Here is a 57,671-nt window from a genome sequence, read left to right as displayed (position 1 = left end):
GATTTAGGTAATACCGTTATCGTTGTTGAACATGATGAAGACGTCATGAGAGCTGCAGATTACATCATCGACATCGGTCCCGAGGCCGGATATCTGGGTGGAGAATTGGTCTTCGCAGGTGATTATAAAGAATTAAAGGATGCTGACACCCTGACTTCAAAATACCTTACCGGAAGACTGGAAATAAAAGTACCTGAAAAAAGAAGAAAAGCAAAAGAATTTATTCATATTAAGGGAGCGAGAACAAACAATCTTAAGAATATAGATGTTGATGTTCCTTTAGAAAGCCTCGTTGTAATTTCAGGGGTTTCCGGAAGCGGCAAATCTACCCTGATGAAAGAAATTCTGACCAATGATATTCAGATCCAACTGGGAATGGGAGGTAAGAAAGGGGATTATGATTCTGTGGAATTTCCTAAAAAGCTGGTTAAACACATTGAACTGATTGATCAGAATCCTATCGGAAAATCATCACGCTCCAACCCTGTAACTTATCTGAAAGCCTATGATGATATCAGAGATCTGTTTTCTAAACAGAAAGTTTCGAAAATGATGGGTTACAAACCCAAACATTTTTCTTTCAATGTCGACGGTGGAAGATGTGATGAATGTAAAGGGGAAGGTGTGATCAATGTTTCCATGCAGTTTATGGCAGATATTGAACTTGAATGTGAGGTATGTAAAGGAACCCGTTTTAAGAATGAAATTCTTGAAGTACGTTTTGATGAAAAGAATATTTCAGATATTCTCCACATGACCGTTGATGAGGCGTTATCATTTTTCAGGGAAAATAAGGAAGATAAAATCGTTACAAAACTGACCCCGCTACAGGAAGTTGGTTTAGGGTATCTGCAGCTTGGACAAAGTTCTTCTACTCTTTCCGGAGGTGAGGCACAACGTGTAAAACTGGCATCATTCCTTGTAAAAGGGGTAACGACTGATAAAACCCTATTCATTTTTGATGAGCCTTCTACAGGACTGCATTTCCATGATATTCAGAAGTTACTGAAGTCTCTTCAGGCACTGATCGACCTCGGACATTCAGTGATTGTCATTGAACATCAGCCGGATATTATGAAATCAGCAGATCACATTATCGACATCGGCCCGGAAGCAGGAAAATATGGTGGAGAAGTTGTTTTTGCAGGAACTCCGGAAGCTTTGGCTAAAAATAAAAAATCACACACAGCAAAATATATTGCTGAGAAACTGTAGGCTCCTTAAAGCCATTTGCTTTTTGATCCTAATTTTAGTTTATCTGAAGCATAAAGTTTGCAGTTGATCAGTATGCATATTTCTATAAAAATTTTCTATTCAGTAATTATAGCATTTATCTTTTCATGCTGTAAAAATGATAATAAGACAATTGTTGAAAAAAAGATTTTCATCGTTTCACAATTTAACAACAATATTGAAAAAAAATATAAAGAAGCAAAACTTAAAGACCCGGAATTATCTTTAATACAAGAAATGAAAGAATATGACTATCCGAAGGGAGCTGTCAATTTTATTATTTTAAAAAATCGTACTGTCTACTTTTATAATGAAGAATTAATTGGAAATTGGTGCGGCTGGAATTCAAATCATGTACAACCGCAGAAAAGAAAATTACGAAATGACAGTCTACACCGAATCAATTTTAATCAGATTTATACTCTGCTTCAATCAAAATGTTTAGAGAAAAACATGAAGAATGATTCGCACCGACTTTTTCATTTGTCTTTTTCATTTGAGGATGATACCGTTAAAAATTTCGACATTTACAAGTTACTACAGGATATTGACAGTTTAGGATATCACTCCTATACTGTGAGAAAATTGGCACCTTTTGAAAGGCAAGCAATTAATCATAAAAAATAAACATACTTTATCCACAAAAAAATGTGGATAACCTGTTAATTTTAACATTAAATTTATATTGTGTATTAAAAATATTCTTACATTTACTATGTAATAAAACTGAAATGAAATCGATTTTTGCTCTCTTCGTTTTCGGAATTGCAATTAAATTTGAAATAAAAATTTAAGCACAGCATCGTCGGCTGTGCTTTTTGTTGTTGTCTAATTAAAAAAAAATGAGATCTATCTACTGAATCCGCTTCTAAAGGGCGGATTCTTTTTGCAGGTATAATTAAAATTATTAAAAAAACCGGCAGATACTAATCTGCCGGTTTGGAAAAAAACAAATTGATAGGATATGAATAGAGAATTTTATTTTATTTCTTAATTATCTTCTTGATTATTATTTTTTGGTTCTGCATGTAAATTTTCGTCATGTACACTCCGGGCTGAAAATGGGAAACATCGATCGTTGAAGAATTTCCTTCCATCACTTTTTGACCTGCTAAATTATATATTTCAAATTTTTCAATACGATCTTCAGCTTTAATCTTCACCAGGCCCGTTGTTGGATTGGGGTATATTTTCGCAGTTTCTTTTTTAATTTCATTTACTGAAAGACTGGAAGGCTGAATATTAATCGTATAATCTTCCACCTGACCAATGAACCAGCCGGAAGGGCAAGGTGAATTTTCAAGAGTTCCCATCCATGAAGAAGATTCATACGCTTTGACCAGTCTGAAACGCGTTTCTCCCGTTAAAGCATCGTTAGGGATGCTTATAAGTCCGGAAACTTTACCGGATTGTTTGCCGGGAACAGGATCAGAATTATCAAGATAACCCAAATTAAACTTTTCATTGTCATCAAACACATTATTCTGATTAAGATCAATATAAACATACATTGAAACCGTCGCCTGACCATGAGTACCTCCTGTTATACTGATTGGATATGAATTTCCTCTGTTAACATCAAAAATGATATCTGTAAAATTTTCTATGACAGGAGAAGATCCGTCTAAATTACTGTTTCTTGAACTCCCCGCAAATTCTACATTACTGATCTCACTCACAGTTAGTGAAGTAATTGCACTAACACTACAATATGGGGCAGGAAAATCTGTGTTTTTATTTACCATCGTTACCGAATAATCTTCTGACTGATCTAATCTTAAATTCTGGCGTGCAGGTGATATTAAAGATGGAGAGTTTTCTACATTTGTGTCTTTAAGCGCTCTTATTTCTGTAATTCCTGAATCTGCATCAGCAGGAATTGTAATGGTACGTAACATGACATCATCCTGTATTTTACCGGATGGTCTTTTTGCTGAAATAGCAGTACTGTTGCCAGTATGTAATTCAGTAGAAATATTTTCAAAATTCTTATATACCATCAAACCGGACTCAAATGTTGAGGTATTTTTTATATTTGAACTAATAAAATTCGGTATATTATTACTGTCGGGCTTGTATTGAAATGCAGGTAAATATTGCGTTTGTCCAGAGATGGCAAAGGGCAGTGAGATAGAAAACAGTAGATAGATTCTTTTCATTTCGTTATTTTTATTAATGACAAATTTATATTTATTTAGAATTAATAAAAATAAAGACGGTGATGATATTTATCAGGATATTAAAATTTATTAAAACAGACGAATAACAGTAAATTTTAAACAAAAATAAAAATCTGCCTTAAAAAGACAGATTTTTATGATTAGATAATTAGGTTCATCATATGGGTGGAATTATTTAAATAGTATTCAAAATACCCCCTGCTCTTCATCCTTTCTGTAAGTCCGCCAAAGTCATCAGGATCGGAAAGTTCAATTCCTACTGTTGCAGAAGCAGTTTCTCTCGAATTCTTTTTTGTATATTCAAAGAAAGTGATATCATCATTCTCACCTAAGACATGTAACACAAATTCTTTAAGTGCTCCGGGACGCTGCGGAAACTTCACAACAAAATAATGCTTCAGACCATTGTAAATCATGGCACGTTCCTTAATTTCTTCCGTCCGGGTAATATCATTATTACTTCCGCTGACAATGCACACGACATTTTTACCTGAAAGATTTTCTTTGTAAACATCCAGAGCAGCAATAGTCAGTGCTCCGGCAGGTTCCAGCACCATTGCATCTTTATTATAAACGGTGAGCAACGTATCACATACTTTTCCTTCATCTACCGGTACGCAATCATAAATATGATCCCTACAGATCCTGAAGGTAAGATCCCCCACTCTCTGCACAGCAGCTCCGTCTACAAAAGAATCGATAGAATCAAGTTTTGTATTGATTCCCATTTCCAGTGACTTTTTCATAGAAGCAGCCCCTTTCGGTTCTACAGCAATAATTTTGGTTTCAGGAGATAACTGAGAAAACACACTGACCATTCCTGCAAGTAACCCACCGCCGCCTACAGGGACAAAAAGGTAGTCAATCCGGTCCTCTGCCTGGCTTAAAATTTCCATAGCGGCAGTAGCCTGGCCTTCAATAATATGAATATCATCGAAAGGATGAATAAAAGCTGCTCCCGAATTTTCAGAAAACTTAACTGCTTCATTTTTACATACATCAAAAGTATCTCCGAAAAGTCTGATCTCAATGAAGTCTTCACCAAACATGGCAACCTGTTCCAGTTTCTGTTTCGGAGTGGTGACGGGCATGAAAATAACTCCTTTGATATGAAGTCTGTTACATGCGAATGCTACTCCCTGAGCATGGTTTCCTGCACTGGCGCAGACGATTCCATGTGGGAGTTCTCCATTTTCAAAAAGCCCATAAATTTTGTTATACGCACCTCTTATTTTGTAAGACCTTACCGGCTGCATATCTTCTCTTTTAAGAAATACCTGAGCTGAAAACTTTTTTGAAAGCCTTACACTTTGCTGTAATGGAGTAACTTCCACAACGTTCTGAAGCGTTTTCTGAGCTTTACTGATTGACTCTAAAGATGGTAACATATCAGATTATTTTTCATTTTCAAAAGTTCTGTCAGGCCGTAATGCTCTTACTGCTTTTCCTGCCTGCCATAATTCACTGCCCTTCAACTCTTCCAGTTCTTTCGTGAGTTCTTCCCTGTAATTTTCCCTGCTGTTACTGGATATAGATTTTTGAGATTCATTTCCCAGTTCTACACTTTCGTATAATTCCTCAAAAACAGGTTTTGTAACTTCATAAAACTTTTTCCACCAGTCTAAAGCTCCACGCTGTGCAGTTGTAGAGCAATTCGCATACATCCAGTCCATCCCGTTTTCTGCAACCAGCGGCATCAGTGATTGGGTCAATTCCTCTACTGTTTCATTAAAAGCTTCTGACGGAGAATGTCCTTTTGATCTCAATACTTCAAACTGGGCTGCAAAGATCCCCTGGATGGCGCCCATCAAAGTTCCTCTTTCTCCTACAAGATCACTGTATACTTCCTTTTTAAAATCGGTTTCAAATAAATATCCACTTCCTACAGCAATCCCAAGCGCAATTACTTTATCTCTTGCATTCCCTGTCGTATCCTGATGAATTGCAAAACTGCTGTTCAGCCCTTTTCCTTCCACAAAAAGCCTTCTTAAAGAAGTGCCGGAGCCTTTTGGCGCAACCAATACTACATCCACTTCTTTGGAAGGCACTATGGAGGTCTGATGTTTATAGGTTACTCCAAAGCCATGGGAGAAATAAAGTGTTTTTCCCGGGGTAAGATATTTTTCCAGGGTAGGCCAAAACTGGATTTGTGCAGCGTCGCTTAAAAGGTAACAAAGAATAGTTCCTCTGTCCGCAGCTTCTTCAAGCTCAAACAAGGTTTCTCCCGGAACAAAACCATCGTTGACTGCCTTATCCCAGCTTTTAGAATTTTTTCTCTGTCCTACAATCACGTTGATACCGTTATCTTTAAGATTCAGCGCCTGTCCGGGACCCTGAATTCCATATCCTAAAACTGCAACCGTTTCATTTTTCAATACTTCCTGAGCTCTTTTTACAGGAAATTCTTCTCTTGTTACTACATTTTCTTCTACGCCTGCAAAATTAATTAATGCCATAATTTTATTATTTGATTGTTAAATTTTCTGAAGTTTAAACTTCAATTTATATTGATTTTTATTTATTAATAATCTGCTTCAAATGCCTGAAGTTTCTGATGAAAGCCAAAGTTTTCTTTGATGACTGCAACCCTTCCACTTCTCACAAATTCAATTAAACCATGAGGCTCAATCACTTTAAGAAAGTTGTCGATTTCTTCATAATGTCCTACAATGTTAAAAACCGTGTAATCTTTTCTTACGCAGACAATAGCTGCCCCATACTGACGTAAGATTCTTTCCACCTGAAATTTCTCTGAGACAATATCGGTTTCAATCTTAAAAAGAGCCATTTCCTGCCAGACAATTTCTTCGTCTGTATGATAATATACCTTAATAACGTTGATCATTTTCTGAATCTGCCTTGCTATTTTTCTGATCAGTTCACAGTTTTCATTAATTACAATAGTAAATCGTGAGATGCTGTCAATCTCTGTGGGAGAGACATTTAAACTTTCAATATTAATCCCGCGTCTCGAAAAAACCATGGCTATACTAGTGAGTAACCCTACCTGATTTTCAGTGAAAACACTGATTGTATATTCTTTTTTATTCATTGCTGTTTATTTTAAACGGATTTCACTCGTACTGCATCCCTGGGGAACCATTGGAAAAACATTGTTTTCCTTTCCTACTTTTACTTCCAAAAGGTAAGCACCCTCTGTTTCCAACATTTCTTTTAATGATGATTTCAAAAAATCTCTTTCTTTTGCATGCTTGCCGTCAATTCCGTATGCTTTTGCCACAGCAGGAAAATCCGGGCTTGTGATATCTACAAAAGAGTATCTCCTGTCATGAAAAAGCTCCTGCCACTGACGGACCATGCCTAAAAACGAGTTATTCAAAATAATTATTTTAACACCGATATTAAACTGAGCAATGGTACCCAATTCCTGGATATTCATCTGAAAACCACCATCACCGGCAATGCAGATCACGTGTTTATCAGGATTAGCTATTTTAGCTCCCATCGCAGAAGGAAGGCCAAACCCCATTGTTCCCAAACCTCCGGAAGTAACATTTCTTCTTGATCCTTTAAACATTGCATATCTGCACGAAACCATCTGGTGCTGGCCAACGTCTGTACAGATAATATATTCTCCACCGGTGATTTCATTTAAACATCTCAGAACTTCTCCCATGGTCAGTTCTCCCGATAAAGGATTCAGTTCTTTTTCTATAACTTCTTCATTTTCTTCTTTCCGAAGATCCGTAAACTGCTTCATCCATCCGTCGTGGCTATTTTTATCAAGCAATTTTGTCAGCATAGGCAGAGTCTCTTTACAATCTCCTAAAACCGGGATATCTGCTGTGACATTTTTATCGATTTCTGCCAGATCGATATCAAGATGAATAATCTTTGCCTGTTTTGCATACTGGTCTAATCTTCCGGTCACCCGATCATCGAAACGCATTCCTACTGCGATCAGCACATCACATTCATTGGTCAGTTTATTAGGTGCATAATTTCCGTGCATTCCCAGCATTCCAGTATATAATGGATGTTCTGTTGTTAATGCTCCCAATCCTAAAACGGTAGCAGCACAGGGGATTCCCGTTTTCTCGATCAGATTTTTGAGTTCATCCTCAGCTTTCCCCAAAATAACTCCCTGACCAAAAACAAGAAAAGGTTTTTTAGCCTGATTAATTAATAATGCTGCACTGTCAATATATTCATGCTTTACTTTAGGCTTTGGCTGATAAGATCTTATACATGAACATTTATCATATCCTTCAAAACTGATTTCCTGAAGCTGTGCATTTTTTGTGATATCGACCAGAACAGGTCCCGGCCTGCCGGATTTTGCAATGTAGAAAGCCTTAGCTAAAACTTCAGGAAGATCTTCAGCATCCGTAACCTGACAGTTCCATTTGGTAACAGGTGCAGTAATATTGATCACATCTACCTCCTGAAATGCATCTGATCCAAGTAATGATGCATAAACCTGCCCGGTAATACACACAACGGGTGTGCTGTCAATCATCGCATCCGCAAGTCCGGTTACGAGATTGGTCGCTCCGGGACCACTGGTTGCTATAACGACCCCTACGTTATCCGAAGATCTTGAAAAACCCTGAGCCGCATGAATTGCCCCCTGTTCGTGTCTGACCAGAATGTGCTTTATAGCATCTTTATAATCATATAATGCATCATAAATAGGAATCACTGCCCCTCCGGGATAACCGAAAACAATTTGTGTATTTTCTGCTTTAAGTATTTCAAGGATTACTTCTGCACCTTTCAGTTTTTGGGTTACTGTATTTTCTTTTTTTATTTTATTGACTGCTGTTTCCATTTTATTCCATTTAAAAATCCGTTATACATCCCTGCGAAGCATCAGAAACCAATTTTGCATATTTATAAAGTACGCCGCTTTTCACCTTATAATCAGGTTGTTGAAAACCCGCTTTTCTTTTTTTAAGTTCGTTATCCGGAACGATAAGATTGATGGTATTATTCTCAGCATCAATTTCAATGATATCATTATTTTCAACCAAACCGATTAGCCCGCCTTCAAAAGCTTCCGGAGTTATATGTCCTACAACAAAGCCGTGCGTTCCTCCTGAAAACCTTCCGTCTGTAATCAGTGCAACATTTTTTCCTAAGCCTGAACCCATCAGAGCAGAGGTCGGTTTAAGCATTTCCGGCATTCCGGGAGCTCCTTTAGGACCTTCGTTTTTGATGACAATCACATCACCTTCCTGTATTATTTTATCTTCAATGCCCTGAATAAACTGTTTTTCACCATCAAAAACTCTTGCCTTTCCTTTAAAAAAACTTCCTTCCTTTCCTGTAATTTTCGCTACACATCCTTTTTCTGCCAGATTTCCGTACATGATTCTGATATGGCCGGTCTTTTTGATCGGATCATCAATTTTTCTGATAATGTCCTGATCCCTTTCAATAATGGAGGTAACATTTTCAAGATTTTCGGCAATTGTTTTTCCGGTTACCGTAAGGCAGTCGCCATGGATTAATCCTAAATCCAGTAAATACTTCATGACGGCAGGAACTCCCCCAACCTTATGGAGATCTTTCATCAGATATTTTCCACTGGGCTTCAGATCTGCGAGTAAAGGTGTAGTATCACTTATTTTTTGAAAATCATCCAGTGATAAATGACCTCCTACACTTTTAGCAATGGCAATAAAATGCAACACTGCATTTGTACTTCCACCCAGAACCATTATCATTCTTAATGCATTTTCAAAAGCTTTTGGAGTCATGATGTCTGAAGGTTTGATATCTTTTTCGAGCAGAATTTTCATGTAATGACCTGCAAACAGGCATTCTTCATTTTTCTCTTTACTTAATGCCGGATATGAAGAAGAATAAGGCAAACTCATTCCCAACGCTTCGATTGCTGAAGCCATTGTATTGGCAGTGTACATTCCTCCGCAGGCCCCTGCGCCAGGACACGAATTTTTAATGATTCCGTCGTAATCTTCATCAGAAAGTTTTCCTGCAAGTTTGTTTCCTAATGCTTCAAAAGCAGAGACAATATTCAGGTCATCCCCTTTGTAATGCCCTGCCTCTATACTCCCGCCATAGACCATAATTGAAGGTCTGTTCAGCCTTGCCATCGCCATTACCGATCCCGGCATATTTTTATCACATCCTGGAACAGTGATCAGCCCGTCATAATACTGACCTGCACAGACTGCTTCAATACTGTCTGCAATGATATCCCTGCTTACCAGTGAATAGCGCATTCCGTCAGTTCCGTTGGTCATTCCGTCACTGATGCCAATCGTATGAAACATTAATCCTACAAGATTTTGACTGTTTACTCCTTTTTTCACCAATTCCGATAATCCGTTCAAATGCATATTGCAGGTGTTTCCATCGTACCCCATGCTTGCTACGCCAATCTGTGCTTTACCAAAATCCTCTTTACTGAATCCGATTCCGTAAAACATCGCCTGGGTTGCTGGCTGTGTGGGATCCTGAGTAAGCGTCCTTGAATATTTATTGAGTTCTTTACACATACTGGAGTTGTTTTTTCATGTACGTATAATCTTCTCCTGCAACCAAATGCCTGTATGCTTTCTGCACTGTAAAAGATAAACTTTCTTCCCACTCAAGTTTAAACTTCACATCATCAAGTGATTCCAGAGCAACAATTTCCGCAGCTGTTCCACAGAAAAATGCAGCATCAGCTTGTTTCATTTCATCAGGAGTAAAGTCTATTTCTTGATAATCAATCCCTAACTGTTCAAGTATTTGAAAAACCGTACTTCTGGTGATTCCCGGGAGGATATTGCCTTTTTTAGGAGTGTAAAATTTAGAATCTTTTTCAAAAAAAACATTTGCTCCTGAACTTTCAGCTACATAACCATTGCTGTCTAACAGTAAAGCTTCGTCAAAACCCCTATCTTTTGCTTCCTGGCATGCAAGTATAGAATTTACATAGTGTCCGCTCACTTTCGCTTCTATCTTAAATGCTTTTGGGTTTGGACGCTCAAATGAAGAAGTCATCACCCTCATTTTGTTTGCCATATACCCATTATCCCAGTTCCACACTTCAATAACCAAGGAACTTTTCTGTCCTTTTGAAAGTGCCATATTAGCTGAGCAGATCACCAATGGACGGATGTAAGCATTACTTAAATTATTAGTTTCCAAAAGCCTGTACGTGATATCAACCATTTCCTGAGTAGAATAACTGAAAGGGATCATCATAAGTTCTGCAGACTTTCGCAGTCTGTCATAATGTTCTTCAGCTTTAAAAATTCTTGTTCCTTCTGCAGTTTTATACGCTTTTATTCCTTCAAACACGGCATAGCCATAATGAAGCGATTGTCCGTAAAGATCTGTGGAAGCTTTTTCGGCTTTTACAAACTCCCCGTCAAAGAAGAGTACACTTTTTTCGTTGTAATACATATTGTAGATATTTGAATTTTCAGCATAAAAAAAACCATCCTCGTAATGAGGATGGCTGTATTTTAAAATTATATTTTAAATAAATGTAACAATACCATCACTCATCACCGGAATCCGATAATGACAAGAATAATGATAATAATATTGTTGAACATTTTATTCATTTTGCTACTTTAACGTGACAAATGTATAGCTTTTTTTTAATTTGACAAATTTTTTGATAATTTTTTTGGAAAATCAGGAAAAAATGATATTTAAATTCTCGTAAGCTGATCTAGTTTTTTGAGCAGCGCAGGGATTCTGAAATTGCCATACATCTGCTCTATTTTTGGTTTAATTTCATCAACATCAATTCCTTTTGCAGTTAGAAATAATGGAGTTTTACTTTCACCGCGCAAGATAATCCTACGTTGATCATCAGGAGCAGAAAAATTATTTTTTGCGATTCCTATGACAGAATATTTTTTATCCAAAGCTTCATAAAGATATCCACCTAAACCGATTTTACCTTCATTATTTAAGGTTACGAAACCATCAACAATGATAATGTCATCATCTTTTAAACTGATCTGCTGCAATAAACTTATGATACAGGGCAGTTCTCTTTTGTAAAATGCACCACTTTCATAGTCAGAACTTACCGTTGTTTTGGCACTGTAAATTTCAGTTTCTTTTTCAGAAGCCCAGTCTTCGAAGGCTACACAAACAGTGTAAGCATAATCTTCATAGTAATAGGTGTCAAAAGCGTAAATCATTTTGAAAATTGTAGTTTTAAGAAAAAGTTCCGAAATGCCACAAAATTCCAGCAGGATCATGAACAAAACATTCTCTCCCCCAAGGCATAGCTTTAATGGGAGTGAGCTTGACTGTACTGTATTTTTCAGTCAAATTCAATGATAAAAGCATTTTCCAAAACTCTTCTACATTTTCAACTTCAACGAAAAGCATGGTGTTTTCAATCCACTCTTTTACATAGGCATCCTGCAGATAGAAAGCTGTTCCTGCCCATTTGAAGAGAGATAATCCCGGGTCTAGAATAATTTCTTCAAGCCCTAAATCCCTGTAAAAATTTCTACTGATCTCAAAATTTTCCGAACCAATGAAAGGTCTCAATGACTGTATATTCTGATTAGTCATATGACTGTATTTTTCAGTTATTGTAAGAAATACTGAATCTTTACTTTATAAATTCTCAACAGATAAATTCCGTCCGTCGTAAAAATCTCATTATTTATAATTAAATTCAATTAATAAAAAAAGCTTCAATAAAACCCCATAAGCTATTATATAACAATGCCTTAAATTACATTATGGAAAAGCCTGAATTATTTTCGGTCAACAATTATTCTTGCCGGTCTGTTAGCAATTTCCCATGCTGTAGCAAACACAAGCTGTGCTCTTTTCTGCAGCATAGTAAAATCAATTTTTTCTACATCATCAGTAGGCTTGTGATAATCTTCATGTATCCCGTCAAAATAAAATGCTACGGGAATATTATTCTTAGCAAAATTATAATGATCTGATCTGTAATATAACCGCTGTGGATCTTTCGGATCATCATATTTGTAATTCAGTTCCAGATTGACTGTCTTTTTATTGGCAGCTTCATTGATTACTTTCAATTCTGAACTCAACATATCAGATCCGATGACATAGACATATTTTTTACCCCTGTTTTCAGGATCATCACGCCCGATCATATCAATATTTAGATCTACAACGGTATTGGCTAAAGGAAAAACAGGATTGTCTGAATAATATTCAGATCCAAAAAGACCGTGCTCTTCTCCGGTAACATGAAGAAATAAAATTGATCTTTTTGGTCCGTTTCCTGCCTTTTTAGCACTTTGAAAAGCTTTTGCAATCTCCATTACCGCCACGGTTCCGCTCCCGTCATCATCCGCACCATTATATACGACTCCATTCTTAGTTCCTACATGATCGTAATGTGCAGAGATGACAATAATCTCTTCTGGTTTTTCACTTCCCTCAACAAATGCAAGAATATTTTCTGAATCAGGTAAATTTCTTCCGCCTCTTTTCTGCATATATTCGGCAGGAACTTTCTGATAATATGATCCTAATGTTTTAGGATATGAAATCCCAATACTTTTATAGTAATTAATCATATATGCTCCTGCTTTCTTCTGACCCGGACTTCCCGTATCACGCCCTTCCATATCGTCTGCTGCAATTACAGAAAGATTCTTCTTTAAATTTTCCAGCGTAATGTTTTGATAGGCAGACTGAAAAGATTTTTCACTTTGAGACAAACTTGAATTGGATCCATTTGTCATTTCCCGGCCATTTTTGGCAGTTTTAGAAGCCGAACATCCTGTTAAAACTATTGCTGAAAATATCGGAATCAGAATTTTTTTCATGAGTATATTAATTTTTATAAAGATAATATTATTGCCTGCTTAAACCAAGGTTTCAGAGTAAAACAATCAGGACGTTTTATTCCTGAATTATATGTCTAAAATTAACAAAAATTATTTAACGGTAGGTCGGTATCCTTTTTTTTATATATTTGATTACCATTATGAAAAAAAAATACGGGTTTAATGATTTTAAATTTTTCACAGAAATGTCTGAACTTGCTTCGAGACATCAAAGCTACGATCTGTCATTAGGTCTGCCCGATTTTGAGATCGACCCCCGATTACGGCATTACCTTAAAGAATCTGCTGATCATATCAGTCACAGCTATGAATCACTTTCCGGAAACCCATTGCTGATTGAGGCTGTATTAAAATTCAATTTCCTGAGGTCAGATAGTTTATCACTTAAAAAAGAAGAGGTCAACATTGTTCCCTGTTCTACTTTTGCTCTGTTCACTTCATTAAAATCAATATTGGATTTCGGAGATGAAGTGATCATTATTCAGCCCTCCTATTATACTTATGCTCCTTCTATCGTTTTGAATGGCGGAATTCCAGTGTACTGCGATTTGGGTTATGATTTCATCATGGATTGGGAGAAACTTCACAACTGTATTTCAGAAAGAACCAAAGCAATCATCATCAATTCCCCACAAAATCCAACCGGGAAAATTTGGATGGCATCAGACTGGGAAAAGCTTTACCAGTTGATTAAAAAACGGGATATCTATCTTATTTCTGAGGAAATATATGACATTTACTGTTATGATAAATCGGAGCATTACAGTCCTTTTCTTCATCCCGGACTTAAAGAAAAAACATTTTCTATATTTTCTTTCGGGAAAATGTTTCATTCTACGGGCTGGAAAGTAAGCTATCTTTTAGCATCAGAAGAAAACCTGGAAAACTTCAGATCCTACCAGCAATATATTTCTTACAGCTCAAATGCTCCCTGCCAATATGCTATAGCAAAATACCTTGACGTTTTTGATCCTTCGGAAAACAGGAAGATCATGGAGGATAAAAGAAATATTTTCAACGAACTGATAAAAGATACCCCACTACAGGTTGAGCAAACATCGCAGGGCGGCTTTTTCCAGTTGGTCAATTTCAGAGATGTTTCAAAAACAATGAGTGATATAGAATTCTCGAAATGGCTGACCGTTGAGAAAAAAGTTTCCTGTCTGCCGCTTTCAGCATTTTATCATTCGAGACAGGATTCTGACTATATCAGATTCAGTTTTGCTAAAAAGGATGATGTGATTATCCGGGCTTTGGAACATTTGAGGAAGAATCTGTAATCTGTATAAATAATTTTGACAGTGTTTTCAAAAAAGTCTTATGTTTATAATTCTTTTGTTGAAGGAGACCTAATTCAGCCTTCTCAATATTTTCATTTCTATCTAAGCACAACCCTTTCAGAGTTTGATACGCTGAAGGAGTTTTCCCCTATCTAAAAAATATAAACTGTTTCGGGAGCAATCACGTCAACAAATCTTATACGAATGAAGAGACTGATCATTCTGGACTTGCGATAACGATCATGTAATTCCGCATTAAATGATTTTATACAAATTCTGGTTATGTATGCCCTACACGCAACCCTTCCAGCGTTTCAAACGCTGGAAGGGTTTTCCACCACCTAAAAAATATATACTTTTTCAGGAGCAATCATTTCAACAGATCACATGAAGAAAGAGACTTATTATTCTGAACTTCCGATAACGGTTATATGATTCGGCATAAAGTGATTTAATATAAATTCTGGTTGTGTATGTCCAAACACGCAACCCTTCCAGCGTTCTAAACGCTGGAAGGGTTTTTCACCACCTAAAAAGATAAACTGTTTCAGGAGCAATCACTTCAACAGATCGCATGAAGAAAGAGACTTATTATTCTGAACTTCCGATAACGGTTATATGATTCAGCATAAAGTGATTTAATATAAATTCTGGTTGTGTATGTCCAAACATGCAACCCTTCCAGCGTTCGAACCGCTGGAAGGGTTTTCCTCAAATAAAAAATATATACTTATTTCAGAAGCAATCACGTCAACAAATCTTATACGAATGAAGAGACTGATCATTCCGGACTTGTGATAACGATCATGTAATTCAGCATGAAGTGATTTTATACAAATTCTGGTTATGTATGCTCCACACGCAACCCTTCCAGCGTTTGAAACGCTGGAAGGGTTTTCCGTACATAAAATAAACTGTTACAAAAAGAGATTATCTTCGACAAATCTCATGAAGAAAAACCAATCATTCTGAGCTTATACAAATGATGAACCCCAAAAGTATTTGTTTAACTTTTGGGGTTCATCTTACTTTTGCGGAAAGCCTTTATAATTTATTCCAGTGAAATATATTTATAAAGACAAAATTCTCACATCAATTCTTCTGTTTTTTGCCATACATTCATCAGTGTCATTGGCTTCACATACGGGATATTGTGAACCGTATCCTTCAGCTTCTACCCTGTCCGCAGCAATTCCCAACTCCAGTAATTTAAGTTTTGTGGTCTGCGCGCGCAGGTTAGACAATTGCCTATTAGCCTCTTCGCTTCCTGAATTATCTGTATATCCTCCTAATTTTATTTTAAGATTCGGATAGGCATTTAAAATTTCCGCCAAATTCATCAGCTGATTTTCAGAACCTGCTTTCAAATAACTTGATCCTGTTTCAAAATACAGGTTTTCAATTGTATACCATGAATTTGGATCCAGAAGTTTCTGATCATTTCTTTTAATCTTATCATACATTGCAAAAAGCTGACTCTGATTTCCTAAAGATATGGTTTTACCACCTTTCAGTTTGACCTCCTGAGGTGTTCCTGTATTGTAGACAAAATTACCATCTTCGTTCAGCTGACCTGTTATTCCGACAGGGACTGCTGCTGTGTTACCTGCTGTATTTTGATTTGTCTGATGCACTCCTGCAATTCCTGTCAGGCTCTCGATTTTCGCCTGTCTGTTGGCATCAATTTTATCTTTATGCATTACGGCTAAAGTAGGGGCAATAACCAACGAAACGATCGACATGAGCTTAATTAAAATATTCATCGATGGTCCTGAAGTATCTTTAAAAGGATCCCCGACTGTATCTCCTGTTACAGATGCTTTGTGAGGTTCTGAACCTTTATAATAAGTTTCACCATTGATTTTAGCCCCTTTTTCAAAAGACTTTTTCGCATTATCCCAGGCACCACCTGCATTATTCTGGAACATTCCCATCAATACACCGCAAACAGTGGCTCCAGCCAGAAATCCGCCTAATACTTCGGGTCCGAAAATAAAACCGATCAGCAATGGAGAAATAATGGCAATCGCTCCCGGAAGCATCATTTTCCTGATGGACGCATCCGTAGAAATGGCAACACATTTTTCGTATTCAGGCTCGGCCTTACCTTCTAAAATCCCGGGAATTTCTCTGAATTGTCTTCTTACCTCTTCGACCATCGCCATCGCTGCCTGCCCAACTGCTTTAATAGCTAATGAGGAAAAAATAAAGGGAATCATTCCGCCAACAAATAATCCTGCGAGAACATCTGCCTTATAAATATCAATACCGTCGATCCCTGCAATCCCTACAAAGGCTGCGAATAAAGCTAAGGCAGTTAAAGCAGCCGAAGCAATGGCAAAACCTTTGCCTGTCGCCGCAGTTGTATTTCCAACAGCATCTAAAATATCTGTTTTTTCACGGACTTCTTTCGGCAGTTCACTCATTTCCGCAATTCCTCCGGCATTGTCTGCAATTGGTCCAAATGCATCGATTGCCAGCTGCATTGCTGTTGTTGCCATCATTCCTGCAGCAGCAATAGCAACACCGTATAGACCTGCACATAAATAGGATCCGTAAATCCCTCCTGCTAAAACGATAATCGGCAGAAAGGTAGATTCCATTCCTACAGAAAGTCCGCCAATGATGTTGGTTGCGTGACCTGTTGAAGACTGTTTAATAATACTTTTAACAGGTCTTTTTCCCATCGCAGTATAATATTCTGTAATGACACTCATTAAAGTACCTACTACCAGACCAACCATGATCGCACCAAAAACTCCCATTTTAGTAAATTCCAATCCACGTAAAACCATCGTTTCAGGTAACAGATAATTTACAAGAAAGTATGAAGATATTGCAGTGATCACAATGCTTCCCCAATTTCCGAGATTCAGTGCATTCTGAACGCTTGATGTGGAAGATTCATCGTCATCACTAATCTTCACAAATAATGTTCCGATCATTGAAAAGATAATTCCTGTTCCTGCGATCAGCATCGGCAAAAGAATCGGCGCAAAACCTCCAAATGAATCTTCAGACATTGTCTCACGACCTAAAACCATCGTTGCTAAAACCGTTGCCACATAAGAACCGAATAAATCTGCTCCCATTCCCGCAACGTCTCCTACGTTATCTCCTACATTATCTGCAATGGTCGCCGGGTTTCTCGGGTCATCCTCAGGAATCCCCGCCTCTACTTTCCCAACCAAATCAGCACCTACATCAGCTGCTTTTGTATAAATTCCGCCTCCGACTCTCGCAAATAAAGCGATTGATTCTGCTCCTAAAGAAAATCCGGTCAGAATTTCAATAGTCCTTTCCATCTCGTGAGAATCAACCATTGCATCGGGAGCGAAAATCTGCTTAATAATAAGATAAAGAGACCCAAGACCTAAAACAGCAAGTCCGGCAACCCCCATTCCCATTACAGAACCACCTGCAAAAGAAACTTTCAGCGCTTTGGATAATGAAGTTCTCGCAGCTTCTGCTGTCCGTACATTGGCTTTTGTTGCAATTTTCATCCCGATAAATCCAGCCAAGGCTGAAAATACAGCTCCAATTACGAAAGCAACACTGATACTCCAGTGAGAATTTGAATTTGCCGTTCCCATCACGGCCAATAATATGGCGACAATGACCACAAAATAAGTTAAAATTTTGTATTCTGCTTTCAGAAAAGCCATCGCTCCGTCAGCAATGTGTCCGCTGATTACTTTCATCCGGTCATTTCCCGCATTTTGCCTGGTGACCCAGTTGCTTTGCAGAAATGTATAAAGTAGTGCGATAACACCAAAAATAGGTACTAAATAAAATAAGTTCATAGTTTAATATTTTTTTGGTAATTGATTATTAAATATACCAAATAATTTTATTCATAAAATGAAAAATATAATAAACTCCTGAAGTATTATCTGTTTATAATTAATTGTGATAAATTCTTTACAAAGATTTTAAATAATTCTTCCTTAAAATATTTTTGAAAGAATAGTTGGAATGTCTTATACTATTATTAAATACAGGGCCAAAATAATTTCTGAAAGAAGAATGAAAACAAAAAAAGAGTCCATTTCACAATCAGTGAAATGGACTCTTTTTTTATTTTTAATTAAGAGAATTTTATCCTCCGAATTTACTTGCATAGTCATTTTGAGAAGCTATAATTACTTTTCTTGCGTGCTCTGCTCCGTAAACTTCCTGAATTCTGCATTTTGCAGGCTCATCCGGAAGATTCTTATACGTTAAAAAGTAGTGCATCAATCTTTTTACTTCAGCTTCCGGAAGTTCAGTAATATCTCTGAAATGACCAAATGCATGATCACTTACCATTACAGCGACAATTTTATCATCGGCCTCACCATCATCAATCATTTTAAAACCACCGATGGGAATAGCCTCCATCAACAGTCCGCCGGAATGGATATTGTGTGAACTTAAAACACAAATATCCAAAGGATCATGATCTCCCATTGTTACATCAGTTGCTCCGCTTTCCACAGCTAATTTCATCACCTCTTCGTTACAGTATGTTCTGGGAACAAATCCGTAAAGAGCAGGTATGATATTAGAAAATTTCTGAGGTCTGTCAACCTTCAGATATCCTGTAGCTTTATCAATTTCATATTTGATTGTATCTGAAGGAACAATTTCCACGAACACGTTAACAACGTTTGGCGCATCTTCTCCTGCAGAAATCCCATGCCACGGATGTGCTTTAAAATTTGGAATCATTTATTTATCTTTATTTTTATAGTTTAAGCAATTATTAAAATTTCTCTTCGCAGATCTTCGATGGTTGCACCGATATAATCATCTCCATCCATATAATTCATAATGAAGACGGTTTTAAAGTCATCCAGATTGGGATTGTTATTCAGGCTTTCATACGTTTTATGCAACAGATCAATCAGGGCGATTTTCGAATCAACAATATTCTGCCAGGAATTTTTTGTAAGGTACAGCTGTTGGGACGAGTTGTATTCAAACTCTTCGTTGATCGTTCTTTCCGTAAGAAATACAAATTCGTGAGCCGCAAGATCCTTATCAAATTTCAGAATAAGATTGGAAGGTTTTATTCTTTCTAAAAAAAGAGTCATCCTTTCATAGGAATGGGTTTTGTTTTCAGAATTTGACTTTAAGGACAGAAGCTTGATTTCCTGATTTTTTAAATTGATATAGGTATAGACAAATTGTCTCAGCAAAACCAAAAAAGGAATCGCAACAATCAATGCAAATGCATACGGTAAATAATCTGAAAATACTGCCATAATTTGAGGAAGCAAAATTACTAATATTTTCCGAATTTACAGCTCAAATAGTGCAGGTCTTTGGGTAACCTCATGATAGCAGACACTTTCTTCATCAAAATAGTGATAAACAAGGCTTTTTCGGGTTCTTGTTTTATCAATATGAGGTTCACCACCATGTAAAATGTTTGCATGCCAGATCAGCAAATCTCCTTTTTTAGCTTTGAAAATTTCTTTTTTAAGACCTAATTCGATTACTTTTTCTTCTAAAAATTCTTCATAGGCTTTATAACTCTTATTTCCGATCTTAAATGGTGAACCTTCATTATCATAATCTGAATTTAAGAAATAAGGAAGCTTATGACTTCCCGGTATGTAGTGCAGAGCTCCGTTATTTTCATCTACATCCTCAAGAGCGATCCATACTCCTAAAAGTCCGCCAAGCGGATAGGTAGTCATATGAATGCTGTCTGAATGGGTTTTTTGCTGGCTGCCGTTGATAAAGTTGATACTTTGGAAAAGTTTTGCCTTACCGTCCATCAAAACAGAAAGAAATTCAAGTAACTTTTTATCACTCCCTATATTTTTCACAATTTCAGAATGATGTATCACAAACATCAGCTTTCCTCCATAACGGAATTTTACTGTTCCGGCTTTCATCAGTTTTTCAATTTCGTCATTTATCTGGTCAGCCGTCTGTGAGGTCAGGAAGTTTCTCAACACCAGAAATCCTTTATCATCAAATTCAAGGACAGAATTTTGATTTTCCGGAGACAGATTTTTATAAAACTCAGTTTCTGAAAGTTGAGAATAGTTTACTGTCCTTTGATCTGCAGAAAGCTCAGAAAAATCTTTGCTTGAAATACTTGAAAAATATCTTTTATCAATTCCAAATTTTTTATACAGGGGAATATTATGTTGTAGTTTTTTCTTATTGAAAAAATTATAAATGATGTATGGTAATTTATAGTTTCTGATTTTGTTGAGCATTTTGGTATACGTTGATAAATAACAGTATAAATGTAAGAATAATATTTAGAATGAATCTAAACAGAAATTACTATTAAGAAAATCTTTTTAACAGTTTATTTTCGATGAAACAGTAGTCGTGAAGCTCACTTCCAAAGCTTTTAAAAAAAACTTCAATTCCCCTGATATTGCTCCCCATAAAATTAAATGTATTTCCGGAAATATATTTTTCCAGGATTTTATCAATGAGAAACGATGCTCCGTTTTCTGCCTTTTGCTGTTCATCATTAATCAAAGCCAACAGAGAATACTGACGAGGCTCCTTCGTCAGAACTGCCATATTGACAAAGGTTTCTCCTTTGCAGGCTGCAACGATTTTCAATGAGTCTTTCAACTTTAAAAATCTGACGTAATTTTCAAATTTCTTAAAATCAGCCTCTTTGGACAGACCTTTGAAATTCTGTCTTATAAATGAAGTGGCGGTAGTATAAAGCTCTATTTCTCTATACGTCAGATGCTGGGAACATTTTACGGTAGATTTTCTTCCTTTGAAATATTTTTTCCTTCTGAGTACTTGATAATCCGATATTGGAATCAGGTAGTTTTTTCTTGTTTCCAACTCACAGGTAAATTTATTTTTATCATTGAATGAATACATGAAAATTTTATATCTCTTTTTCAAAAACAAAAGAAAGGCTGTATTAAGTTCCAAATCATCTTTCCTGGAAAAAACACCCAGCTGTTGACAAAACAAAGGCATATGAACAAATTTGACCCCTAATTTTCTCGTGATATGAAGAGGCATGACTGCTTCATAGTCATTATTAACCAGCAACTCCCAATTGCCTGACAGTTGGTCTAAAACCTCTTTTTTTGCATACCAGTTACGCTGTTCAGAATTTTCCAGACATTTTGTGTATTTTTCAAAATCTATTTCGTTATATTTTAATCTTCTGATCATAATAGTCCTTCGTCTGCGAAACTTAAATAAGAATTTTGAGTAATGATAAGATGGTCTAACAGCTGAATACTCAGGAGCTCTCCAGCTTCCTTTATTTTTTTTGTAATACTGAGATCTTCAGCACTCGGTTTTAAATTTCCTGAAGGATGATTGTGAGAAACAATGATTCCGGTTGCGAAATGTTCTAAGGCTGTTTTAAAAACAATGCGGATATCCACAATCGACTGATTGATTCCGCCCTGCGTCAGTTGCGCAATATGAATGACTTTATTACTCTGATTTAGAAATACTGCCCAAAACGCTTCTGTTCTGAGATCCGCCAAATGGAGTTTTAATATCTGATATACATCTTTACTTCTTGCAATTTGAGGTTTATCAGGAATGTCCTGTGCTGCTCTTCGTCTTCCTATTTCCAAAGCTGTTTCAATGGACATTGCTTTTACCGGCCCTATGCCTTTGAATTTTGTTAAATCTTTTATGGTCAGTAAACTTAACTGATGCCAGTTGTTATCCACTGATGTAAGAATTTTTCTCGCAAGCTCGACGGCAGATTCATCCTTATTCCCACTTCCCATAATGATTGCCAAAAGTTCGGAATCAGAAAGTGAACTTTTACCTTTCTGTAAAAATTTTTCTCTCGGTCTGTCGTCTTCAGCAAGTAGTTTTATAGACATAGGTTCTAAATAACTGGATTAATTAATAAAAGGCATACAAAATTACAGGTTTTTTTGATGAGTCAAGATATTTTGAAGTCTGAAGCAAGGCCATCTCAGAGAGCATAGGACAACCCAGACTCAAGCAAGTGTGGTTATCTGATTCTTTATCAGGGACACAACCGAAAGAATGAAGCACTACAGCACGCTTCATGGCGTTGCTGTTATCATGGTCAAGACCGTGAAGCCTGTAGGATTTGCCATATTTTCCCAGGTACTTTTCCCGGATCTCGTATCTTCCTAGAGATGACTGATAAGAACCTTCAGTATTTGAAAATTTTAAAGCGTCAGATTTTGAAATAACGGAACCGGAACCGTGGGAAACAATCGCTTTTAGCAGAATCCTGTTGTTTTTTAAATCATATACAAAATACCTGTATTTTCCTGAATGCGTCTTAAAATTAATAAAGACGGCTAAATCCTGATTATAATTTTTCCCTTTGACAAAATTTCTAATTTCAGAAACTTTTGATGCAGGCAAAGCCAATTCCTTCCTCTGAGATTGGATTTTGGAACATGAAATCATAAAAAGAAACAAGAAAAAATACTGTTTCATCATTAAGTTGTGTTTACGATTAAAATGATAAGCTGTATAAAACAATCAGCAAAAAGCCAAAGGCAGCAGACATTTATTCAACAATCAGTCCGTCTTTCATTACCAGTTTTCTGTCAGTAATTTCTGCTAAATTTGGATTATGCGTTACAATAACAAATGTCTGATTGTATTTATCTCTAAGATCAAAAAACAATCTGTGCAGGTCATCAGCATTTTTTGAGTCTAAATTTCCTGTCGGTTCATCTGCATATATGATTTTCGGGGAGTTGATCAGTGCTCTTGCCACCGCCACTCTCTGAGCTTCGCCGCCAGACAGTTGATTAGGTTTATGATGTAACCGGTGTGCAATTTTTAAATCCTCAAACAAATCATATGCTTTTTCGGTTGCTTCTTTTTCGTTGGCACCGGCAATTTTTGTAGGGATCAAAACATTTTCCAATGCCGTAAATTCAGGAAGAAGCTGGTGAAACTGAAAGACAAAACCAATATTCTGATTTCTGAATCTTGATATCTGCTTATCTGTCATATTGATAAATGATTCACCGTTCAGAGCAATTTCTGTCTTATGATTTTTAGGAGCACTGGGACTGTCCAGTGTTCCCAGGATCTGAAGAAGGGTAGATTTTCCTGCACCGGATTCTCCCACAATAGATACGACTTCACCTGCTTTGATGTGCAGGTCAACTCCTTTCAAAACTTCCAGATTTCCATACGATTTATGGATATTACTTGCTCTAATCATGCTTCAAAAATAGTGATTTTTTTTTGCTTTTCAGGTTCTTACTGTAAGCTTTTAGCTACAGCATCTGTTATCCTTTTTTTATAATAATCCTGAAAGTAGTCCCTTTTCCGATTTCTGTCTGTGAAATTTTTATATCCCCGTTATGATATTCCTGTACAACTCTTTTTGCGAGAGACAGTCCCAGCCCCCAGCCACGCTTTTTTGTAGAGTATCCTGGTTTAAAAGCGTTTTGAGCCTGATATTTTGTCATTCCGCTGCCATTATCTTTTACTTCAACCAAAATATTTTTGTTTCGTTCAAAAACAGACATTTGAAGAGTGCCCTGTCCCTTCATTGCATCAACAGCATTTTTAACTAAATTTTCAATTACCCAGCTCATCAGAATTTTGTTGTGAGGAACCAAAATGTCATACGTAGGGAGCAAAAGGGTAAAATCAATTTTTTTTGAGATCCTTGTTTTTAAATAATCATAGTTCTCCTGTATTGTCTCGTTAAAATTCATGTCATTCAGTTCGGGAACAGAGCCTATTTTAGAAAACCTTTCGGAAATTGTTCGCAGTCTTTCAATATCCTTCTCTATTTCATGAACACCGTCTGAATCTGGATTTTCAAGTTTCATAATTTCCATCCAGCCCATCATGGAAGACAATGGTGTTCCGATCTGGTGAGCAGTTTCTTTGGCCAGACCTGCCCAGAGATATCCCTCGTCTGTCTTCTTCACTGTTCGTAAAAACCAGAATGAAAACAGGAAATAACAAAGTACAAAGAATCCAAGCAGAAAAGGAAAATACTGTAAATTATTAAGCATTTCAGAATTGTCATAATAAACAAACTGATCATTTCCACCTTGCACTTTTATTTCTATAGCCGGATATTTCTTATCCATTTTTTTCGCCAAATCAATTATGTCTTTTGAATCGTCGCCAATTCCCTTTGGTAAGTGTTTATATTCTATTATCTGCTCATTTTTATCTAAGATAATTACGGGAATTGTTGTATTTGAACTGTAAATAGCAAGAAGCAATTCCTGAACCTGCAAACTTGGTGTAATATCCTGTTGAAATTTTATAGCCTTAACCAAAATATCAACTCTTTTCACTTCCTCTTTCTTTAAATAATTAACTACTAATGTTGATGCAATCACAATAGCCACAACAACCAAAGTCATCAGTGAGAAAATAAACCAGTTATTAAATCTGGAAAATATGGATCTTTTCTTCAATTTTATTATTTTAAAACGTTCAGTATTTTCTGCAGTTCGCTACCGCCACTTCCCTGATAATTGTTGATAATGGCAGAGTAAACATATTTTTTACCGTCTTTTGAAGTATGATACCCTGCATAGGATTTTGTATCTCTCATTGTTCCGCTTTTCATTTTCATGCCATTATCCTGAGTTGGGAATCCGTCATAATAAGATTCAAACCACGGTTGTTTTTTAGCATAGATCAGAGCCTGAACTTCGGCTTTTGCAGAAACATAATTTTGTGGGGACAGCCCGCTTCCGTCAGCGAAATTGATCATGTTTGAATCAATACCTTTGGATTTCCAGAATTCTTTTAGATAAGCTACACCACTTTTGAAGCCTGGATTTCCTTTTTTTTCTTTTCCTAAAGTTTTAATTAAATTTTCTCCGTACATATTCACACTTTTTCTCAAAAACCAATAAACGATTTTGTCTAAAGTCGGTGATTCGTACGTAAGAATAATATTTGATTTTGGAAATTCCAATATAGATTTTCCATCCAATCGCATCTGCGAAACGGTCAGCACTTTCCCTGAAAATTCAATTCCGGAATCTCTCAGCCATTCCCGAACTTCAACTCCCAATTGTAAAGGAGGATTGGGAACAGACCCGGAAACTGTTGTTGTTTTTCCTGCAGGCAGGCTTCCGTTAATCAAAGCAACATCAGAATGTGGGGCTGTAAAAATCAGGCTTTGATCTGAATTTCCCGCAGCTTTTAAATCATTCAGCCATTTAACATTGACCAAAGGATAAGAAAAGCTTTTAAAATCTGTACCGTTAATATTGATATCAAACTGATTTTCACGCCAGTTTACCCCCCAGACGCCTGCTCCGTAGTAGTTTCCCAAATCGTCCCACGGCCAGCCTCCGGGAATCGTCTGATGGTCGAAATAAGAATCATCAATAATCAGGTCACCCGAAATCCTTGAAATTCCTGATTTTTTAATGGCGTCAATTAGTTTTTGCTTAAAATTTTCTGGTTTATAGCCTTCGTATCTCCAGCTTCCTAAAGTGGGATCACCATTTGAGGTAATAAAAAGGTCTCCCTTTAGATTTCCATCATAGACTGTTCCTGAATAAGCTGAAGTAGTTTTATAGGTGTAATTTTTTCCTAAAGTTTCCAGAGCAGCGGCAGCCGTGAAAATTTTTTGCGTTGAGGCGGTTGAAAGTCCTTTATTTCCCTGATATTCGTAGATTAAATTTCCGTTTTCGTCTGCAACGTAAAGAGAAAGATTAGATGAAACTGCCAATGAAGAATTCATCAGGTTTTTTGTAGCATTATCTAATTTTTGGCTTATATTTTGGGCAAAAATTAATTGGGTTGAAAATGTAAGTATTACAAATATTTTTTTCATTTTTATTAGCTTATAAATCCTGAAATTTCTTTCTCAAAACCCCAATTATCATTAATTTTCTTTAATATTACTCTTGATCCTTTTCCGCAAAGTCCACCACAATAGTAACCGTAATTTATAACAACTCTTTTTTTATCTAACGAGAATAAAGGTCTTCCAACAAATATAAAACCTTCATCATCATGTTTTTCTTTGAAGACAGACCAAAACCCTTTCCTAATTTTTTGTAAGCTAACAGCTTATCTAAATGAATAATTTTTAGATCAGTAATATATTTATAGTTCAGTAAAAAATCTTTCGAAGCTGCAAATTGGCTTAAGATATAATCTGAATCTTTATCATTAAAATACTTTTTAATAATTTCTTTGCCAAAATAATTATTAATTTTGATATTAGGGTCTTCGGTAATTATTGACAATTTTTTGTGAAATTTTGTTTCTCCATTTTTTAAAACAAAATTAATTACTTCGTAGATTTCTTCATCAGAAATGTTTTTCTCTTGACAATTTAAGGCAATTGATACAATTGCAAAAGTTGTTATCAATATTTTTTTTATCATAAAGATCCTCCTGATTCAATTTCATAAGGCTCTTTTCCTTTTTCAAAAATCCTCGTCAGTTCGCTTCCTTCAACTGTAATTTTATCACCGATTTTTCTGATCCAGTTTCCTTCACGCAGCCCGATAACTTTCATGTCGTTTTGGGTTAAAAATTCTTTGATACGGGTTTCTCTCGTTTCCCCATTATGTTTTAAATCCGGATTTGGATCCAGGTAATGTGGATTGATATTAAACGGAACCAGTCCCATACAGTCAAAACTTGAAGGATAAACAATAGGCATGTCATTCGTGGTTTTCATATTCTGCCCTCCGATGTTGCTTCCTGCACTGCATCCTAAATAGGGTTTTGAATTTTCAATATTTTGCTTTAAAACAGTCATCAGGTTTTCTTCATGTAGGGTTTTAACCAGTAAAAAAGTATTTCCTCCACCTGTAAAATAGCCTTTTGCAGTGTTTATGACATCAATTTTATTCTCAAATTCATGTAGGCCTTTAACTTTGATGTTGATGGTTTCAAAAAAAGACCGTGCTTTGCCTGTGTATTCATCATGGGAAATTCCACCGGGTCTTGCAAACGGAATAAACACAATTTCGTCTATTCCCCGGTATAAACTGATTAATTCTTCTTTTAAATAGTCAAGATATGTTCCGCCGAAAAGGGTTGAAGTCGATGCTAAGATGATATTCATGTTGGATGATGTTGATTGTGACAGATTGTTAGTGACAAAGATAAGTTCAAAACATATCGATTCAAAAAAAAAGCTAAAAATTAATGTCCGGTGTTAATAATTTCAAAAAAAACTTAAATGTTCTGAAATTTAATTTTTTGTGGAATTATTATTGAACCTCTTTAATCAGAATTTTAAAAATGTAAGATTATGAAAATGACTAAAATTAAAATTAAAAATCTGTTTGTTGGTTTATTATTTGTCGGTTTTGCCGGAGTGGCAAACGCTCAGACAACACAGACAGAACCTGCCAATACTTCAACAGAAAACCAGGTTGTCAAAAATCCTGCTATTGAGACGCTGAAAAAGCAGATTGAAGCAAATCCTAAGGATACAGAATCATTGGCAAAACTGGCGACTGCCTATCAGGAATCTTCAGATTGGGTCAATGCCATTGCTACATGGAAAAAGATCTCTGTATTGCTGCCGGACTGGTCACCATCTTATTACAGTCAGGCATATGCCTACCAGGCTGCAAAGGATAATGTGAATGCAAAGACTTCCTATGAAAAATATATTGCTACGGTAAAACCTGAAGAAGTGGAACAGAATAAGAAGAATCTTGCTTATGCATATTTTTATATTGCCTTCGCAGAGCAGCAGAGTAATCCCGATAAGGCAAAAGAGCATATTGCAAAATCACTGCAGTATGATCCAACTAATCAGGATGCTGTCAAATTAAGCACAGCTTTAAATTCATAAACAGAAAATCCGGAAAAAATTTCCGGATTTTTTTATTTCTGTTAATCATTATTAACACTTATTAAAATACATGAAGTGATATCGTTTTGTAACATCATCTCGATAGGTAATTACAAAGTATTCGTTATCTTTGTTAGAATAAATCTATTATATGAAATTTTTTATTGACACTGCGAATTTAGAGCAAATTAAAGAAGCCAAAGATCTTGGAATTCTGGATGGAGTAACCACTAATCCGTCATTAATGGCAAAGGAAGGGATCCGTGGAGCTGAAGCGATCAGAGATCATTACAAAGCGATCTGTGAAATCGTTGACGGAGATATTTCAGCTGAAGTACTTTCTACCACGTACGAAGAAATGATCAAAGAAGGTGATGAGCTTGCAGCAATCCATCCTAATATTGTGGTTAAAATTCCTATGATCAAAGACGGAATTAAAGCATTAAAATATTTTTCTGACAAAGGAATCAGAACCAACTGTACTCTGATTTTTTCTGTTGGTCAGGCTCTTTTGGCCGCTAAAGCCGGTGCAAGTTATGTATCGCCTTTCTTAGGAAGATTAGATGATATCTCTACAGACGGTTTAAATTTAATTGAAGAGATCAGATTAGTTTTTGATAACTATATGTACGAAACTGAAATTTTAGCAGCTTCCATCCGTCATTCAATGCACATTATTGACTGTGCGAAGATTGGTGCTGATGTGATCACTTCCCCACTTCCTCCGATTTTAAGTTTATTGAAACACCCGTTAACAGACAGCGGACTGGCTCAATTTGTTGCAGATTCTCAGAAACTAGCTTAATTATTCAAGTTTAAAATACAACCGCCCAAAACTAAAGTTTCGGGCGGTTTTTTTATTGTAATAAATCTAATTCTAAAAGATTATTATCTTTTGCATTATTTTCTTTGGCTCTTTTTTCCTGATCATGCATCATTTTATGGTATCAAGCTCTTTTCCATCTGCATCTGTAAATTTAACGGTTCCGCCTCTGGATATTAACTGCCTCATGCATTTCGTCGGATTATTTCTGTAATCGATAAACTGTTTTTTATATTTTTCCTGATTAAGAATAATGAGTGGCTGATATGGAATCTGCAACCGCTTTGTCTCTACTGTAAGATTTGGAACCATTTTTAGAAATATCGAGATACATCAGTTCCGTTTCAGATTTATCTATTGCTGTAGAATCGCTCACAAATTTGTATTCGTAGCTGAATCTTTGGTTTTGTGCATAAAAAAAATACTTGAAAAAGTAAAAATTGTCAATAGTAGGTTTTTCATTATTTGTATTTAATTATTGTAATAACTCAAGTTCTAAAACATTGTTGTCTCTAGCATTGTTTTCTTTAGCCGCTCTTTCTTTGTCTTTAATTAATTTTTCAATATCTAAAGGTTTTCCAGTCTCATCAATTATTCTTATTTTTTCATTGCTTGAAACTATTTGTCTTAAACTTTTAGCCGGATTATTTCTAAAATCAACAAACTGTTTTTTATATTTTATCTCATCGAGTGGAATTGTTGCATTAAAACTCCTTTTTTTATTATCACTTTCCCACTGATAATCTCCGGGAAGTTTTTTGATTTCTTTTAATAAAAAAGAATGCGACTGGGTTTTATCTTCCAATTTTATAATCAATCCGGGAAGACCATGAAATTTATAAGGTCCATCCTGAATCGGGATATCAGCTGCAAACCACGCTGTCCAAGTTCTTCCGGCAAAATTAACGGAAGCCTTCTGAGTATTCAATTCACCCACTTTCTCTTTATCCGGCAGTATTTTCCAGTCTAATTTTCTCCTGTCGGTAACCTTGTATTTATCCATTTCAAAGATGGTGAAGAACTCAATTTTAAAATCAGGATATGTTTTTTCAACCACATCCGGCACCAATCCCCAATCTATTCCTGAAAAATCTTTCGCTTCTTTTTGCACTCTGTTCAGATGTATCGAATCTGCTATGCTTTTTTTCAAACTGTAGAATTTAGAACCAATTTTAGTGGCATCTAAAGCCATTATTTCAGTTTCAGATTTGCTTTTTTCAGTAGAATCTTTTACAAATTTATATTCGTAAATGAATCGCTGGTTTTGGGCGATTGATAAAGTTGAAAAAACAAAAGAAAATAATATAAGTGCTTTCCTCATTATTGAATATTTAGAAGTTTAAAGTTATTGTAATAAGTCTAATTCCAAAATGTTATTATTTTTCTTATTGGCTTCGACCTGCTGTTTTTCTCTTTTTTTCATCATTTCGTTCATATCTATTACCTTGCCTGAAGGGTCTCTCATCTCAATTTTTACATCATCTGCCATCATTTGTCTGGTGGCTTTATTGGGATCTGCTCTGCTGTCCAGATATACTTTTCTGTATTTTTTATCATCTAAAACAATGAGTGCCCCATACCTTTCTTTATCTGTGAAGCTGTTCCATTTACTATCACTTTCCATTTTTTGTATGCCTCTCAATTCAAAAGAATGAGATTTTGTTTTGTCTTCAAGTTTTATGATCAGTCCCGGCAGTCCACTGAATTTGTGAGGACCATCCTGAATAGGAATATCGGTTGTAAACCATGCAGTCCAGATTCTGCCTGCGTAAGTACAGGTTGCCTTCTGAGTATTAAACTCACCACCTTTTCTTTTCCGGGCAAAACTTCCCATTTCTGTTTTCTTGATTCCAGAACTCTATATTCATCTGCTCCAAGTGGAGTAAAGTAACTGACCGCGTAATCCGGATAACTTTTTTCCACCTAGTATCGCACTTTTCCTTTCCGTTGAAATCCTTTTAAATTAATATCTGTATTTCCTCCTTTTGACTGCTTTTCAAATTCGGCGTTCAAAATAGAATCAGATTCAAAGACTTCCCTGCTGTAAAACTGTGATCCATCCGGATAAACATTCAAAAGCATTATTTCAGTTTCAACTTTATCTTTTTCTGTTGAATCTCTTACAAATTTATACTCATAAGAAAATCGCTGATTTTGTGAGTAGGTGCAAATACTTATCAATGAAAGTACTCCGATAATAATTCTTTTCATGGTAATTTTTTTTCACTAAAATAGGATATTAATTTTTATTGGCAAAGATTTAGAAGTTAGATGTTAGAAGTCAGATGTCAGATGTTAGATATAAGATATCAGATGTTAGATTTTAGATGTTAAAAGCAAAATTAAGAATTGAACTGCTGAATAAAATTTAAACACAAAAAAACCTCTCGAAGTGAGAGGTTTTTATATCATATAAAAAGAAAATTACAGTAACAGGGTTAGAGGACTTTCTAAATATGTTTTTAAGGTCTGTAAGAACTGAGCTCCCGTAGCACCGTCTACCACTCTGTGGTCACACGCTAATGAAAGTTTCATAATGTTTCCTACTACGATCTGACCGTTCTTTACGATCGGTTTTTCAATAATTGCACCTACTGAAAGAATAGCAGAATTGGGTTGGTTGATGATACTTGTAAAGGTTTCAATACCAAACATTCCTAAGTTAGAAACAGAGAATGTTGACCCTTCCATTTCATTCGCTTTCAGCCCTTTGGATTTTGCTCTCCCGGCCATATCTTTCACTGCAGCAGAAATCTGCGTGTAATTCATCTGATCGGTATTTTTCAGAACAGGAACAACCAATCCGTCAGGAATTGCCACTGCTACTCCAACGTTGATATTCCCTCTGTGAATTACCTTATCACCTGCCCAGCTTGAGTTCACCTGTGGATGTTTTCTCAAAGCAACAGCTGTTGCTTTAATAATCATATCGTTGAATGAAATTTTTGTATCCGGTAATGAATTGATTTCTTTTCTCGCTTCAATGGCTTTATCCATGTTGATTTCAACCATCAGATAATAGTGAGGTGCAGAGAATTTACTTTCAGCAAGACGTTTCGCAATGATATTTCTTACCTGTGAGTTTGGCGTTTCAGTATCTTCTCCCTGAACAAAACTTTGAGCAACCTGAGCTGCTGTATTATTCTGTGCAGGAGCAGATTCAGATTTTTGTGAAGGCTGATAGTTTTCAATATCTTTTTTCACAATTCTTCCGTTTTCACCCGATCCCTGAAGGCTGTTGATATCAACTCCTTTATCCTGAGCCATTTTTTTAGCTAAAGGAGAAATAGCCACTCTGTCTGATGATGAACTGCCTGCAGTTTGTGCAACCGATTTCTCATCTGCTTTCGTTTCAGATTTTTCTTCAGCTGGCTTATCTTCAGATTTTGCTGCCGGTTTTTCAGTACCAACACCAGAAACATCAGTTCCTTCCGGACCGATCATCGCCAAAACGGTATCAACCGGTGCAGCTCCGCCTTCTTCAACACCTTGCTTCAGAAGAATTCCATTAAATTCAGATTCAAAATCCTGAACTGCTTTATCAGTTTCGATTTCAGCAAGAAGATCTCCTTCTTTTACTGTATCTCCAACATTTTTATGCCACTTTGCAACTTTACCCTCCGTCATGGTATCAGAAAGTCTCGGCATAGTAATTACTTCAACTCCTGCAGGAACTTCAGCTGAAGTCTGCTCAACGCTTGTTGATTCATTTTCAGTTTTAGATTCTTCTTCAGATTTTTTTTCTTCAGAAGCACCTTCAGCTGCCGGAGCATTTCCTCCTTTTAATGCAGAAATATCTTCACCTTCTTTACCGATAATTGCCAGGATAGAATCAACTGCTGCTGCAGCACCTTCTTCAACTCCTACGAATAAAAGTGTTCCTTCTATTTCAGATTCGAAATCCTGAACCGCTTTATCGGTTTCGATTTCGGCTAAAATATCTCCTTCTTTTACTTTATCTCCTACTTTTTTATGCCATTTTGCCACCTTACCTTCCGTCATCGTGTCGGAAAGACGTGGCATTGTAATAACTTCTGCCATAATTTATATTGATTTGAGATTCGAGATTCGAGATTTGAGATTAAAAAATTCTCAAAGACCGATCCTCAAATGAATTATTAATTTTAATTTTCTAATTTGTCTAAGAATGGATAATCCTCCTGAGCATAAACATACTCATAGATTTTTTCTGCAGTCGGATATGGGGAATTTTCCATAAACTCGATGCATTCTTCTACGAATTCTCTTGATTTATTGTCTGTTGCCTCCAGTTCCTCTTCAGTAGCCCAGCTGTTTTCAAGGATTCTCGCTTTGATAAGTTCTATCGGATCATCTTTTTTGTGAACAGCAACTTCATCTTTAGATCTGTAAGGCTCAGCATCGGACATAGAGTGTCCTCTGTAACGGTAAGTTCTGGCTTCAATGAAAGTAGGCCCGTCTCCTCTTCTTGCTCTTTCAATAGCCTCGTAAGCAGCTTCAGCCACTTTTTCAGGATCCATTGCATCAACGGCAAGACAAGGCATTTCATATCCTAAACCTAATTTATAGATATCTTCGTGGTTTGCAGTTCTTTTTACAGAAGTTCCCATTGCGTACTGATTGTTTTCAACAACAAACACCACAGGAAGTTTCCAGTTCATTGCCATGTTGAAAGTTTCGTGAAGAGAACCCTGTCTTGCAGCACCATCACCAAAGAAACAAATGTTTACTGCTTTTCTGTCAAAGAATTTATCGGCAAAAGCAATCCCTGCACCTAATGGAATCTGTCCTCCTACAATACCGTGACCTCCGTAAAAACGGTGTTCTTTACTGAAGATGTGCATAGATCCACCCATTCCTCCTGATGTACCCGTAGCCTTACCACAAAGTTCCGCCATGATTCTTTTCGGGTCTACTCCCATTGCCATCGGATGAATGTGACATCTGTAAGCAGTGATCATGCTGTCTTTAGTTAAATCCATTGCATGAGTAAAACCTGCAGGAATTGCTTCCTGACCGTTGTACAAATGTAAAAAACCTCTGATTTTTTGTTTTAAATAAAGAGAACGGCATTTGTCTTCAAACCTTCTCCACATTGTCATATCTTCATACCACTTCAGGTATACCTCTTTAGAAAATTCTTTCATGTGCTAGCTTCTTGCTTATTTATGATGAAATAGTTGAGCAAAAATATAAAAAAAACTTTGTTTTTATTATATATACAGCAATTGTTTTTTTAGTTATAGTGTTATATTTACATCACAAACTTCAATATGGAAGAAAAAAAGACCTTATTACTCTACATTGTCTCAAGAATTATTTCAGATTTTTTTAATCCTCTGGTTTCTCTTTTTATTTATTTTGTGTATTTCAGTATTCAACATTACACTTTCGGTGAAGCTTTTAAACATTTTCTTCCGATTTTACTGATTGCTATTCTGCCTGTTATTATATGGATGGTCTGGAATGTAAAAACGGGACGCTACACCAATATGGATGTTTCCAATCGGATACAGCGAAAAAGTTTATATATATTCATTGCAGTCTGCATTATCTCGTATTTAACTTTCAATTATATTAAAAACGGATTTATTGATTTTGTCATGCTGTTTATTCTGATCCTTCTCTTTGCATTGCAGTTCAGTAATCTGTACATTAAAAGTTCGATGCATACAGCGTTTAATGTATTTGTAGCCTCTTTATTCTTTGCATTTGACAACACGATCGGTTTTGTATGGCTTGCTATTGCAGTCCTGGTTGGCATAACAAGAGTTATTTTGAAGAGACATACCGTGAAAGAAGTATTTATGGGAGCCGGTATCGCTTTTTTGGTTTCTTTTATTTATCTTTATTGCAATAATAAGTATCAGCACAATGACCTGCCTACCGAAGTTATTCCTGTCGAAACCACCATCAATTAAATAAATGGTGATATCATTGTTATGTGAATAGAATCAAAATGCAGGACCGAAACCGGCAGCTTTGATACACAGGCTTGCAAGAAGGCATGCCGTTATATTTAAACAGTAAATATCCAAATATGAAAATAAACCATCTTACGTCAGCAGAAGAAAATCTAATGAAACTTTTTTGGGATTTAAATTCCTTTTATTTAAAGGACGTCATGGAAAAACATCCTGAGCCCAAGCCCCATCAGAATACGGTTTCCACTTATCTGAAAATATTGGTTGAAAAAGGTTATTTATCTACTGAAAAAGAAGGACGAATTTTCAGATACAGTGTTGTTGTTCCGTTTGATGATTATAAAAAATTCTTACTGATACAGCTTTCGCATCAGTTTTTTAATAATTCAGGAAAAGAAGTTTTAGAATTTTTGCTCAAAGAAAATCTTATTTCACAGAATGATCTTAAAGAATTTATCGACCCGTCCATTGAAATCAAACCTGTAAAAGTTAAAACACCAACGCTTGAATACGCTGAAGAAATTTTAAATCCTAAGAAAGATAAGAAAGGAAAAGATAAGAAAAAGAAGAAGAAAAAAAACTGAGAGATTTAGTGTGTGTGACTATTGGCTTTTATTAAAAAACAGGATTGTTGATTTTTACTATATTCAAATAATCAAAATCAGTTTCATTTTCAACATGACGTAACTTATCAAAACTATAAAAATAAAGACATAAAAAAAGCGGCTTAAAAGCCGCTTCAATTTTTTACCAACGACTTCCGCCGCCTCCGTTACCTCCACGGTTGTTATTGCTTCCGTAACCACCTCCAGAGTTACCTCCTCCACGGTTGTTACCATAACTTCCACCTCCGCTTCTGTTATTATCAAAACTTCTTCTTGGTTTTTCTTCTCTTGGCTTAGCCTCAGACACGTTAAGAATCTTACCGTTAAGTTCTTTCTGATTAAGAGCTTCGATAGCCTGAGCTCCTTCTTCGTCACCCATTTCTACGAAACCGAAACCTCTAGAACGACCAGTTTCTCTGTCTGTTACAATTTTAGCAGATGATACATCGCCAAATTCTGCGAATAGATCGTGCAACTCATATTCTTTAGTTGCGTAATTGATGTTTGAAACAAAAATGTTCATTTTAAAAAAAAATTAAAAATTAATATAAATTCTGGTGTATAAAAGAAAAGCAACATAATAATGAACATAATATTGATTCCAAATATAAACGCTTGCAAGATACAATTAAATTAAATAAATCAAAACTTTTTTTAAAGTATTTCAACAAATCTTAGAAATTTAATATTGATTTAATATAATTTAATGTAAATCAATTATTTACAAAAATATAAATCCTGATTTGATGCCAGAAATTTGCCTTGGTTCCAACAATTGAGAATGTAAATAATCGTTATAGCTGTAAGAAATGTGCTCTGATTTCAATATTCATTTTTAAACATTAAATTTGCAGTTCAAATAATAATTACATGAATTACCACACCAGAAAATGGGTAAAACCTGAAGATTTAAATCCTAACCAATCCCTTTTTGGAGGAAAGCTTTTGCAGTGGATTGACGAAGAAGCAGCTTTGTATGCTGTTATCCAGCTAGAGAATAAAAAAGTAGTTACCAAATATATTTCAGAAATCAATTTCGTGAGTTCCGCAAAACAGGGAGATATTATAGAGATCGGTATCGAAGTTTCTGCTTTTGGATCCACTTCGCTAACATTGCAATGTGCAGTCAGAAATAAAATGACGCACCAGACGATTATTACCGTAGACAGAATTGTGATGGTGAATCTTGACGAAGAAGGCAATCCCAGTCCACACGGAAAAACAAAAGTTGAATTCGTAAAAGACCGATTGAGTAATCCTCTATGAAAATCTTCATAAAAAATATGGTCTGCAACCGCTGTATTACAGCGGTTGCAGATATTTTTGAAAAATCTGAAATCAGGGTTACCAGCATTCAACTGGGAGAAGTTGAAAGTCAATCAAATATTTCAGAAAGCGATATGCTTGAAATCGAAACAAGGCTTGAAGAAATCGGTTTTCAAATTATAAAAGATTCTTCCCAACAGCTTGTCGAAAATATTAAAAATCTTGTCATTCTGAAAATAGGAAGATTAGAAACTGATGAGAATTTTCTTTTATCCGGTTTTCTGAGTGCTGCGCTTCATAAAGATTACAGCATCTTATCAAAAGTATTTTCACAAAACGAGAATATCACTTTAGAACAGTATTATATACTTCAAAAAATTGAGAAAGTAAAAGAACTTCTGTTCAATAATGATTTTACCCTGACTGAAATTTCAATTCACATGGGATATAAAAGCGTCCAGCATCTCTCCTCTCAATTCAAAACCACAACAGGTTATACCCCTACTGAGTTTAAAAAAATGAAAGTTTCTGACAGGAAACCGCTTGATTTTGTCTGAAAATTCGAGATCCGGAGAATTTAAGGATTAAATATATATTTTTCTTCCAGGCAAATCCCTTATGGTAGCACTCTAATTCCAAACCCACTAAATTCTGTAACTATTATCCTTAAATTTATAACAGTCTTCAGTTTTCATTTTGGAAATTTGCAGAATAAATTTAAGAATCATGCAGAAGCAATATAAAATACTGGGGATGACCTGTTCAGGTTGTCAGAAAAAAATTTCAGAAAAACTGAACAGCCTTCAGAATATAAGTGCTGATATCAGCCTTGAAAATAATACTGCGACCATCGCTTCTGATCAGGAAATTAATTTGAATGAATTAAATAAAGCTTTGGAAGAAACAGGAAATTACAGATTGGAAGATCCTGATCTTTCTGACAATACTTTTATAAAACCGCAGGACCGTATTTCCCCTTCTTCAGTGTATTACTGCCCGATGGAATGCGAAGGCGACAAAGTATATTTTAAACAGGGCGAAAGATGTCCGGTCTGCAATATGTTTTTAGTTCCGGTAGAAGAAAAACTGGCAAAAGACCCCAATTACAAACCTGCTTTTTCCAAAAGCCATCTTCCTGAAAACTTTAAAGATCACGTTGGGGATTATTATTGCCCTATGTTTTGTGAAGGTGATACTGTATATAATGAAAAAGGAGACTGTCCGGTTTGCCACATGCATTTAGAGGAAATCACTGAAGATCTGCTCAATCATTCAAAATCAAAACATTCTCACCACCATCACCCTCAGGAAACTCTGAAAGTGACCGATGATATGGCGGGCAGGTATTACTGTCCTATGTTCTGTGAAGGAGATAAAACCTACGACAGCAATGTGGGTTGCCCAGTCTGTGGAATGGATCTGGTAAAATACCCTGATAAAAACAGTGATGGTGAGAATGATGAAACATTTTATCTTTTAAAAAGAAAATTTATCACTTCACTCTCATTCACGATTCCTGTTTTTACTCTGTCTATGGGTGGAATGTTTATTGATTTCCCTTTTTCACATCAGACACAAGGTTTTATCGAACTGGTTCTGACGTTTTCTGTTTTGTTCTATTCGGGATGGTTCCTGATGAGAAGAGGATTCGTTTCTTTCAGGACATGGAATCTGAATATGTTCAGTCTGATTGCTTTAGGTGTTTCAGCTGCATTTTTGTTCAGCATAACTGCACTATTTTTCCCCAATACGGTTCCCTATGAAATTACAGGTCATGGTCATGAAAGCCCTCTGTACTTTGAAGCGGTCTGTGTTATTATCACTTTGGTTATTTTAGGACAGCTGATGGAAGCTGCTGCTCACAAAAAGACAGGAAATGCGATCAAAGAACTCATGAATCTTTCTCCGGACGAAGCCAATCTGATCATGGATGGAGAGGAAAAAAGAGTGCCGCTTTCATCCATAAAAATCGGTGATTTTTTAAAAGTAAAACCGGGCGAAAAAATTCCTGTTGATGGAAAAATCAAAGAAGGAAATGCGCTTGTTGACGAAAGTATGATTACCGGAGAACCGGTTCCTATCGAGAAAAGTGTTGGTGATCAGGTAAGTTCAGGAACGATTAACGGAAATCAGGTTTTTATTATGAAGGCTGAAAAAGTGGGTGATGAAACATTACTTTCAAAAATCATCAAGATGGTGAATGAAGCAAGCCGAAGCCGTGCTCCGATTCAGAAATTAACGGATAAGGTAGCTAAAGTTTTTGTCCCCACGGTCATCTTTGCATCGGTCATTACTTTCGCTTTATGGCAGTTTTTTGGTCCTGAAGATAAGAAGAGTCTGTTTGCTTTTATCAATGCCGTTGCAGTTCTTATCGTAGCCTGTCCATGTGCTCTAGGCCTTGCAACTCCCATGTCTCTGATGGTGGGAATCGGTAAAGGTGCGAAGAACGGTATTTTAATAAAAAATGCTGAAGCACTTGAACAGATGAATAAGGTAAACGTTTTAATTACTGACAAGACAGGCACTTTAACTGAAGGAAAACCTTCTGTAGTCCATATTGAAACACTTAATAATAATGAAAATTTAATTTTAAAACTTGCGTATTCCCTTAACCAGAATTCTGAACATCCTTTATCCGGTGCCGTGATTAAAAAAGCGAAACAGGACAACATCCCTGCTGAAAAAGTAAGCAGGTTTGAAAACATTTCGGGAAAAGGCCTTAAAGGGATTATCAATGGCAAAACAATTTATCTCGGTAATGAAAATCTTTTAACTTCAAATCAGATTCTTATTCCTGAAATTTTAAAACAGAAAGTTTTGCAGGAGCAGTCAAAAGCGCATACCATTTCTTATCTGGCGCAGGACAATGAAGTCCTGGGTTGGATCAGTTTTACCGATAAAATTAAAGAAAGTTCTAAAAAAGCAATAGAATTACTGCTGAAAGACGGAGTCGATGTCGTGATGATGACGGGAGATAATGAACATACTGCAAAGGCAGTTGCGGAAACTTTAGGAATCAGACATTTTAAAGCCAACTGTCTTCCGGAAGATAAATTAAACGAAGTAAAACGACTGCAGCAGGAAGGAAAAAAAGTTGCCATGACAGGAGACGGAATCAATGACTCGCCTGCTTTGGCACAGGCAGACATCGGTATTGCTATGGGGACGGGAACTGATGTTGCCATTGAAAGCGCAGAAATTACTTTACTGAAAGGAGACCTACTCGGTGTTGCCAAAGCAAAAATTCTAAGTGAAAAACTCCTTAATAACATTAAAGAAAATCTCTTTTTTGCCTTTATTTATAATGTTCTGGGTATCCCTATTGCGGCAGGTATATTGTATCCTTTTTTTGGGATTTTATTATCCCCGATGATAGCAGCCGCGGCTATGAGCATGAGTTCTCTATCTGTAATATTGAATTCTCTAAGATTAAATACGGTGGATTTGAATGTTAAATAAGTCTGTGATTATTTTTATGTCCTTCAATGTAAAATGCCTTAAGAGATCTAATAATTCTTTGATGGCTTCATTTTGAAGAAAACTGATGATTAAAGCTCATTTAAAATAAATTTTCAACATGAATAAAGAAAATACATACATCGGATGTTCTGGCTTTTCAAACAATGACTGGAAGGGGACTTTATATCCTGAAGATGCGAAAAGCAAAGATTTTTTAATGCTGTATTCCCAGCAGTTCAAAGCCGTTGAAATCAACTCAACATTTTACAGAAAGCCGACTGCAAAAACACTTCAGAAATGGTTTGATGAAACTCCTCATGATTTTAGATTTTTCATTAAAATTCCAAAAACAATAACGCATGAAAAGCATATGGAAAACTGTACTGAAGACATTGCCGAATTCTGCAATCACATTCAACATCACTTAAAAGAAAAACTTGCAGGATTTTTATATCAGTTTCCTCCGTCATTTAAAAACAGTGAAGAAAATCTGAAACTGATTGTGAAGAATATTGATATCAGTTATTTAAACGTTATTGAGTTCCGTCATGAATCCTGGTGGAATGCTCAGGTTTACAAAAGCCTTCAGGAAAACAAAATTATTTTCTCAGGCGTAAGTTTTCCGAGGAAACTCTCCGATGATGTTATGATCAATTCAGATGAAATACTTTATTATCGTCTTCACGGAAAGCCCATCCTTTATAAATCGGAATATTCTCAAGATTTTTTAGATGATCTGGCTGAGAAAATCAGAAATTCTAATCTGAAATCCTATATTTTCTTCAATAATACCTGGGGAGTCTCAGCGATTAAAAATGGCATCTATCTTCAAAAAATAGGTCGCTAATCATTTTTTATTAAAATTAAATTAAATCTTAAAATTAAAACAATTATTGGTACCAGATTTGCTAAATTTAAAACTTGAAAATTAACATTTTTTAACAATTTAATATCCATCCATTTTTATGAAAAAAAACTTTGCGGAAAAGTCTATTAACCGGACTTTTCTAAGGATGTTTGCCACACTGGGCACAACATCGATCCTACTTACGGGCTGTGGTCAGAATACAGAAAAAAAAGAATCTGAAGAAATGACTACAAAAGATCCTCCCGTCGCAAAGCAAGTTTTGAAAATTGAGGATGAAAATATTATTTCAGATAAAAGAGTCATCTACCTTACTTTTGACGATGGCCCTAACCGGGGAACTGAAAATCTACTTAAAATTCTTCATAAAAGAAATGTCTGCGGAACCGCATTTTTAGTCGGAGAGCATGCGAACGGAAGTAAAAGACAAAAAGATGATCTTGAATCTCTGAGAAGAGACAGGCTTATAGAGCTTGCCAATCACAGCCATACCCACGCTCATAATAAATACAGTACTTTTTATCAGAATCCGACAATGGTGGTGCATGATTTTGACAGGGCAAAAGACAGCTTAAAGTTGCAGAGTAGAATTGCAAGAACACCAGGAAGAAATATCTGGAGATTGAATAATATCACCAGTACGGATATAAAAACTTCCAGTGAAGCAGCAAACAGTCTGAAAAATGCCGGCTACAAAGTAATCGGATGGGATCTCGAATGGAAGCCAAATAATAAAATGCAGCTTAAGGATAATCACCAGGCAATGCTGAAAAAAGTAGACAGCATCTTTTTCAATGACCTTGAAAAAACATCCAGACATTTGGTATTTCTTACTCATGACCAATACCTAACGGATGCCGATTCGGTCAACGAACTGGATCTGTTTATTGAAAAACTACAGAAAACCAACCGGTTTGTTTTTAGAAAAATCTCAGAATATCCGAGAATTAATGAAGTTTTAAATTAATTCTTTACCGCAAAAGAGACAAAAGATTTGATGCGTTTAAAGACGTTCAGAAGAAAACAATCGTAACCGTAAAAAATATTTTTACATTCTGACAACTTTTGCATTTCTTTTTTCAATTATGTTTTTTGAAACTTTTGCGGTTAAAAAAAACCTTCTCGAATAATTTTAAAGTTTTTCATTGATGAATAATATTCAAATTTAAATCGTTTTTCTTTTCTAAATTTCAGAAATTTGCACTTATGAGCATTCAGGAAAATTATAAAAAAATAAAGGAACAGCTTCCTTCAGGGGTTGAACTTGTTGCCGTTTCAAAAACGCATCCGGTGTCAGCGATTCAGGAAGTTTATAATTCGGGACAGAAAGTCTTTGGCGAAAATAAAGTTCAGGAACTGGCTGAAAAGTATCCGGTACTTCCCAAAGATATTCAATGGCATCTGATCGGACACCTTCAGACGAATAAAGTTAAATACATTGCTGAATTTATTGACACAATACAGAGCGTTGATTCTGAGAAGCTGATCAATGAGATCAATAAGGAGGCTGGGAAACACAACAGGAAAATAAAGGTTCTGCTTCAGGTTAAGATTGCAGAAGAGGAAACCAAGTTCGGACTCGAACCTGCAGAAGCTGAAAATTTATTTCAAAAATTCACAGTAGGTGATTTTCCCAACATAGACATCACAGGGCTGATGGGAATGGCAACTTTCACGGAAGATAAAGAACAGGTAATAAAGGAGTTCACGAAATTAAAAGGCCTTTTTGATGAATTGAGCCACAAAATTCCTCTGGATACATTGTCAATGGGAATGAGTGATGACTTTCCTGTCGCTATTGAATGCGGTGCTAATTCTGTACGGGTAGGTTCTGCAATTTTTGGACAGAGAGATTACCCGATATAGACTTTTGGGAATGATTTTTGCTAATAATCAAGCAAAAAATACCTAAATTTGCGACTATGCAAAAAATCCTTATTGTAGAAGACGAAAAAGCAATCTCCGGTGTACTCCACAGTATTCTTTCGGATGAGCTTACCGATTACGAATTTGTAATTGCGGAAGACGGCCTTGAAGGCTACAAACAAGTTGAGAAAGAAGACTTTGCCTTAGTAATTTCAGACATTAAAATGCCTAAAATGTCAGGAACTGACTTTTTGAAACAAAGTCTGGTTTTAAAGCCTGAATCAACATTTATCATGATATCGGGGCATGCCGATATTGATTCTGCGGTAGCTTGCTTGAAGGATGGAGCTTACGATTTTATCTCTAAACCAATCGACATCAACCGATTGATTACCAGCGTTAAAAACGCTTTAGTAAAAGAAACGTTAAAGAAAGAAAATAAAAATCTTCAGACAGAAAACAAAACCCTTAAAAGAAAAGTCAACAAAAAATACCAGATGATTGGTGAGTCTGCTCCGTTGAAAAAAATTCAGGAGATGATTGAAAAGGTGGCTGTTTCTGATGCCAGAGTTTTGATTACAGGACCTAACGGTGCAGGTAAAGAGCTGGTAGCTCATGCAATTCATAATCTAAGTGAAAGAGCAAGAGGCCCGATGGTTGAGGTGAATTGTGCAGCTATTCCTTCAGAACTGATCGAATCTGAGCTTTTCGGACACGTAAAGGGTTCATTTACCGGTGCCATTAAAGATAAGCAGGGTAAATTTGAGCAGGCAAACAACGGTACCATTTTCCTTGATGAGATCGGGGACATGAGTTTAATCGCTCAGGCAAAAGTTTTGAGAGCATTACAGGAAAGTAAAGTTTCTCCGGTAGGAAGTGATAAAGAGATAAAAGTTGATGTGAGAGTGCTTGCAGCGACCAACAAAAATATGGCTAAGGAAATCGAAGCCGGAAGATTCAGGGAAGATTTGTATCACAGGCTTTCTGTAATCGAAATCTATGTACCGCCGTTAGATGAGCGAAAAGAAGATATCAAATTGCTGGTTGACCACTTTTCAGGATTGATTTCTGATGAACACGGTACTGCCCTGAAAAAATTTGATGAGTCTGCGATTGATGCCTTAAAAGCACTTTCATGGACTGGAAATATCAGAGAATTGAGAAATGTTGTTGAAAGATTAATTATTCTTGGAGGAACTACGGTATCCGAAGAGGATGTTGCAAGTTTTGTGAGAAAATAATTTAATTATTAATTAAAATAAATTATAAAAATTTGCAGTAACTATACTGCAAATTTTTTTTTATAAACTATTATGAGCTTTTTAAATAAAAATTACACGAAAGAGGCCCTTACCTTGGCTCTTCCTGTAATGCTTACACAAGTGGGGCAGGTTTCTGTAAACCTGTTTGATAATATTATCGTGGGAAAATTACTGGGTGCTGATGCTCTGGCATCCGTATCTTTGGGAAATGCCGTATTTTTTTCTATGTTTGTTCTGGCACTGGGATTTTCTTTTGCCATTCCGCCATTGGTTTCCGAGGCACATTCTAAAAATGATCATGCCACCATCAATTCGGTTTTCAGTCACGGTTTCGTAATTAACATGACTGTAGGGATTATTCTGATGCTTGTCCTGTTTTCAGGATTACCTCTGCTCTATCATTCTGGTCAGCCGGCGAAGATCATTCCGGATACGGTAGACTTTTTATGGATCATGGCGATCAGCATTGTTCCCTTTATGGCATTTCAGACTTTAAGAGAGGTTTCTGAAGGATTATCGTATACGATTGGGGTAACCAAAGCAACAATCATAGCTAATGTGATTAACATTGTACTGAATTATGTTTTCATCAAAGGACTTTGGATCTTCCCGGAAATGGGGGTGAAAGGTTCTGCACTGGCCAGTTTAATTGCGCGGATCTTCATGGTTGTATTTCTTTATTTTGTTCTGATGAAAGAACCTAAAACGAGATTATATGTCAAAGAATTTTCATTAAAAATGCAGGTTTTTTCAAAGAAAATGTTTGAAAAAATGGTAAGGTTAGGTTTTCCTACTGCGTTACAGATGTTCTTTGAGGTAACTGCTTTTGCAGGAGCAGCATTTATCTGCGGATTAATCTCTTCACATGACATTGCTTCACACCAGATTGCATTGAGCATGGCATCATTTACTTTTAATCTGTGTATCGGCTTCAGTGTGGCATCAACAGTGATGATCGGCCGAAAACTTGGCGAACAGAACTTTGTTGAACTGAGAAAAATAGGAATCAACAATCTGAAAATTGCATTTCTCTTTATGTGCTTTTGTGGTGTGATCTTCATTTTAGGCAGAAATATCCTTCCTACATTTTTCACAAAGCCTGAAGAAATTGAAGTGATTATGCTGGCATCAAAATTAATGATCATTGCCGCCCTGTTTCAGCTTTCAGACGGAATTCAGGTAACTGCACTGGGAATGCTGAGAGGTTTGCAGGATGTAAAAATCCCGTCAATCATTACCTTTATAGCCTACTGGCTGATTACAATTCCATTAGGATATTTTCTCTGTGTAACTTTAAGAATGGGCGCCTTCGGAATGTGGATTGCGCTTGGATTGGGATTAACGATATCCGCATTTTTGCTGGTGAAACGTTTTCTGGATATGTCTGCAAAAAGAATAAAAAATCATAAATCAGTTTAATTTTAATACACAAATGAAAGAAATCATCCTGAAAAAAGTGAGTCTGAATGATCTCGAATCACTTCAGATTATAGCGAAACGGACATTTTTTGATACATTTTCCCCACACAATACGGAGGAAAATATGGCTTTGTATATGGCCACAGGTTTCACTCCGGAAAAATTGACTTTAGAAATTCAGAATAAAAATTCACAATTTTTCTTTGCACTTTGTGAAAACGAGGTCATCGGATACCTGAAAGTGAATAACGGTGATGCGCAGACTGAATTGCAGGATGCCCAATCGCTTGAAATAGAAAGAATCTACGTTTCTAAAGATTTTCACGGCCAAAAAGTGGGACAAATCCTGTATGACAAAGCTTTAGAAATTGCCGGAGAGACAGGTGTAGATTACATTTGGCTGGGAGTCTGGGAAGAAAACCACAGAGCTGTTCAGTTTTATAAAAAAAACGGCTTCGTAGAATTTGATCAGCATATTTTTAAATTTGGCAGTGAAGATCAGACTGATTTGATGATGAAAAAGGAACTGAAGTGAATTTTCAGTTGCTGTAAACAGTATTGGAATTGATTCCAAAATGAATACGCCCCGCTGATTGAGCGAGGCGTATTTATTATTTATTTCTTAAGGCATTTCTCCAAAAACTGATCCTGTTCCCAAAGAAGGTGGAGGATATTTTCTTTAGCGGCATAGCCATGTGCCTCTTTTGGGAGAAGAACCATCTTTACAGGTGCTCCGAGGTTTTTCAGTGCCTGAAAATATCTCTCAGTCTGCAACGTAAATGTACCGGGGTTGTTATCAGCATCACCGTGGATCAGCAGCAGTGGTGTTTTCATTTTATCTGCATTCATGAAGGGTGACATGGTATTGTAAATCTCCGGTACATCCCAGTAATTCCTCTGCTCACTCTGGAAACCAAAAGGAGTCAGAGTCCTGTTATAAGCTCCGCTTCTGGCAATTCCGCATGCGTAATCTTTAGAATGAGTCAGAAGGTTGGCTGTCATAAATGCACCGTAAGAATGTCCTCCTACTGCTACCTTATTTCTGTCGATATATCCTAACTGATCCACAGCATCGATCGCTGCTTTTCCATTGGCAACCAACTGTGGAATGAAAGTATCATTGGGTTCGGTTTTCCCTTCTCCGATGATGGGGAACGCTGCATCATCCAGAACTGCATATCCTTTTGCTGTCCAGTATACAAATGATCCATAGTACGGGAAGGTAAAATCATTAGGATTCTGGGTATTCTGTCCTGCTGTATTTTTATCTTTATATTCTGTCGGATATGCCCAGATCAGTAATGGAAGCTTTTCCTTTTTAGCTTTTCTGTCATAATTTGCAGGCAGATAAAGTGTTCCGGTCAGTGTAACACCATCATTTCTTTTGTATGTAATTACTTCTTTGTACACATCCTTTATACTTTCAAACGGATTGGCAAAATTGGTAACGGCTTCGGTTTTATTAGATTTGATGTTTTTCCTGAAGTAATTTGGATATTGACTTGCCGACTGCTGAATCGTCAGAACATCTCCTTTTGACGGGTTGATGATATCAATTATTTCTTCTTTGGCTCCTTTAAGATTTGAAGTGTACAATCTTTTCTTCTTTAAAGATTTCATATCTATTTCATCGATAAAAGGATGCTGTCCTTCTTTTGTAAAACCGGCTCCGATAAGATAGGCTTTGTCGTTTTTCATATCCAGAACATATCTTCCGAAATCATTTTTGGTGGTATTGAAGCTTCCCGGATCACTATAGACATCCTGATAATTACGGTCTTCAATAATTTGAGATTTTCCGTCATTTAAATCGACAAGATAAGATTTTGTGTTCCTTGTATCATACCAGCCTTCTGAAACAACCGCATAATGGTTATTGGTCCAGCTTGTCCCTTCGTATCTCTGCTTTGTTTTAAAGAACGATTTCGGCTGAGCAGAAAACGGAGCCTCCCATGTGAAAATTTCGTCTCTGTAATCAACTGTTTTCGACTGGTCTCCGCCATCGAGTGCTTCAGCAAAAACCAAAGTTGCGGGTTGGTCAGCTCTCCAGCTCATCTCTCTTTTCCCGGTTCGGACGGAAGAAAAACCTTTAGGCATAATTTCATTCAACGGAACTTCATTTACAGTTTTCACAACATTTCCACTGTTATCGTAAACTGTAGTGGTCATTGGAAACCTGTTTAGAGGAACAATATAAGAAAACGGTTTCTTGATGGTCGTCAGCATTAAATAATTTCCGTCAGGAGAATAGCTGATTCCGGAAAACATATCCTGATCTTTTATCTTTTTAAGATTTCCGTTCATGTCCACATGATACAATTCTGAGGCAGTAAGGATTTCAAAATTCTTTTCATCCTGCGGATTTTTAAGAAGATCCTGATAGGTTCTGTTCTGAGAAACCTTTCCGTCGGCAGTAGAAACAATCGGTCCTGTGGGCAGATCTTTTGAAGAGTCGGATAATTTGGCTCTGTTCTCAGGAAGAACCTTAATCAGAAAACTCTGAGAATCTTTCATCCAGCTATATGGGTTTCCTAAATTGGCATTCAGATAATCTTTGGTTATTTTCTTGGCCGTCGCATCTGCAAGATCAACAACCCAGAGCTCTACACCTTTATCGGTCGTATTTGTAAAGGCTAATTTTTTCTCATCAGGAGAAAAGGAAGTATTGGTAATTTTAGGGTTTGCAGGCAGCCCTTTAACCTGGACTTCCGTTTTATCATTCATCTTTCTTACTTTAAGATTGTAAGAATATGAAGTTGTACTCGAAATATTGGTAACAGGATTGATTCTCAGACCGCCTAACTTCATTTCCTGCTGGTTAAGATCATCAAGGGTTTTGTAAGTCGGGCGGTAGACAAAAACTACCCAGTCTTTTTTTGAATTGGTAAGGACGGTCGGAGGTCTGTCATAATCTGCCAGTTTAAGAATTTCTGCAGAGGGTTTTTGGTAAGAAATATTTTCCTGCGCTTCATAAAAGTTCAGAAATGCCAATAAACAGATGCTTAGTTTGATTTTCATTATCTTTTTGATTTGTTACGAATTTAATGAAAAGTAATTAATCATAAAAGACAGAATAAATATTTAAAATCAAACAATGATTAATAACAATTATGGTCTGATACCGGCAATCCGGCTGTTAAAAAACCATCGGTTTTATTCATAAAAAAAGCGGCAATCAATTACCGCTCTGTATATTTAAAAGTATGACCTACCATTCTGATGATCTTCTCTTATTTTCAATCATACCGTCAACAGAAAACTTGCCTGCTCCTAAGAGCATAATAAACAGGTAAATGGTGAGATAGAGAAAACTTAATTCCCTTTTATCAAAAGGATCGGCTCCATGCACGAAAAAGCCTGCTACAACCATCGTAAACATCAGAAAGCCTGTTGCTATTCTGGTGAACAAACCCAATATGAGAAAAATAGAACATACAAATTCAGCGAAAACAGTTAAACCCAAAGAAATTTGCGGACCCAATCCTAAGAAATCAAAAAACTTAATATCGCCTCCTTCCAATAACATCTGAAGTTTCGGAAAACCGTGAGACAGCATTGCAAAACCTATAAATAATCTTACTGCCAATAATGTGATGTCTATAAATAGGGGATTAGTTTTTGAGTTGGAATAGCTCATTGAATAAAATTTTAGTTTAAAGTTAATAAAATTCCTGTTATTTCAACGATGATTATTGACTTTTAGTCTATCTGTAACCGAAATTTTTCAAATCTCTGTCGTTCTTTCTCCAGTCTTTTTTCACTTTAACAAAAAGATTTAAATGAATTTTTTTTGAGAAAAATTTCTCAAGATCTATCCTCGCTTCAGTACCTACTTTTTTGATCGCTTCTCCTTTATGCCCGATGATAATCCCTTTCTGGGTATCTCTTTCAACATAGATAATAGAATCAATAAAGATAATCCCTTCATTTTCTTTAAACATTTCGGTTACCACTTCTACAGAGTATGGAATTTCCTTCTCATAATTCAGAAGAATTTTCTCACGAATAGCCTCGTTCACAAAGAATCTTTCAGGCTTATCGGTATACATATCTTTATCATAGTAGGCCGGGCTTTCCGGTAACATTGATTTTAATTTTGGCAAAATAATATCTGTATTGAAAGCATTTAGTGCAGAAATAGGAAGGATTTCCGCTTTCGGAATTCTTTCGTGCCATTCTCCTACTAATTTCTCCAGGCCTTCCTGATTAGTCTGATCTACTTTATTCAGTAACAATAAAACCGGTACCGGGATTTTGTTGAGTTTTTCTATTAAAAATTCTGAAGGTTCAGATTTATCTGTAACATCTACAATGAAAAGAAAAATGTCTGCATCCTGTAAAGAATCTTTTACAAAATCCATCATTTTTTCCTGCAAACCGTATTTTGGATCTAAAACCCCGGGAGTATCAGAAAATACAATCTGTAAGTCTTCTTCATTATAAATTCCGAAAATTCTATGTCTGGTGGTCTGTGCCTTTTGGGTAACGATTGCCAGTTTCTCCCCCATCAATTGATTTAAAAGGGTTGATTTTCCGGCATTTGGCTTTCCAACGATATTTACAAATCCTGCTTTATGCATATAAAAAAATTAAGTCGTTTTTATTACGATTCGCAAAGTTAGTAAAACAAAATCGGTCTTGTGGTCTATATTAAAATTTGATGGTAAAAAAAACTGCTTTTGACTGAAAATTCGTTTAAACCTGGCACGTAAATAACCTCAGTTCGGAATAGGGCTTTATAAAAACGTAACGCTAAACAAAAAATACTAATCACATGATTTTTAAAGGTTTAGAACAAACAAAGGTATGAAACTTATCAGGGTAATACAAAATTCTTGTATCTCTTTGATAAACGAAATGGCATTGTCTAACTTTAATGCGTTTCAAGAGAAGTATTTCTTTGTTTTTCTTTGCGAAAAAATAGCGTTATTTTGAAAATCAATTATTTAAAAATTATTGATACGAAATCAGGTTAAATAAATAGATTTTTATCTCTGAATTATGGAATATATACTTTCATTCGTACTTTTGAACTGATGTAAAAAACCAAAAAAAGAGCCTGCAGCTCTGTCCCAAATTTCAAATATTTTTTTTAGAATTATGAAGATCCAAATAAATCAGGCGAAACTGAATTTAATTGCAAAATAAAGAATGGTACATTAAATTTAAATAACTTCACCCCTATGAATATTGAAGAAATAATTGATAACATTTATCCACTTCCTGCAGCTTCCCAAAGAAATCTCAAGCAGCATATTACTGAAGTTAAACACCCTAAAGGATTTACTTTAATGGAGTCTGACAAGGTTATTCCTCATATTTATTTTTTGAAAAAAGGAATTGTCCGTGCTTTTGCATCCACGGAAAATAATGACATTACTTTCTGGTTTGGTTCGGAGGGAGATCCTGTGGTTTCAATGAAAAGTTACGTTGAAGACAAACCTGGATATGAAAGTATCGAACTTCTGGAAGACTGTGAATTTTACCGGCTTGAAACTTCAATGCTGAAAGCTTTATTTAATGAAGACATTCATTTGGCCAACTGGGGAAGAAAATTTGCCGAAAGGGAATTGATGAAAACTGAAGAACTGATTATTTCAAGACAGTATAAAACTGCTCTGGAGCGGTACAAAGATCTGCTTAGAGATAAACCTTATCTCATCCTGAGAGTTCAGCTGGGACATATTGCTTCATACCTTGGAATTACACAGGTCAGTCTAAGCAGAATCCGTTCGGAATTGAAATAATTGTTATCATTCACTTCTGAGCTTTGAATAAGATAAAATGATATCTCAGTCAGATTCATTTTTTAACAATTGTAAAATGTATACCGGAACAAAATCCTCAACTTTGCCTGTAAATTAGTAAGGAATGAATTGGATTATTTTAATTATTGCAGGTCTGTTTGAAGTAGGTTTTGCATCATGTTTAGGAAAAGTAAAAGAAACTTCGGGAAACGAAATGTACTGGTGGTTTGGGGGATTCCTTGCCTGTCTGACCATCAGCATGCTTCTTCTGATCAAAGCTACTGAAACTTTACCCATAGGAACGGCTTACGCAGTCTGGACAGGAATCGGTGCCGTAGGTACAGTACTAACGGGAATTTTGATTTTTAAAGATCCGGCAAGTTTCTGGAGAATATTTTTTATCTGCACATTGATTGGTTCAGTAATCGGTTTAAAGGCTGTTTCTCACTGAGAGAATAAGTAAAAACTCTATACGAGTTTCAGAAAAATACTGGCTGCAGCAGTAAACGAAAAAACGTCTTCAAATTGAAGACGTTTTTTTATTTTTTATAAACCACCGGTAAAATCTCATTATGGTTGAGTCCGTACTTTCTAATTTCTGCATCAGAAAACTGTTTCGAGTAGAAATTGGGTTCTGTTTCAAAACCTGCTTTTCTGAGGCGGTCAAAATAATCCATTCCATACCAGCGGACATGATCATACTGTCCGAAATGCTTCTGACGTTCTTTGGGATCTTTTATCGTGAAATCTTCATAGGTTTTCTCCAGTGAATTTTTCATCGGAACCTGAATAATCCCCCATCCTCCGGGCTTTAGAACACGGTATAGTTCACTCATCGCTTTGGCGTCATCTTCAATATGTTCCAATACATGGTTGCAGAATATAACATCAAAACTCTCGTTTTCAAATGGTAGATCTAAAATATCTGCTTTCACATCTACAATCGGAGAATATAAATCTGCAGAAATATAGTTGAGATTGCTCATTCTCTTGAATTTTCTCAAAAACTCCTGTTCAGGAGCAATATGCAGGACTTTACAGTTTTTGATGAAAAAATCGGTCTCGTTCTGAAGGTAGAGCCACATCTGCCGGTGTCTTTCCAGACTTAAAGTTCCGGGAGACAAAGCATTTTCTCTTTGTTTTCCGTAACCATAGGGTAGAAATTTACGGTATGATCTTCCATCAATCGGATCAAAAAACTGATCCCCTTTAAAAAACTGATAAATCAGCGGGCGCGCCCAGACACTCATCTGAATAAGCATTGGGCGTGGAATTTTATTCAATAAAAACTTCGTGAGCTTTTTCATTAAAAATCCATTTGGAATGGCATTTCTTCATCGCTTTCTATCCCTAAAGCTTCGTGAACATATTTAAAGGTAGACAGCAAAACAGGTTTACCGTTCACCACTGCTACATCATGCTCAAAATGTGCTGATGTAAGATTATCCAGTGTTGTTACCGTCCATCCGTCATTGTGAAACTTCACTTTTTCAGTTCCCATATTGACCATAGGCTCAATAGCAATCGTTAAACCGTCTTTGATTATTTTACCGCTGCCCTGTCTTCCGTAATTCGGAACATTGGGCTCCTCGTGCATTTTTTTTCCTAAACCATGTCCCACCAATTCTCTTACCACACCATATCCTTCTCTTTCACAGTGCGACTGGATCGCATGGGAAATATCCCCGATCCTTTTTCCTCTTACACATTGTGCAATTCCTTTGTAAAGGGATTCTTTGGTTACTTTAAGCAGTTTTTTGATTTCCGGCTTTACTTCACCGATCTCAAACGTATAGGCATGGTCACCGACATAACCGTTTAAAACAGCTCCGCAATCTACAGAAAGCACATCACCTTCCCTGATTTCTTCTTTATTAGGGAAACCGTGAACAACCTGATCATTAGGAGAAATACACAATGAAAAAGGAAAACCTCCATATCCTAAAAATGCAGGTTCAGCGCCATGGTCTTTGATAAAATCATGGGCTAATTTATCTAAATATAAAGTGGTAATCCCGGGCTTGATTTCTTTTGCCAACATTCCTAATGTTCTGGAAACCAATTGAGCACTTTCTCTCATCAGACGAATCTCGTCTATCGTTTTTAATTGAATCATCTTATAAATTTACCAATGTAAAAAATGTTTCAGTGTACCGATTGTATAAAGATCATTAAATCGCTACACTGATATATTGTCAGGTATTCTACCAGAACAAACCTTTTTTCTTTTCTTTTTTAAGTTTTGAATAGGCTAAAACTTCTTTTCCGTCAACCCGGAATTCTATTCTTTCATTAATAATATTGTAAATCTCCCCCCATCCCGGGAAGCCCCCAAGGTTTCGGTCGTCAATAAACCAATCTGCATCAAGCTTTCTTGACTGGGTTTCGCTATCAAAGACTTCTCCTTCAAAACTGGAGTTGATGGCATAAAACTCAATCCCGTTCTTTTTGCAGAATTCTACCGCTTCATCAAGAGTTTTGCCGTGTCTGTAGGTCCACAGTATTAATCTGAACCCTTGAGACTGAAGTTTTTTCAACGTTTCAAATGCAAAAATTTTAGCTTTTCCAATTCCCGGATATGCATCATCCACGATTGTTCCGTCGAAATCTACAGCAATTTTTTTATTACTTAACATTTTGTTCTTTTTTAGCTTGGCAAAGATAATAAATAAAAAAGAGTGTCGGAAAAACATCCGTCACTCTTCGTTATAATTTATGTTAAAATGCCTTTAAATCATTTTAGCTTAGCACAATGACCTAAAAACAGATGGTTAAATCATTTATATATATTGATCACTACTGTTTTACCCAGCTGAACTGAAACTGAAGGTCGGGCGTAGAAACACGGTCAGTGATTTTCTGTAACCTGGAGGGAAGCTTCATCAAATATTCCTGTGCTTTTTCAGCTTTTTCAGTAAGACCCGTTATATGTTCGATTTTCCATTCATCCAGCAGTTCTTTCATAATATTGATATAATCCTGTCCTGTATATACCATACATCTCTGTGCGGCATCTGAAAAATGTCCCCAAAGCTCACCTGCTTTCTGACCGGACTGTCTCATCAAATGCGCAGGCATTACGATTTTCTTACGCATCATATCTTCAAAGGCAAGAATCATTTCAGACGGATCCAGTTCAAGAATTTTTGCCACAAAATGTTTATATGCTTTTGCATGTCTTGCTTCGTCTGCAGCAATGACCCCACACATTTTAGCGAGTTTTCCGTTACCTGACTGTTTGGCAAGTGTACCTACCCTTCTGTGAGAAATATTGGTTGCTGTTTCCTGAAAACTGGTATAGACAAAGTTTCTGTAGGGATCCATACTCGTCCCCAAATCAAAACCATCACTGATTAAATATTGAGTAGTGATCTCCACTTCTCTCATATTGACTCTGCCACACAGATAAAGGTATTTATTCAATAAATCTCCGTGACGGTTTTCTTCACCGGTCCATGATCTCACCCAGTTTGCCCAGCCTACTTTCTCTTCCTGATTGACACCATCTACCCCCATGAGCCATGATTCGTAAGAAGGCAGCGCTTCTTCAGTGATACAATCGCCGATCAGGGTCACGAAAAGATCATACGGCATTTCACGTGCAAAAGTCTGAATTTCATCTAAATCGTATTTAAAATTTTCACTTGAAGGGTCAGGTAAATAATCTGAAGGCTGCCAGATCTTTTCGATCGGCGTCAAAAATTTATCAAGAAAAGAACCTACTTCCTTTTCCAAAATACCCATGACCTCTTTTCTTACGAGTTTATTGTACATTCTTAAATACGTTTATAATTTACAAAGATATTAATATTTTATTATTTGGAGCATACTATTAGATGTCTCTCATAACATGTCTGATCAAAATCATAAAAAATATACCGTTATCTGTAAGGATAACGGTATATGTATAATAATCGTATATTATTTAGCTGACTAAAATATCACCCGTCATAATTGCAGGAATCTCAATTCCCATTACAGATAAAATCGTAGGAGCCATATCTCCCAGTTTTCCGGGCTTTAAATTCCATTGATGATCCTTATCCATAACAATTAAAGGAACCAAGTTGGTCGAATGTTGTGTATTGGGAGAACCGTCTGCATTGATCATCACATCAGAATTTCCATGGTCAGCAAGAATAAAGACAGCATACCCATGCTCGTAAGCTGTGGTAGCAACTTTTTCAATACACTGATCAACAGTTTCAGCGGCTTTTACTGCTGCTTCAAAAACTCCTGTATGACCTACCATATCGGTATTGGCAAAATTGAGACAGATAAAATCTGCTGTTTCATTCTGCAGTTCCGGCAGTATTGAGCTGGTAATTTCGTAGGCTGACATTTCAGGTTTCAAATCATAAGTAGGAACATCTTTCGGACTTGGACACAAAAGCCTTTTTTCGCCCTCAAACTGTTCTTCACGGCCTCCCGAAAAGAAAAAGGTGACGTGCGGGTATTTTTCGGTCTCTGCAATTCTGATCTGGGATTTCCCATTTCTTTCAAGAACTTCACCCATCGTCTCTTTCAGCACATCTTCATCAAAAACCACTTTTACATTTTCGTAAGTTTTATCGTAATTCGTTAAAGTAACATAATGCAGATTCAGCTTTCTCATAAAATATTCCGGCATATCATGCTGGCACAGAACCTCGGTGATTTCTCTTCCCCGGTCTGTACGGAAATTGAAACAGATCACAACATCGTTATCCACTATTTTTCCTACGGGAACCTCATTTCCGATTTGTGTATCCTTAACCAATATGATCGGTTTAATAAATTCGTCGGTGATTCCCTCTTTGTAAGATTTTTGAATGATTGAATCCACATCGGTGGTTCTCTCTCCTATACCATTTACCATGGCATCGTAAGCCAGTTTTACACGCTCCCATCTTCTGTCCCTGTCCATCGCATAATATCTTCCCACCACTGTAGCCAGCGCTCCGGTAGTTGTACTCATGTGATCCTCCAGTTCTTTGATAAACCCTGAACCTGAGTGTGGATCGCAGTCCCTTCCATCTGTAAATGCATGGACATACACATTATCATGCAGTCCGAATTCACCGGCTGCAGTTAAAAGCCCCTTCAGGTGATTAATATGGGAATGTACGCCTCCGTTAGAAACCAATCCTATGAAATGCACGTTTTTATTCTCGGTTTTAGCATAGGCAAAAGCTTCCTGAATGACTTCTTCATGTCCCAAAGTTCCGTTTTCGACAGCCATATTCAGTTTAACAAGATTCTGATATACCACTCTTCCGGCACCCAGATTCATGTGCCCTACTTCAGAATTCCCCATCTGCCCTAATGGAAGTCCTACTGCAAGACCACTTGCCTCTAAGGTGGTGTGCGGATATTTTTGATAACAACTGTCTATAAATGGTGTATTTGCCTGAGCCAATGCAGAAACTTCAGGATTTTGACCTAAACCCCATCCGTCAAGTATGGCCAGTATTGCTTTTTTTGACATTTTAAATTTATTTTTATACACAAATTTATCTATTTTAAAGTGAATTGAAGAATTTGAGAGACTTAAATTTTCATTAAAAAACTTCGTAAATGTACTGAATGAAGTAATATTCAATCAGAACATCCATTACCCATGAAAGTCTTTGGAATCATTATTTTCCCATTTTTTTGTTAATTAAGGTCTTTAATGCTATGGATAAAAATTAAACCTTTTAAATATTTTATTAATTTTGCGGTATGGATTTACGTGATCAACTCAAAAACCTTTTTCCTGAACATGAAGAGCAGGATTTTCAGATGCCTGAAGAACAGTTTAAGCAGAAAGAACCCCTGGTCTGCAAGTTTGAAAAGAAAGGCAGAAACGGTAAACCGGTAACCATCGTTGAAGGTTGGGAAGGAAGCGAGGAAGATCTTAAGAAGATTTCAAAAAAAATAAAAACCACTCTTGGAATCGGCGGTTCTGAAAAGGACGGTACAATTATTATTCAGGGGGATAACCGTGATAAAATCATGGCAATCCTGACGGATATGGGTTTTAAAACGAAAAGAGTAGGCGGATAGCTTTAAAAATAAATCTGTGTCTCCGGCATTAATTCTTTGAGTTTCTGAATCGTTGACGGATCCATCGGATTTCCAGCCAGGATCAATGTTTTAAGTTTTTTTAGCTTTTGAAATTCATATGGGAGGTCTTTCAGCTTATTATTGGCGAGATTCATGCTGACGATCCCTTTCAACCTTTTTACTTTAAAGGAAATTTCT

The 57,671-nt window shown here is 36.3% G+C and carries 56 protein-coding genes (2 of these 56 running past the window's edge); 18 read left to right on the top strand and 38 right to left on the bottom strand.

Features of this window, described 5'->3' with window-relative positions; all coding sequences use genetic code 11:
- Positions 1-1,215 carry the final stretch of an excinuclease ABC subunit UvrA gene (gene uvrA, locus AC2A07_RS02425; protein WP_314490696.1) on the top strand. The gene continues 1,572 nt to the left of window position 1, outside the view, so only the last 1,215 of its 2,787 coding nucleotides appear in the window; its start codon lies beyond the left edge, outside the window; its stop codon occupies positions 1,213-1,215.
- A gap of 1,001 nt (positions 1,216-2,216) precedes the next feature.
- On the opposite strand, the gene AC2A07_RS02420 is transcribed toward uvrA, so the two are convergent.
- The 10 genes from AC2A07_RS02420 to AC2A07_RS02375 all read right to left on the bottom strand — a co-directional run bounded on the left by AC2A07_RS02420 (position 2,217) and on the right by AC2A07_RS02375 (position 13,174).
- A complete protein-coding gene (locus tag AC2A07_RS02420; RefSeq protein WP_484049054.1) occupies positions 2,217-3,392 on the bottom strand; it encodes a GEVED domain-containing protein in 1,176 nt (391 codons plus the stop codon).
- Positions 3,393-3,553: 161 nt separating this feature from the next.
- Positions 3,554-4,801, bottom strand: a complete 1,248-nt coding sequence (gene ilvA, locus AC2A07_RS02415; protein WP_484049053.1) for a threonine ammonia-lyase IlvA — start codon at positions 4,799-4,801, stop codon at positions 3,554-3,556.
- A gap of 6 nt (positions 4,802-4,807) precedes the next feature.
- Positions 4,808-5,869 (bottom strand): ketol-acid reductoisomerase, encoded by a 1,062-nt coding sequence (gene ilvC, locus AC2A07_RS02410; protein WP_484049052.1) that lies wholly within the window; start codon positions 5,867-5,869, stop codon positions 4,808-4,810.
- Positions 5,870-5,934: 65 nt separating this feature from the next.
- On the bottom strand, positions 5,935-6,465 hold the full coding sequence (ilvN, locus tag AC2A07_RS02405; RefSeq protein WP_484049051.1) for an acetolactate synthase small subunit: 531 nt from the start codon (positions 6,463-6,465) through the stop codon (positions 5,935-5,937).
- A gap of 6 nt (positions 6,466-6,471) precedes the next feature.
- The gene (gene ilvB, locus AC2A07_RS02400) at positions 6,472-8,205 is read right to left on the bottom strand and encodes a biosynthetic-type acetolactate synthase large subunit (protein WP_484049050.1); all 1,734 of its coding nucleotides are present in this window, start codon (positions 8,203-8,205) and stop codon (positions 6,472-6,474) included.
- Between the two features lie 10 nt (positions 8,206-8,215).
- Positions 8,216-9,898, bottom strand: coding sequence for a dihydroxy-acid dehydratase (ilvD, locus tag AC2A07_RS02395; protein ID WP_484049049.1), 1,683 nt, complete (start codon positions 9,896-9,898; stop codon positions 8,216-8,218).
- The gene (locus tag AC2A07_RS02390) at positions 9,891-10,793 is read right to left on the bottom strand and encodes a branched-chain amino acid transaminase (protein WP_484049048.1); all 903 of its coding nucleotides are present in this window, start codon (positions 10,791-10,793) and stop codon (positions 9,891-9,893) included. Before AC2A07_RS02390 ends, ilvD begins: the two co-directional genes overlap by 8 nt.
- Positions 10,794-11,047: 254 nt before the next feature.
- The gene (locus AC2A07_RS02385) at positions 11,048-11,548 is read right to left on the bottom strand and encodes an endonuclease V (protein ID WP_484049047.1); all 501 of its coding nucleotides are present in this window, start codon (positions 11,546-11,548) and stop codon (positions 11,048-11,050) included.
- Between the two features lie 16 nt (positions 11,549-11,564).
- On the bottom strand, positions 11,565-11,930 hold the full coding sequence (locus tag AC2A07_RS02380; RefSeq protein WP_484049046.1) for a VOC family protein: 366 nt from the start codon (positions 11,928-11,930) through the stop codon (positions 11,565-11,567).
- A gap of 188 nt (positions 11,931-12,118) precedes the next feature.
- A complete protein-coding gene (locus tag AC2A07_RS02375) occupies positions 12,119-13,174 on the bottom strand; it encodes a M28 family peptidase (RefSeq protein WP_484049045.1) in 1,056 nt (351 codons plus the stop codon).
- A gap of 161 nt (positions 13,175-13,335) precedes the next feature.
- Here AC2A07_RS02375 and AC2A07_RS02370 point away from each other — a divergent pair, with 161 nt between their 5' ends.
- Positions 13,336-14,475 (top strand): aminotransferase class I/II-fold pyridoxal phosphate-dependent enzyme, encoded by a 1,140-nt coding sequence (locus AC2A07_RS02370; RefSeq protein ID WP_484049044.1) that lies wholly within the window; start codon positions 13,336-13,338, stop codon positions 14,473-14,475.
- Between the two features lie 1,070 nt (positions 14,476-15,545).
- On the opposite strand, the gene AC2A07_RS02365 is transcribed toward AC2A07_RS02370, so the two are convergent.
- From AC2A07_RS02365 to pepE, 12 genes are all read right to left on the bottom strand, one after another.
- Positions 15,546-18,278: a sodium-translocating pyrophosphatase gene (locus AC2A07_RS02365; protein ID WP_484049043.1), complete on the bottom strand. Its 2,733-nt coding sequence runs from the start codon at positions 18,276-18,278 to the stop codon at positions 15,546-15,548.
- Positions 18,279-18,573: 295 nt separating this feature from the next.
- A complete protein-coding gene (locus AC2A07_RS02360) occupies positions 18,574-19,185 on the bottom strand; it encodes an inorganic pyrophosphatase (RefSeq protein ID WP_314490654.1) in 612 nt (203 codons plus the stop codon).
- 23 nt (positions 19,186-19,208) lie between these two features.
- Positions 19,209-19,721, bottom strand: a complete 513-nt coding sequence (locus tag AC2A07_RS02355) for a DUF7935 family protein (RefSeq protein ID WP_314490652.1) — start codon at positions 19,719-19,721, stop codon at positions 19,209-19,211.
- Positions 19,722-19,757: 36 nt separating this feature from the next.
- Positions 19,758-20,690 (bottom strand): phytanoyl-CoA dioxygenase family protein, encoded by a 933-nt coding sequence (locus tag AC2A07_RS02350; protein WP_484049042.1) that lies wholly within the window; start codon positions 20,688-20,690, stop codon positions 19,758-19,760.
- Between the two features lie 73 nt (positions 20,691-20,763).
- The gene (locus AC2A07_RS02345; RefSeq protein ID WP_484049041.1) at positions 20,764-21,630 is read right to left on the bottom strand and encodes a hypothetical protein; all 867 of its coding nucleotides are present in this window, start codon (positions 21,628-21,630) and stop codon (positions 20,764-20,766) included.
- Positions 21,627-22,304, bottom strand: a complete 678-nt coding sequence (gene radC, locus AC2A07_RS02340; protein WP_314490644.1) for a RadC family protein — start codon at positions 22,302-22,304, stop codon at positions 21,627-21,629. Before radC ends, AC2A07_RS02345 begins: the two co-directional genes overlap by 4 nt.
- A gap of 22 nt (positions 22,305-22,326) precedes the next feature.
- A complete protein-coding gene (locus tag AC2A07_RS02335; RefSeq protein WP_484049040.1) occupies positions 22,327-22,902 on the bottom strand; it encodes a murein L,D-transpeptidase catalytic domain-containing protein in 576 nt (191 codons plus the stop codon).
- A gap of 70 nt (positions 22,903-22,972) precedes the next feature.
- Entirely contained in the window at positions 22,973-23,641 is a 669-nt protein-coding gene (locus tag AC2A07_RS02330) for an ATP-binding cassette domain-containing protein (protein WP_314490638.1), read from the bottom strand.
- 67 nt (positions 23,642-23,708) lie between these two features.
- Entirely contained in the window at positions 23,709-24,863 is a 1,155-nt protein-coding gene (locus tag AC2A07_RS02325) for a sensor histidine kinase (protein WP_484049039.1), read from the bottom strand.
- Positions 24,864-24,868: 5 nt separating this feature from the next.
- The gene (gene dacB / locus AC2A07_RS02320) at positions 24,869-26,242 is read right to left on the bottom strand and encodes a D-alanyl-D-alanine carboxypeptidase/D-alanyl-D-alanine endopeptidase (RefSeq protein ID WP_484049038.1); all 1,374 of its coding nucleotides are present in this window, start codon (positions 26,240-26,242) and stop codon (positions 24,869-24,871) included.
- A 136-nt stretch (positions 26,243-26,378) separates the two neighbouring features.
- Positions 26,379-26,801: a hypothetical protein gene (locus AC2A07_RS02315; protein ID WP_484049037.1), complete on the bottom strand. Its 423-nt coding sequence runs from the start codon at positions 26,799-26,801 to the stop codon at positions 26,379-26,381.
- Positions 26,798-27,490: a dipeptidase PepE gene (pepE, locus tag AC2A07_RS02310; RefSeq protein ID WP_484049036.1), complete on the bottom strand. Its 693-nt coding sequence runs from the start codon at positions 27,488-27,490 to the stop codon at positions 26,798-26,800. Before pepE ends, AC2A07_RS02315 begins: the two co-directional genes overlap by 4 nt.
- Positions 27,491-27,685: 195 nt before the next feature.
- On the opposite strand from pepE, the gene AC2A07_RS02305 reads away from it, so the two are divergent.
- Entirely contained in the window at positions 27,686-28,231 is a 546-nt protein-coding gene (locus AC2A07_RS02305) for a hypothetical protein (protein ID WP_314490625.1), read from the top strand.
- Positions 28,232-28,382: 151 nt separating this feature from the next.
- Positions 28,383-29,036 carry a fructose-6-phosphate aldolase gene (gene fsa / locus AC2A07_RS02300; RefSeq protein WP_314490624.1) on the top strand — a complete coding sequence of 218 codons (654 nt, stop codon included), beginning with the start codon at positions 28,383-28,385 and terminating at the stop codon, positions 29,034-29,036.
- 129 nt (positions 29,037-29,165) lie between these two features.
- Here fsa and AC2A07_RS02295 read toward each other — a convergent pair whose 3' ends face one another.
- The 6 genes from AC2A07_RS02295 to pdhA form a co-directional block, all read right to left on the bottom strand.
- Positions 29,166-29,366 (bottom strand): hypothetical protein, encoded by a 201-nt coding sequence (locus AC2A07_RS02295; RefSeq protein ID WP_484049035.1) that lies wholly within the window; start codon positions 29,364-29,366, stop codon positions 29,166-29,168.
- 163 nt (positions 29,367-29,529) lie between these two features.
- A complete protein-coding gene (locus AC2A07_RS02290; RefSeq protein ID WP_484049034.1) occupies positions 29,530-30,375 on the bottom strand; it encodes a GLPGLI family protein in 846 nt (281 codons plus the stop codon).
- 24 nt (positions 30,376-30,399) lie between these two features.
- On the bottom strand, positions 30,400-30,888 hold the full coding sequence (locus tag AC2A07_RS02285) for a GLPGLI family protein (RefSeq protein ID WP_484049033.1): 489 nt from the start codon (positions 30,886-30,888) through the stop codon (positions 30,400-30,402).
- A gap of 89 nt (positions 30,889-30,977) precedes the next feature.
- The gene (locus tag AC2A07_RS02280; RefSeq protein ID WP_484049032.1) at positions 30,978-31,265 is read right to left on the bottom strand and encodes a hypothetical protein; all 288 of its coding nucleotides are present in this window, start codon (positions 31,263-31,265) and stop codon (positions 30,978-30,980) included.
- A gap of 213 nt (positions 31,266-31,478) precedes the next feature.
- Entirely contained in the window at positions 31,479-33,095 is a 1,617-nt protein-coding gene (locus AC2A07_RS02275; RefSeq protein ID WP_484049031.1) for a dihydrolipoamide acetyltransferase family protein, read from the bottom strand.
- Between the two features lie 83 nt (positions 33,096-33,178).
- On the bottom strand, positions 33,179-34,180 hold the full coding sequence (gene pdhA / locus AC2A07_RS02270; RefSeq protein WP_484049030.1) for a pyruvate dehydrogenase (acetyl-transferring) E1 component subunit alpha: 1,002 nt from the start codon (positions 34,178-34,180) through the stop codon (positions 33,179-33,181).
- Between the two features lie 126 nt (positions 34,181-34,306).
- Here pdhA and AC2A07_RS02265 point away from each other — a divergent pair, with 126 nt between their 5' ends.
- On the top strand, positions 34,307-34,954 hold the full coding sequence (locus tag AC2A07_RS02265; protein ID WP_484049029.1) for a phosphatase PAP2 family protein: 648 nt from the start codon (positions 34,307-34,309) through the stop codon (positions 34,952-34,954).
- Between the two features lie 119 nt (positions 34,955-35,073).
- Entirely contained in the window at positions 35,074-35,541 is a 468-nt protein-coding gene (locus AC2A07_RS02260; protein ID WP_484049028.1) for a BlaI/MecI/CopY family transcriptional regulator, read from the top strand.
- A gap of 163 nt (positions 35,542-35,704) precedes the next feature.
- Here the strand turns inward: AC2A07_RS02260 and AC2A07_RS02255 are convergent, their stop codons facing one another.
- Positions 35,705-36,085, bottom strand: a complete 381-nt coding sequence (locus AC2A07_RS02255; protein WP_314490604.1) for an RNA-binding protein — start codon at positions 36,083-36,085, stop codon at positions 35,705-35,707.
- A gap of 347 nt (positions 36,086-36,432) precedes the next feature.
- Here AC2A07_RS02255 and AC2A07_RS02250 point away from each other — a divergent pair, with 347 nt between their 5' ends.
- From AC2A07_RS02250 to AC2A07_RS02210, 9 genes are all read left to right on the top strand, one after another.
- On the top strand, positions 36,433-36,828 hold the full coding sequence (locus tag AC2A07_RS02250; RefSeq protein WP_314490601.1) for an acyl-CoA thioesterase: 396 nt from the start codon (positions 36,433-36,435) through the stop codon (positions 36,826-36,828).
- A complete protein-coding gene (locus AC2A07_RS02245; RefSeq protein WP_484049027.1) occupies positions 36,825-37,385 on the top strand; it encodes a helix-turn-helix domain-containing protein in 561 nt (186 codons plus the stop codon). Before AC2A07_RS02250 ends, AC2A07_RS02245 begins: the two co-directional genes overlap by 4 nt.
- A 169-nt stretch (positions 37,386-37,554) precedes the next feature.
- Positions 37,555-40,287 carry a heavy metal translocating P-type ATPase gene (locus AC2A07_RS02240; RefSeq protein ID WP_484049026.1) on the top strand — a complete coding sequence of 911 codons (2,733 nt, stop codon included), beginning with the start codon at positions 37,555-37,557 and terminating at the stop codon, positions 40,285-40,287.
- Positions 40,288-40,405: 118 nt separating this feature from the next.
- Positions 40,406-41,134 carry a DUF72 domain-containing protein gene (locus AC2A07_RS02235; RefSeq protein WP_484049025.1) on the top strand — a complete coding sequence of 243 codons (729 nt, stop codon included), beginning with the start codon at positions 40,406-40,408 and terminating at the stop codon, positions 41,132-41,134.
- A 118-nt stretch (positions 41,135-41,252) separates the two neighbouring features.
- Positions 41,253-42,119, top strand: coding sequence for a polysaccharide deacetylase family protein (locus AC2A07_RS02230; protein ID WP_484049024.1), 867 nt, complete (start codon positions 41,253-41,255; stop codon positions 42,117-42,119).
- 239 nt (positions 42,120-42,358) lie between these two features.
- On the top strand, positions 42,359-43,018 hold the full coding sequence (locus tag AC2A07_RS02225) for a YggS family pyridoxal phosphate-dependent enzyme (protein WP_484049023.1): 660 nt from the start codon (positions 42,359-42,361) through the stop codon (positions 43,016-43,018).
- Between the two features lie 56 nt (positions 43,019-43,074).
- Positions 43,075-44,259 carry a sigma 54-interacting transcriptional regulator gene (locus AC2A07_RS02220; protein WP_314490586.1) on the top strand — a complete coding sequence of 395 codons (1,185 nt, stop codon included), beginning with the start codon at positions 43,075-43,077 and terminating at the stop codon, positions 44,257-44,259.
- A 72-nt stretch (positions 44,260-44,331) separates the two neighbouring features.
- Positions 44,332-45,699, top strand: a complete 1,368-nt coding sequence (locus tag AC2A07_RS02215; RefSeq protein ID WP_484049022.1) for an MATE family efflux transporter — start codon at positions 44,332-44,334, stop codon at positions 45,697-45,699.
- 13 nt (positions 45,700-45,712) lie between these two features.
- Entirely contained in the window at positions 45,713-46,234 is a 522-nt protein-coding gene (locus AC2A07_RS02210; RefSeq protein WP_484049021.1) for a GNAT family N-acetyltransferase, read from the top strand.
- Positions 46,235-46,314: 80 nt separating this feature from the next.
- Here AC2A07_RS02210 and AC2A07_RS02205 read toward each other — a convergent pair whose 3' ends face one another.
- The 3 genes from AC2A07_RS02205 to era form a co-directional block, all read right to left on the bottom strand.
- Positions 46,315-48,717, bottom strand: coding sequence for an alpha/beta hydrolase family protein (locus AC2A07_RS02205; RefSeq protein ID WP_484049020.1), 2,403 nt, complete (start codon positions 48,715-48,717; stop codon positions 46,315-46,317).
- 190 nt (positions 48,718-48,907) lie between these two features.
- Positions 48,908-49,336: a DoxX family protein gene (locus AC2A07_RS02200; protein ID WP_484049019.1), complete on the bottom strand. Its 429-nt coding sequence runs from the start codon at positions 49,334-49,336 to the stop codon at positions 48,908-48,910.
- 67 nt (positions 49,337-49,403) lie between these two features.
- Positions 49,404-50,279 carry a GTPase Era gene (era, locus tag AC2A07_RS02195; protein ID WP_484049018.1) on the bottom strand — a complete coding sequence of 292 codons (876 nt, stop codon included), beginning with the start codon at positions 50,277-50,279 and terminating at the stop codon, positions 49,404-49,406.
- 603 nt (positions 50,280-50,882) lie between these two features.
- On the opposite strand from era, the gene AC2A07_RS02190 reads away from it, so the two are divergent.
- Together AC2A07_RS02190 and AC2A07_RS02185 are read left to right on the top strand one after the other, a co-directional pair.
- Positions 50,883-51,446: a Crp/Fnr family transcriptional regulator gene (locus AC2A07_RS02190; RefSeq protein WP_484049017.1), complete on the top strand. Its 564-nt coding sequence runs from the start codon at positions 50,883-50,885 to the stop codon at positions 51,444-51,446.
- Between the two features lie 124 nt (positions 51,447-51,570).
- On the top strand, positions 51,571-51,897 hold the full coding sequence (locus AC2A07_RS02185; RefSeq protein WP_484049016.1) for a DMT family transporter: 327 nt from the start codon (positions 51,571-51,573) through the stop codon (positions 51,895-51,897).
- An 88-nt stretch (positions 51,898-51,985) separates the two neighbouring features.
- Here the strand turns inward: AC2A07_RS02185 and AC2A07_RS02180 are convergent, their stop codons facing one another.
- The 5 genes from AC2A07_RS02180 to gpmI form a co-directional block, all read right to left on the bottom strand.
- Positions 51,986-52,753, bottom strand: coding sequence for a class I SAM-dependent methyltransferase (locus tag AC2A07_RS02180; protein ID WP_484049015.1), 768 nt, complete (start codon positions 52,751-52,753; stop codon positions 51,986-51,988).
- A complete protein-coding gene (gene map / locus AC2A07_RS02175; RefSeq protein WP_484049014.1) occupies positions 52,753-53,562 on the bottom strand; it encodes a type I methionyl aminopeptidase in 810 nt (269 codons plus the stop codon). The genes AC2A07_RS02180 and map overlap by 1 nt, the downstream gene beginning before the upstream one ends.
- Positions 53,563-53,650: 88 nt before the next feature.
- Positions 53,651-54,082 carry a BT0820 family HAD-type phosphatase gene (locus tag AC2A07_RS02170; protein WP_314490549.1) on the bottom strand — a complete coding sequence of 144 codons (432 nt, stop codon included), beginning with the start codon at positions 54,080-54,082 and terminating at the stop codon, positions 53,651-53,653.
- A gap of 160 nt (positions 54,083-54,242) precedes the next feature.
- Positions 54,243-55,220 (bottom strand): acyl-ACP desaturase, encoded by a 978-nt coding sequence (locus AC2A07_RS02165; protein WP_484049013.1) that lies wholly within the window; start codon positions 55,218-55,220, stop codon positions 54,243-54,245.
- A gap of 151 nt (positions 55,221-55,371) precedes the next feature.
- A complete protein-coding gene (gpmI, locus tag AC2A07_RS02160) occupies positions 55,372-56,913 on the bottom strand; it encodes a 2,3-bisphosphoglycerate-independent phosphoglycerate mutase (RefSeq protein WP_484049012.1) in 1,542 nt (513 codons plus the stop codon).
- A gap of 236 nt (positions 56,914-57,149) precedes the next feature.
- Between gpmI and AC2A07_RS02155 the strand changes: the two genes are divergently transcribed.
- Positions 57,150-57,473 (top strand): translation initiation factor, encoded by a 324-nt coding sequence (locus AC2A07_RS02155; RefSeq protein WP_484049011.1) that lies wholly within the window; start codon positions 57,150-57,152, stop codon positions 57,471-57,473.
- Between the two features lie 2 nt (positions 57,474-57,475).
- On the opposite strand, the gene AC2A07_RS02150 is transcribed toward AC2A07_RS02155, so the two are convergent.
- Positions 57,476-57,671: the 3' portion of a leucine-rich repeat domain-containing protein gene (locus AC2A07_RS02150; RefSeq protein WP_484049010.1), read on the bottom strand. Its footprint extends 704 nt past the window's final position; the window shows 196 of its 900 coding nt (coding positions 705-900); its start codon lies off the right edge, out of view; it ends in the stop codon at positions 57,476-57,478.

The sequence above is a fragment of the Chryseobacterium sp. HNCC26DJ238 genome (assembly GCF_057180465.1).
The sequence above is the reverse complement of the archived record's forward strand: the minus strand, read 5'-3'. Positions and strand labels throughout refer to the sequence as shown.

Bases quoted from the DNA above. Each gene is read 5' to 3' on its own strand.
- AC2A07_RS02290 (WP_484049034.1), bottom strand. From the start codon at position 30,375: ATGAGGAAAGCACTTATATTATTTTCTTTTGTTTTTTCAACTTTATCA.
- AC2A07_RS02355 (WP_314490652.1), bottom strand. From the start codon at position 19,721: ATGGCAGTATTTTCAGATTATTTACCGTATGCATTTGCATTGATTGTT.
- AC2A07_RS02185 (WP_484049016.1), top strand. From the start codon at position 51,571: ATGAATTGGATTATTTTAATTATTGCAGGTCTGTTTGAAGTAGGTTTT.
- AC2A07_RS02230 (WP_484049024.1), top strand. From the start codon at position 41,253: ATGAAAAAAAACTTTGCGGAAAAGTCTATTAACCGGACTTTTCTAAGG.
- AC2A07_RS02190 (WP_484049017.1), top strand. From the start codon at position 50,883: ATGAATATTGAAGAAATAATTGATAACATTTATCCACTTCCTGCAGCT.
- AC2A07_RS02205 (WP_484049020.1), bottom strand. From the start codon at position 48,717: ATGAAAATCAAACTAAGCATCTGTTTATTGGCATTTCTGAACTTTTAT.
- AC2A07_RS02330 (WP_314490638.1), bottom strand. From the start codon at position 23,641: ATGATTAGAGCAAGTAATATCCATAAATCGTATGGAAATCTGGAAGTT.
- AC2A07_RS02260 (WP_484049028.1), top strand. From the start codon at position 35,074: ATGAAAATAAACCATCTTACGTCAGCAGAAGAAAATCTAATGAAACTT.
- AC2A07_RS02370 (WP_484049044.1), top strand. From the start codon at position 13,336: ATGAAAAAAAAATACGGGTTTAATGATTTTAAATTTTTCACAGAAATG.
- fsa (WP_314490624.1), top strand. From the start codon at position 28,383: ATGAAATTTTTTATTGACACTGCGAATTTAGAGCAAATTAAAGAAGCC.
- AC2A07_RS02315 (WP_484049037.1), bottom strand. From the start codon at position 26,801: ATGATAAAAAAAATATTGATAACAACTTTTGCAATTGTATCAATTGCC.
- pdhA (WP_484049030.1), bottom strand. From the start codon at position 34,180: ATGAAAGAATTTTCTAAAGAGGTATACCTGAAGTGGTATGAAGATATG.
- AC2A07_RS02280 (WP_484049032.1), bottom strand. From the start codon at position 31,265: ATGAAAAGAATTATTATCGGAGTACTTTCATTGATAAGTATTTGCACC.
- AC2A07_RS02180 (WP_484049015.1), bottom strand. From the start codon at position 52,753: ATGAAAAAGCTCACGAAGTTTTTATTGAATAAAATTCCACGCCCAATG.
- AC2A07_RS02170 (WP_314490549.1), bottom strand. From the start codon at position 54,082: ATGTTAAGTAATAAAAAAATTGCTGTAGATTTCGACGGAACAATCGTG.
- AC2A07_RS02210 (WP_484049021.1), top strand. From the start codon at position 45,713: ATGAAAGAAATCATCCTGAAAAAAGTGAGTCTGAATGATCTCGAATCA.
- AC2A07_RS02155 (WP_484049011.1), top strand. From the start codon at position 57,150: ATGGATTTACGTGATCAACTCAAAAACCTTTTTCCTGAACATGAAGAG.
- AC2A07_RS02250 (WP_314490601.1), top strand. From the start codon at position 36,433: ATGAATTACCACACCAGAAAATGGGTAAAACCTGAAGATTTAAATCCT.
- AC2A07_RS02350 (WP_484049042.1), bottom strand. From the start codon at position 20,690: ATGCTCAACAAAATCAGAAACTATAAATTACCATACATCATTTATAAT.
- radC (WP_314490644.1), bottom strand. From the start codon at position 22,304: ATGTCTATAAAACTACTTGCTGAAGACGACAGACCGAGAGAAAAATTT.
- AC2A07_RS02360 (WP_314490654.1), bottom strand. From the start codon at position 19,185: ATGATTCCAAATTTTAAAGCACATCCGTGGCATGGGATTTCTGCAGGA.
- AC2A07_RS02165 (WP_484049013.1), bottom strand. From the start codon at position 55,220: ATGTACAATAAACTCGTAAGAAAAGAGGTCATGGGTATTTTGGAAAAG.
- AC2A07_RS02390 (WP_484049048.1), bottom strand. From the start codon at position 10,793: ATGTATTACAACGAAAAAAGTGTACTCTTCTTTGACGGGGAGTTTGTA.
- AC2A07_RS02365 (WP_484049043.1), bottom strand. From the start codon at position 18,278: ATGAACTTATTTTATTTAGTACCTATTTTTGGTGTTATCGCACTACTT.
- AC2A07_RS02345 (WP_484049041.1), bottom strand. From the start codon at position 21,630: ATGATCAGAAGATTAAAATATAACGAAATAGATTTTGAAAAATACACA.
- gpmI (WP_484049012.1), bottom strand. From the start codon at position 56,913: ATGTCAAAAAAAGCAATACTGGCCATACTTGACGGATGGGGTTTAGGT.
- AC2A07_RS02420 (WP_484049054.1), bottom strand. From the start codon at position 3,392: ATGAAAAGAATCTATCTACTGTTTTCTATCTCACTGCCCTTTGCCATC.
- ilvN (WP_484049051.1), bottom strand. From the start codon at position 6,465: ATGAATAAAAAAGAATATACAATCAGTGTTTTCACTGAAAATCAGGTA.
- AC2A07_RS02240 (WP_484049026.1), top strand. From the start codon at position 37,555: ATGCAGAAGCAATATAAAATACTGGGGATGACCTGTTCAGGTTGTCAG.
- AC2A07_RS02265 (WP_484049029.1), top strand. From the start codon at position 34,307: ATGGAAGAAAAAAAGACCTTATTACTCTACATTGTCTCAAGAATTATT.
- AC2A07_RS02215 (WP_484049022.1), top strand. From the start codon at position 44,332: ATGAGCTTTTTAAATAAAAATTACACGAAAGAGGCCCTTACCTTGGCT.
- AC2A07_RS02255 (WP_314490604.1), bottom strand. From the start codon at position 36,085: ATGAACATTTTTGTTTCAAACATCAATTACGCAACTAAAGAATATGAG.
- AC2A07_RS02295 (WP_484049035.1), bottom strand. From the start codon at position 29,366: ATGGTTCCAAATCTTACAGTAGAGACAAAGCGGTTGCAGATTCCATAT.
- dacB (WP_484049038.1), bottom strand. From the start codon at position 26,242: ATGAAAAAAATATTTGTAATACTTACATTTTCAACCCAATTAATTTTT.
- AC2A07_RS02375 (WP_484049045.1), bottom strand. From the start codon at position 13,174: ATGAAAAAAATTCTGATTCCGATATTTTCAGCAATAGTTTTAACAGGA.
- ilvD (WP_484049049.1), bottom strand. From the start codon at position 9,898: ATGTGTAAAGAACTCAATAAATATTCAAGGACGCTTACTCAGGATCCC.
- AC2A07_RS02200 (WP_484049019.1), bottom strand. From the start codon at position 49,336: ATGAGCTATTCCAACTCAAAAACTAATCCCCTATTTATAGACATCACA.
- AC2A07_RS02380 (WP_484049046.1), bottom strand. From the start codon at position 11,930: ATGACTAATCAGAATATACAGTCATTGAGACCTTTCATTGGTTCGGAA.
- AC2A07_RS02305 (WP_314490625.1), top strand. From the start codon at position 27,686: ATGACTAAAATTAAAATTAAAAATCTGTTTGTTGGTTTATTATTTGTC.
- AC2A07_RS02335 (WP_484049040.1), bottom strand. From the start codon at position 22,902: ATGATGAAACAGTATTTTTTCTTGTTTCTTTTTATGATTTCATGTTCC.
- pepE (WP_484049036.1), bottom strand. From the start codon at position 27,490: ATGAATATCATCTTAGCATCGACTTCAACCCTTTTCGGCGGAACATAT.
- AC2A07_RS02225 (WP_484049023.1), top strand. From the start codon at position 42,359: ATGAGCATTCAGGAAAATTATAAAAAAATAAAGGAACAGCTTCCTTCA.
- AC2A07_RS02245 (WP_484049027.1), top strand. From the start codon at position 36,825: ATGAAAATCTTCATAAAAAATATGGTCTGCAACCGCTGTATTACAGCG.
- AC2A07_RS02235 (WP_484049025.1), top strand. From the start codon at position 40,406: ATGAATAAAGAAAATACATACATCGGATGTTCTGGCTTTTCAAACAAT.
- ilvC (WP_484049052.1), bottom strand. From the start codon at position 5,869: ATGGCATTAATTAATTTTGCAGGCGTAGAAGAAAATGTAGTAACAAGA.
- era (WP_484049018.1), bottom strand. From the start codon at position 50,279: ATGCATAAAGCAGGATTTGTAAATATCGTTGGAAAGCCAAATGCCGGA.
- ilvA (WP_484049053.1), bottom strand. From the start codon at position 4,801: ATGTTACCATCTTTAGAGTCAATCAGTAAAGCTCAGAAAACGCTTCAG.
- map (WP_484049014.1), bottom strand. From the start codon at position 53,562: ATGATTCAATTAAAAACGATAGACGAGATTCGTCTGATGAGAGAAAGT.
- AC2A07_RS02285 (WP_484049033.1), bottom strand. From the start codon at position 30,888: ATGGGAAGTTTTGCCCGGAAAAGAAAAGGTGGTGAGTTTAATACTCAG.
- AC2A07_RS02220 (WP_314490586.1), top strand. From the start codon at position 43,075: ATGCAAAAAATCCTTATTGTAGAAGACGAAAAAGCAATCTCCGGTGTA.
- ilvB (WP_484049050.1), bottom strand. From the start codon at position 8,205: ATGGAAACAGCAGTCAATAAAATAAAAAAAGAAAATACAGTAACCCAA.
- AC2A07_RS02275 (WP_484049031.1), bottom strand. From the start codon at position 33,095: ATGGCAGAAGTTATTACAATGCCACGTCTTTCCGACACGATGACGGAA.
- AC2A07_RS02385 (WP_484049047.1), bottom strand. From the start codon at position 11,548: ATGATTTACGCTTTTGACACCTATTACTATGAAGATTATGCTTACACT.